Genomic DNA, 57,347 nt, shown 5'->3' with positions numbered 1-57,347 from the left:
GTCGGTGGTGGCGGCGGCGAGACCGCCGTCGGCCAGGTCGTCGCCGTTGCCGAGGTACGGCAGGACCAGGGCCGGGTCGACGGCGGTGATCACGCCGGTGACGGTGAGCCCGCCGGCCGTGACGACCTCTGCCATGGCCTTGGGCTCGACGGAATCCCACAGCTCGACGACGGCCAGGGGCGTCTGTCCGGCGTCCGCGAGCCGCTCGAGCTCCGGGACCAGGTCCTCGCGCAGGGCGCAGCAGGCACAGTCGTTGACGAGCGGCGCCTCCCCCGCGTCCAGGATGCCCGTGGCGTCCCGGACGGTCCGTACGACCGTGCCGGCCGCGGCCGTCGCCAGGTCGTGGTGGAGTGCGACGCTGCCCGGCACGTCGGCGAGCAGCCGCGCCACGGCCGCCTTGCGGGCGTCGGCGTGCAGCCCGCCGACGATGACGACGGAGAGCTCGGACACGGGGTCAGCCCTTCTTTCCGTACCGGCGCTCGAAGCGCTCCACGCGTCCCGCGGTGTCCAGGACGCGGGCGGTGCCGGTGTAGAAGGGGTGGCTGACGTCGGAGATCTCGACGTCCACGACCGGGTAGGTGTTGCCGTCCTCCCACTCGATCGTCTTCTCGCTCGTCATCGTCGAGCGGGTGAGGAACGCGTAGTTCGCGGCACGGTCGCGGAAGACGACGGGACCGTAGTCCGGGTGGATTCCCTTGCGCATGGTCAGCGCTCCTCTCGGAAGTCGACGTGGCGGCCGACGACCGGATCGAACTTGCGCAGGGTCAGTCGGTCCGGGTCGTTGCGACGGTTCTTGCGGGTCACGTAGGTGTAGCCGGTCCCGGCCGTGGACCGGAGCTTGATGACCGGCCGGAGTTCATTGCGTGCCATGCCGCTATGCTACTGAAAATGAATTCCATTTACATCTCCTGAGGCAGAGAGGTACGTCACCACATGTCCGCGCACTGCATGCTGACCGGCACCCAGCCCGGCTTCGGCAACCGCATCTCGCACTCCCACCGGCGCACGTCACGCCGGTTCGACCCCAACATCCAGACCAAGCGCTACTGGCTGCCGAGCGAGGGCCGGTACGTACGCCTGCGGCTGAGCGCCAGGGCGATCAAGACGATCGACACGATCGGAGTCGAGGCGGCCGTCGCCCGTATCCGCGCCCGGGGAGTGAAGGTCTGATGGCGAAGAAGAGCAAGATCGCTAAGAACGACCAGCGGCAGGAGATCGTCGCGCGGTACGCCGCCCGGCGGGCCGAGCTGAAGGAGATCATCCGGCGGCCGTCGTCCACGGACGCCGAACGGCTCGCCGCGCAGGCGGAACTGCGCAGGCAGCCGCGCGACGCCAGCGCCACGCGGGTGCGCAACCGGGACCAGGTGGACGGGCGGCCGCGCGGTTACTTCCGGACGTTCGGACTGTCCCGGGTGAGTCTGCGGGAGCAGGCGCACGCGGGGTATCTGCCGGGGGTACGCAAGTCGTCCTGGTGAGCCTGGGGCCTTCCCGGCGCCGGCGGGCGGTGAGAGGCCCCCGGGGATTCGCCCCGGGGGCCTCTTGACCGGCCCTGGTAGCTTGCTTCGGTCGTTCCGGCACGGGCCGACGGGCTCCGGCGGGGCCGGTCGGCCGGCTACAGCTTGGGGGCTTGCAGTGACTTCGGTGATCTTCTCGCGTCGCCCGGGAGCGCGTCGCCCGGGAGCCCGTCGGCGCGCGCGGGTCGCGGCACTGGCCGCGGGCCTGGCGGGCGTGCTCATGCTGTCCGCGTGCAGCGGTGACGGCGGCTCCGGGGACGACTCGGCGTCCAGCCCGGCCCCGTCCGCCACCGCGTCCGCCGGGACGGGCGGCGACTCCGGCTCCGGTTCGGACTCCGGGTCCGCATCCGGTTCCGACGGGACGGACGCCGGCGGGCTCCAGGGCAGCTGGCTCGCGACGACCGGCGGCAAGGCCGTGGCCCTGGTGATCACCGGCAAGCAGGCCGCGATCTTCGCGACCGGCGGCAGCATGTGCACCGGCACCGCGGGTGAGGAGTCCGGGACGCGGATGATCCGCCTGAAGTGCAAGGACGGCAGCAAGGACCGGACGACCGGCACGGTCGACTCCGTGAACGGCAAGAGCCTCAAGGTCACCTGGGAGGGCGGCCTCGGCGCGGAGACGTACACCAGGGCCGAGGGCGGGAAGCTGCCGACCGGGTTGCCGACGGCGGGCCTCGGGTAGCAGGACCTCGAAGCGTACGGACGGGCCGTGATCACCTTCGGGCGCCGCGGCCCGTCCGGCTTTCGGGCGATTCGCAGGGGGTGGGTGCCCGTACCGCATCCGCGTGCGTGATGATCCAGGGGCCCGAAGCCGCTCATGCTCAACACGCTCAGAGGACCCCATGCGCACCTTGCCCCTCACCCTGGCAGCCGCCCTCGCCGCCACGCTCCTGCTGACCGCCTGCGACGACGGCAAGACCGGCGCCGACGACGCGAAGAACGCTGATCCGGCGAACGGTTCGGCCTGCGCGATCGGCGACCTGGGCGTGGAGGTCGGGGCCGGTGCCGCCCCGGCCGCCGGGGACACCGGCAACGTCACCGTCACGCTCACCAACCAGGGCGCGCAGTGCACCCTGAAGGGCTTCCCCTCCGTGGACCTCGCGGCCGAGGACAGCACGACGTCCGTGTCCCCGGAGGAGGGCGCGAAGGCCCAGCCGCTCACACTGAGGAAGGGCGGCACCACATCCTTCACGATCACCTACGTCCGGGGCGAGGCCGGCTCCGCGAAGAGCCTTGCCGTACGGAAGGCGTCCTTCACCCTGCCCGGCGCCCCCGAGGACGCGCACGACCTGACGTGGTCGTACGGCGAGGTCGCCCGGAGGGACGGGAGCGGCAGCGGCGGCGCGGCGCAGGCCTCGGTGAGCGGCTTCGAGTCCTCGGGCGACTGACAGCAGGTCAGCGCAGCGGCGGGCGGTGTCCGACCTGGGCGCGGTCCGCCGCCTGCGCGCCCTCCGTCCAGCCCGCCGCGTCGCGCACACCGCGCAGGCGGGTCGTGGTCGTCTCCGGGAACATCGAGTCCATCCGGCCGGTGACCGCCACGTCGCGGGAGGCGAGGACCGGGAGCAGGTCCTCCGTCACCTGGGTCTTGGCGGCTGCCGCCAGACGGGTGCCGATGCGGTGGGCGTAAGCCGCGAGGAAGGACTGCCGGAACGTCTTGGTGCGCTTGCGGCCGGCCGCACGCTGAGCGGCCTCCGCCTTCGTCATCGCGGTCGTGGCCTGCACGAGGAGTGAGGTGTAGAGGAGTTCGACCACCTCCAGGTCGGTCTCGAAGCCGACGACGGTGGAGAAGCCGAGGGGTTCGTTCCACACCGCCCGGCAGTGGTTGGCTGCGGCGACGGCGTCCAGCAGCACCGCCTTGGCCTGCTCGTACGGCGGTTCGACACCCATCCGGCAGGCCCCGGGCGTCTCGGGCGAGGGCGCCCGGGCCGCGAGCAGTGCCTCGTCGACACTGTGCCGGGCCATCAGCTCCTGCGCCTTGGCACTGAGCGCCTCCGCCTCCTCCGGGTACCCGGTGGCCTCCGCCTTGGCGAGCAGGGCGCGGATCCGGCCGAGCATCCGGGACTCGGTCTTCGGCTCCCCGGGCGACTCGTCGAGGGACTCGAGCGCGGGCAGGCGCAGCAGCAGGCGGTACAGCTCCAGCACGGCGGTGGCGTACGAGAAGCGGTCGGTGCGGGGCGGGGCCTCGGCGGGGAGCTCCGCGAGCTGCGCGCTCCAGCGGCGGCCGCGCGCACGGTCGTGCGGCGCCTGCGCCCGGATCAGCGCCGTCACCAGGCGTACGTGTACGTCGTCCAGCTCCCGCCGGACGGTCCGTACGACGTCGGCCGGCTGCCAGCCGCGCCGCCAGGCCGCCGCCACGAACTCCTCACCGCGCCGGGCGAGTTCTGCGTCCGCTGCCGGGTCGGACGCGAGCAGGGACGCGCCGGCGTCGAGGGCCGTCTCGCTGTTGTCGTACAGGGCGGTCTCGAACGCGCGGTCGACGGTGGTGGGCGTACTCACGGGCCGATGGTGCCACGTCGGCGCGGCCGGCCCGGCATGCGCGACCTCGTGCGTCTCACTCCCCGGAATTGGGCCATCCGCGCGCGGCGGCGCCTCGACCATGGCCTCATGGTGGACATGTCTCTGTACGCGGCGTTCCTCGTCGCCGCCTTCGCGCTCTGCATCACCCCCGGCCCGGACATGATGTTCATCGTGGCGATGGGCGGACGGGGCGGGCCCACCGCCGGGGTGATGGCGGCGTTCGGGGTGGCGTGCGCGATGCTCGTGCACGCGGTCGCGGCGGCTCTCGGTCTGTCGGCCCTGTTCACGGCGTTGCCGACGCTGTACCACGTGCTGCGCTGGGCGGGCGCGGCCTATCTGCTCTATCTGGCGGTGAAGGCGTTCCGCGACCGTTCGGTGCCGGGCGAGGAGGGGACGGGCGCCGTGGGGCCGGGGATGAGGCGGGCCTTCTGGCAGGGCGCGATCACCAATCTGCTCAACCCCAAGGTGATCCTCTTCAACGTGGCGTTCCTGCCGCAGTTCGTGAACCCGTCGCTCGGCCATGTCCAGGGCCAGTTGCTGCTGCTCGGGGTCACGCTCGTCGTGATGGGCTTCCTGTGGGACGGCAGCGTCGGCCTGCTCGCGGGGCGGCTGTCGTCCTTCCTCAGGCGCAGTGCGCGGGTGAACCGCTGGCTGAACATCGTCTCCGGGACCGTGTTCACGGGGTTGGCGGTGCGGTTGGTGGTGACGTCTCCGAAGTAGCCAGGGCGAGCGTCAACTCGTGGTTGACACCCCAGGGGGTGCAACCTACGGTTGACACCATGACGACGAACCCCAACATCACGTCATCTTTCCGTCTCGACGACCTGATCGCGGCGATCAAGAAGGTGCACCAGGAACCCCTCGAACAGCTCCAGGACGCGGTGCTCGCCGCCGATCACCTCGGCGAGGTGGCCGACCACCTGATCGGCCACTTCGTGGACCAGGCCCGGCGTTCGGGCGCCTCCTGGACGGACATCGGCAAGAGCATGGGGGTCACCCGGCAGGCCGCGCAGAAGCGCTTCGTGCCGAAGGAGTCGGCCGACCTCGACCCCAGCCAGGGCTTCAACCGCTACACGCCCCGCGCCCGCAACGCGGTGATGGCCGCGCACAACGAGGCCCGGTCCGCGCGTAACGCCGAGGGTGTCCCCGAGCACCTCGTCCTCGGACTGCTGGCCGAGCCCGACGGCCTCGCCGCGAAGGCACTCGTCAAGCAGGGCGTCTCCCTCGACGCCGTCCGCGAGGCGGCGACCGCCGCACTGCCCCCGGCCGTCGAGGAGCCCCCGGAGCTCGTGCCGTACGGCCAGGCCGCCAAGAAGGTCCTGGAACTCACCTTCCGCGAGGCCCTGCGCCTCGGCCACAACTACATCGGCACCGAGCACATCCTGCTCGCCCTGCTGGAGCACGAGAACGGCGAGGGCGTCCTCAGCGGCCTGGGCATCGGCAAGGAGCGGACCGAGCGGTACGTGGCCGAGGTGCTGGAGAAGATCGTGCAGGCGCAGGAGGACACGCCGGACGAGGCGTGAGACCGCCCAGGCGGTGATCGGGAACCGGGACGGTGACCGACGCCGACGCCTGGACCCAGGCCGGGACCGAGGCGAGGCCGGGGGCCGGGACCGAGGCGGAGGGCCGGGCCCAGACCGGGACCGAGGTCAGGGCCGGGACCGACGTCGACGCCTGGGCCCAGGCCGGGGGCGAGGCGAGGCCGGGGGCGAGGCGAGGGCCGGGGGCGAGGCGAGGGCCGGGACCGGAGTCGAGGGCCGGGACCGGGGCCGAGTACGAGGGCGGAGCCGGGGCCGAGGACGAGGGCGGAGCCGGGGCCGAGGACGAGGGCGAGGGCCGGGACCGGAGCCGAGGGCCGGGACCGAGACCGAGACCGAAGGCCAGGGCAGAGACCGAGGGCCAGGACCGGAACCGAGGCGGAGGGCCAAGGCCGGGACCCAGACCGGGACCGACGCCGCCCCCTGGACCCAGGCCCCGACCGAGGCGAGGCCGGAGGCCAAGGCCGGGACCGGGACCGGAACCGAGGCGGAGGGCCGAGGTCGGGACCCAGACCGGAACCGACGCCGACCCCTGGTCCCAAGCCCAGACCGAGGGCCAGAACCGAGGCGGAGGGCCGAGGCCGGGCCCCAGACCGGAACCGACGCCGACCCCTGGTCCCAAGCCCAGACCGAAAGCCGGAACCAAGGCGGAGAGCCGAGGCCCGGACCCAGACCGGAACCGACGCCGACCCCTGCTCCCAACCCCGGACCGAGGCGAGGCCGGAGGCCAAGGCCGGGACCGGGACAGCGGCCCGAGGTCGTTGTCAGACCCTCCTGTCACACTCGCAGCATGGCCGACCGGTGGGCGCTCGCTCCGGCCGAGGACGGTGGCGTGGATGTCGCCCCCCTCGGTCCGGACGGGCTGCCCGCCGGGCCGGTGCGGCGGGAGGCGGATCCCGCCGAGGCCGTGCGGAGCCGTCCCGGCGTCACGCGGTGGGTGTGGCGGTCCACCGCCGAGGTCTACCCGCGCCTGCTCGCCACGGGGGTGCGAGTCGAGCGGTGCTACGACATCGAGGCCGCCGAGACGCTCCTCCTCGGCCACGAGGGGCGGTACGGGGAACCACGCTCGGCCGCGGCCGCCCTGGCCCGGCTGCGCGGCGGCCCCGTACCGCCCGATCCGCCTCAGCGCTCCGCCGAACCGGGCTCCCAGTCCTCACTGTTCGAACCGCAGGGCGTCCACCTGCCCCTGCAAGACCTCCTCGCGGTCTACGCCGAGCAGCAGCGGCGGCACGAGCGGCCCGAGCACCCCGACCGGATGCGCCTGCTGACGGCCGCCGAGTCCGCGGGCATGCTGGTGGCCGCCGAGATGAACCGCGCCGGGCTGCCCTGGAGCACCGACGTGCACCGCGCGGTGCTCCACGACCTGCTGGGCGAGCGGTACGCGGGCGGCGGCGAACCACGCCGCCTGGCCGAACTCGCCGACGAGGTGTCCACCGCGTTCGGCCGCCGGGTCCGCCCCGACCTGCCGGCCGACGTGGTCAAAGCCTTCGCGCAGGCCGGCATCAAAGTCTCCTCGACCCGCCGCTGGGAGATCGAGTCCGTCGACCACCCGGCCGTGAAGCCCCTGCTCGAGTACAAGAAGCTGTACCGCATCTGGGTCGCCCACGGCTGGTCCTGGCTCCAGGACTGGGTGCGCGACGGGCGCTTCCGGCCCGAGTTCCTCGCCGGCGGGACGGTGACCGGGCGCTGGGTGACCAACGGCGGAGGCGGGCTCCAGATCCCCAAGGTGATCCGGCGGGCCGTGGTCGCCGACCCCGGCTGGCGGCTCGTCGTCGCCGACGCCGACCAGATGGAACCGCGCGTCCTCGCCGCGATCTCCCGCGACCCCGGCCTGATGGAGGTGGCCGGCCGGGAGACCGACCTGTACCAGTCCGTCTCCGACCGCGCCTTCTCCGGCGACCGCGACCAGGCCAAACTCGCCGTGCTCGGCGCCGTCTACGGCCAGACCTCCGGCGACGGCCTGAAGAACCTCGCCGCGCTCAGACGCCGTTTCCCGCGTGCGGTGGCGTACGTCGACGACGCGGCCCGCGCCGGCGAGGAGGGCCGGCTCGTGCGGACGTGGCTCGGCCGGACCTGCCCGCCGGCGGCCCGGGGGACGGACGACGCGACCGAGGAGGCGGGCATTCCGGCCGCGTCGGTCGTTCCGGAGGACGACCAGTCCGAGGGCGGACAGTGGGTCCCCGGCTACGCCTCCACCAACGCCCGCGCCCGCGGCCGCTTCGCCCGTAACTTCGTCGTCCAGGGCAGCGCCGCCGACTGGGCCCTGCTGCTGCTCGCCGCGCTGCGGAAGGCTTGCGCGGGCATGGCGGCCGAGCTGGTCTTCTTCCAGCACGACGAGGTGATCGTGCACTGTCCCGAGGAGGAGACGGCCGCTGTCGTGACGGCGATCCGCGAGGCGGCGGCTCTGGCCGGACGGCTGACCTTCGGGGAGACGCCGGTGCGGTTTCCGTTCACGACGGCGGTGGTGGAGTGTTATGCGGACGCCAAATAGCCGGTGTCAGTCCGGGAGAGCGAGCAGCTCGCGGAGTTCCGTGACCACCGTGTGCTCGTCGGTCTCCTCCAGCGCCGCGAGAGCCGAGCGCCACTCCTGGTGCGCCTCGCCGACGTGCCCCCGCTCGATCAGCAGCAGCCCGTGCTGGTGGCGGGCGAGACCGCCGGTGTAGCGGTCGGCACGGGCGTCGGCCCGGTCCAGCAGCTCGGCGCACTCGCGGGCGGCCCGCCCGGTGCGGCCCAGCAGACGCAGCGCGCGGACGAGACCGAGCCGGGTCTGGGACTCGCCGTGCCAGTCGCCGTGACCGCCGAGGATGCGCAGGCTCTCCTCGAAGTGCGGGAGGGCGGCGGCCGGTTCGCCGAGCCGCAGAAGGGCGTATCCGATATTGCAGTGCGCGGAGTGCCGCACGATCACGGCGCCGATCTCGTCCCCGATGGCGAGCGAACGCCGGTGCTGCTCGATGGCGGCCCGCGGGTCGGTGTGCTCGTAGAGGTTGCCGAGGTGGCTGCGGGTGACGGCCTCGCCGTACGGGTGGTTCAGCTGCCGTGCGTACTCCAGGCTCCGGGTCAGCGCCTCGCCTGCCTCGGCGTACCGGCCGAGCCCGTCGAGCAGCAGACCGCGGTTGTTGAGGCAGCGGCGGATCCAGGACGGGTCGTCGAGCCGTCGCCAGATGGCCAGCGCACGGTCGTTCAGGTCGAGGGCGTCGTTCTGGCGGCCGGTCAGGAAGTGCAGTCCGGCGAGGTCGACCAGCGCGTACGCCTCCGCTGCCTCGTCCCCGAGCCGCCGCGCCACGCCGAGGCCGGCCCGGCCGAGCACCTCCATCTCGGCGACACGGCCCCTGCGGTGCGCGTAGGGGAGGATCAGTCTCACGAGGGTGGAGACGAGGCCGGCGCGCTGCCGGCACGGGTCGTCCGCGTGCCGCTCGACCAGGGTGACGACGTTCGTCAGCTCCCTGTCGCCCCAGGTGAAGGCCTCCTCGGGGGTGCCGAAGGGGGCGACGGCGGCGACATGCGCCGCATGACCAGGTGGCTGGGCCGCGGTGGGGCGGCGACGGTCGTCCTGGTCGGGTCCGGGCTCGACGATCGCGACGAGGAGCCGCTCGGCGACGGCGGCGTACCAGCGGAGGGCGGTTTCGGAGGCCCGGGAGTCGTCGCCGCCCCGTAATCCGGCCAGGTCGCAGACGGTTTCGGAGGGGCGGGTGTCGTCCGTGTCCCGCCTTCCGGCCGGTTCGCGAACAGTGCCGGCGCCCTCCGCGCCCCGCCCTCCGCCAGAGCCGCCGGTGCCCTCCACGCCCCACCCTCCGGCCAGCTCACGGGCGAAGTCGCGGACGAGGTCGTGGGGCGCGTAGCGGCCGTATGCCGGCTCCTGGAGCAGTGCCACGTCCACGAGACGGTCCAGGGCGGCCTCGGTGCGGCGTTCGCCGGTGCCGGTGAGGCGGGCGAGCAGGGGTGCGCCGTACGTGGGCAGATCGAGCGCGCCGATACGGCGGAGGGTGAGGGCCGCGTCCCGGTCGGCCTCGCGCTCGGAGCCGGCGAGTGCGTCGTGTGCGACGGCCAGGGAGCGGCGCACGCTCAGGTCGTCGTACTCGAGGTGCCGCAACCGCCCTTCCGTATCGGCCAGTTGCCCGGCGAGGACGTCCGGGGTGAGGGCCTGCCGGGCGGCGAGCCGCGCGGCGACGACGCGCAGGGCGAGGGGGAGGCGGCCGGTGAGTTCGACGAGGCGACGGGCGGCGTCGGAGCCGTCCAGTCCGGCACGGCCCGAGGCCGCGACCAGGAGGGCCGCGCTCTCCTCGTCCGACAGCGGGCCGAGCGGAAAGCGGGCGACCCCGTCGAGGGCGGTGAGCGGCGAACGGCTGGTGACGATCACCGCGCACCCGGCACCGCCCGGCAGCAGCGGCCGTACCTGCGCGGCGCTCACGGCATCGTCCAGTACGAGGAGCGTGCGGGTCGGCGCGAGCAGCGAGCGCAGCAGAGCGGATGCCGCGTCGGGGAGTTCCGGGATTCGGCAGGGCTCGGCGCCGAGGTCACGCAGCAGCGCGGTGAGCGCCTGACCAGGGGTGAGGGGGGCCATACCCGGGGTCGCACCGTGCAGGTCGAGGTGGAGCTGCCCATCGGGGAAACGTTCCGCCAACTCGTGCGCGACGTGCAGCGCGAGTGCGCTCTTGCCGACGCCGGGCATGCCGCTGATGACGGCGGTGGCAGGGATGGTGGGGTGCGTGGGGGTTGCCGAGTGCGCTCCGGGTGTCGTGAGAGTGCGGCGCAGGGAGTCGCGTACGGCGGCGCGTCCCGTGAAATGTGCTGGCGGCGGAGGCAGTTGAGCAGGCGGCAGTTGAGCGGACGAGGGCGACGCGGCGGCGGACGGCGTGGCGACTCGCGCGGCAGAAGAGGCAGAAGAAGAAGCAGCCGCTCCCCCGTCACCCAAGCCGAACCCGCCTCCCGAACCACCGCTCCCCACGGCCGCCCCCCGCAACACCTCCACATGAGCCTCCCGCACCCCGGGCCCCGGCTCGATGCCGAGCTGGTCGACCAGTCGGGTGCGCAGATCGCGGTGGACGGCCAGGGCCTCTGCCTGGCGGCCGGTGCGGTGCAGGGCGAGCATGAGCTGACGGTGGTACGCCTCCCGCAGCGGATACTCGGCGGTCAACGCCGCCAGCTCCGGTACGAGCTCGTCGAGACGCGGGCCGCCCAGCGCCAACTCGGCGTCGTAGCGCCACTCCAGGAGCAGCAGCCGTCCCTCGCGCAACCGCCGCGCGAAGGCGTACCCGCCCACCTCGGTCGGCAGCCCCGCGAGCGGCGCGCCCCGCCACAGGGCGAGCGCGGCGGCGCACTCACGCACGACGCGCTCCCAGTCCTGCCCGGCGTGCGCGGCACGCGCCGCGGCGACATGGGCGTCGAACACATGGACGTCCAGCTCACCCTCGTCGATCCGCAGCACATACCCGGACGGCACGGTCCCCAGCCGCTCGGGATCGTCCAGCAACCGCCGCAACCGGGCTACGTGGTTGTGCAACGAGGCCTGGGCGGAAACGGGCGGCGCCCCGCCCCACAGCGCCTCCCTGAGCGACTCGACGGAGACGACCCGTCCGGCGTCGAGCAGCAACGCGGCCAGCAGCACACGGGACTTGGGGCTTGCGACACCGCGGGCTTCGCTCCGACCGGACCCGCTGACGTCGTAGTACAGCACCGGCGGGCCGAGCAGCCCGAACCGCAGCCCGCCCCGCTCTTCGGAACCGTGCTCACTGCCCGAGCAGGCAGATGCCCCCATCGCGCCCCCGTCTCCCCGCGCCACCGCCCCTTGCCCTTGCGCTTGCCCTTGCCCTTGCCCTTGCCCTTGCCGCCCTTGCGAGACTCCGTCCTTGACGGGTTTTCGCCCCCGGGGCAGCGGTTTTCCGCCACCTTCGTCCTCGCGTTCTCCGCCGGAACAGCCCCGGCACCGGCCGTCTTCCATCAGGGCTCGGCGACTTCACGCCAACGGGCAGACGACGCAACGGAGAACCGTTGGCCATATGTTAGCCATCCGTTGGCAAAACCTGATGTGATCACTACGTCGGATCTGGCCCGGCGGCGCGCGCGTCTGGACGCGCAACTCGGGGGAGTGTCGCCGCCGCGGCCGGGTCCGGGTCCCGGTCGGCGGAGGTGAACGGCCGGGGCCCCACCAAGCTTCCGGCCACCAAGCGTGTGGCCACCCCGCGAATGCCCCTCGACGTCAGATGACCGGCGGACGCCCCAGCCGCGTGAGCCGCCACACCGTCCGCCAGCGCATGGGCCGCCGATCACCCGTCGGCTCCCGTACGCCTTCCACGAAACCGCCGAACCATGCCCGCAGCCCCGCCCGCGACCGGTTCCGTACGAGGGTGAGCAGCACCCAGACGCCCAGGTGGACGGGCACGAGCGCGAACGGCAGCCGGCGGCGGGCCAGCCAGACCCGGTTGCGGGCGTTCACGCGGTAGTAGATGGCGTGCCGGGCGGGCGAGGTCTTCGGGTGCTGGAGCAGCAGTTCGGGCGCGTACAGGATGCGCCAGCCCGCGTCGGCCGCGCGCCAGGCCAGGTCGGTCTCCTCGTGCGCGAAGAAGAACTCGGCGGGCCAGTCGCCGACCTCGTCGAGCATGGCCATCCGCAGCGCGTGTCCGCCGCCGAGGAACCCGGTGACGTACCCGCCCCGCATGGGGTCCGAGTTGCCGATCCGGGGCACGTGCCGCTGCTGCGTCTCGCCCAGCTCGTCGGCGATGCGGAAGCCGACGATGCCGAGCCGTTCGTCGGCGGCGTACAGCTCCTGCACGCGGCGCAGCACATCGGCGTCGACGAGCAGCCCGTCGTCGTCCAGATCCACCACGACGTCGATGTCGCCGAACTCCCGCAGCCGCGCGAGGGCCGCGTTCCGCCCGCCGGGGCAGCCGAGGTTCTCGTCGAGCTCGATCGGGGTGACCTCGCCGGGCAGCGACAGCCGCCGGGCGAACTCGGGCAGCGGGCAGCCGTTGCCGACGATCACGATCCGCTCGGGCGGCACGTCCTGCTTGGCCACGGACCTCAGCAGGGCGTCGACCTCGTCGGGCCGGTTGCCCATGGTCACCACGGCGACGGCGATCCTGGGCGCCCCCATGTCCTCACCTCGTCCCGGTCGGCAACTGACGGGTCGACGGGCGATGCTAGCCGTTCACGATAAGGGCCCTCTAAGTACGCCTGCCGGACGGCGATGCGCCTACGCCGTTCAGCGCAGGCGGCACCCGACCGGAACGGGCACAGGATGTCGGGTGCGGCAGGGTGCCCGCTGCCTAGCGTGGTGATCACGAAAGAGGAAGGAACCGGGCGTGCTGGAGCGGCTCAACCAGGCGATGGAGCACATCGAGCGCCACCTCGACGAGTCCGTGGACGTCGCTGAGCTGGCGCGGATCGCGACCACGTCGGAGTACCACCTGCGCCGGATGTTCTCCGCGCTGGCAGGCATGCCCCTGTCGGAGTACATCCGCCGCCGGCGGCTGACGGTCGCGGGCGCGGAGGTGCTGGCTGGCGGCGAGACGCTGCTGGAGATCGCGGTGCGCTGCGGATACGGCTCGGGCGAGGCGTTCGCACGGGCGTTCCGCGCGATGCACGGCGTAGGCCCGGGCGAGGCCCGGCGCACCGGCGCCGCGCTCGTCTCCCAGCCCCGGCTGACCTTCCGCCTCACCGTCGAAGGGAGCAGCAGCATGCAGTACCGAGTAGTGGAACGCCCGGCCTTCACGATCGCCGGCTTCAAGACCCGTGTCCCGCTCGTGCACTCGGGTCCGAACCAGGCGATCATCGACTTCGTCCGCGGGATCGACAAGCAGGCCCTGGAGCACCTCGGAAAGCTCTCGGACCAGGAGCCGCACGGCATCGTCGCGGTCTGCGACGACCTGGACCCGAGCCGCGCCGAGGGCACCGAACTCGACTACTACCAGGCGGTCATCACCGCGGCGTCCGCCCCGGCGGGCGTCACCACCCTGCCCGTCCCGCCCGGCACCTGGGCGGTCTTCACCACGTCCGGCCCGGCACCGCAGGCCATCCAGGAACTGTGGCGTGACGTGTTCACCGAGTGGTTCCCGTCCAACCCGTACCGCAGCCGCCCCGGCCCGGAGATCCTGCGGACCGACCTCTCGGCGGACGGCACGAAGGCGGACGCCGAACTGTGGCTGCCGGTGGAACGGGAGTCCACCCGCTGAACGCCGAACCCCAGGCCGGAGTCGATCCCGCCTGGGGTTCCAGCGGAGCCGGCGGCTACCGCGGCGCGACCGGCTCCGCGGTGTCCTTCCGGCGGGACCGCTCCCGGACCAACGAGATCGCGATCACCACCGCGGCGACGAGCAACGAGAGCAGCACCTGGCTGCGGCCGCCACCCTCCTTCTCGTCGGTGAGCATGTAGAGGAGCACGAACGCGATCATCGCGATCGTCGCCCACGTCAGATAGGGGAACAGCCACATCCGGACTACGAGCTTCTCCGGGCTCTCGCGCAGGATGATCCCCCGCATCCGCAGCTGCGAGAAGCAGATGACCAGCCACACGAAGAGCGCGACGGCGCCCGAGGAGTTCAGCAGGAACTGGAAGACCGTGTCCGGCCACAGGTAGTTGAAGGCGACCGCCACGAAGCCGAAGACCACGGAGGCAAGGATCGCGGCCTGCGGGACACCTCGCGTGTTCGTCCGTACGAAGGACCGCGGGGCATCGCCGCGCTGCCCGAGGGAGAAGGCCATCCGGGAGGCGGTGTAGAGGCCGGAGTTGAGACAGGACAGCACGGCGGTCAGCACGATGAAGTTCATGATCTCGCCGGCGTGCGGGATGCCGATCGAGTCGAGGGCCGCGACGTACGAGCCCTTCTTCTCGATCGCGGGGTCGTTCCACGGCAGCAGGGCGACCACGACGAGGATCGAACCGACGTAGAAGACGCCGACCCGCCAGATCACGCTCCTGGTGGCCTTGGCCACCGCCCGCTGCGCGTCCGAGAACTCACCGGCGGCGAGGGTGACGATCTCGCTGCCCATGAAGGAGAAGACGACCAGCAGGATGCCGGTGAGGATCGCGCCCGGCCCGTTCGGCAGGAAGCCGCCGTGCTCGGTGAGGTTTCCGAATCCTGTCGCGGCATGGCCGGTGTCCGGCAAGCACGCGTGGTCCCCTCCGTGACGGCTCGTGCCCGTACCGTCCGCTCACGCATCGCATTCCAGCGACCAGCTTCATGCGCTGGAGCACGGCTGGGGGCGTTGCGCTCACCCTGACCTGCAGTGCGGGTGGTAGCAGAGGGTGGCGGCCGGCTGGTCGATGGTCCAGATCGGGGACGAACCGGTAGGACGGAGCGTCGGCGAGGGGGAAGTGGTTGCGGGGGCCACGCACTGCGACAGCCACGCCGGGGGCAAGGGCGTGCGCCTCGACGAGCCGCCGCGCGGTTCGCGCAGTACCGCGATCCGGTGGAGGTCCCGCCGCTCGGGATCACCGCACAGCCAGTACTGGCGTACCGTCCCCGACGGCAGGACCATGTCGACATGGGCCCCGGCTGCCAGGCCGGCAACTCCCCGCCGTCCGGGCGCCGCAGATCCAGTTCCACGACCTGCTCGGCGGCTCGGCGGACGGCGGCCACGATCACTGGCATCTGCGCTGCGGGGACCCGCTTCGCATTCGGGCCCGCGGATCGCGCAGCGGCGGCCCGGCGGCCCCAGCGGGTCCTGCCGCCGGGCTTGAAGACGGAGAGGAACACCCCGGTCCACAGCAGAAGGGAAATCCGGGCCTCACCGAGACCAGATCTGAGACCGCCGACACTCGTACGGCTCGCGCCCGACGCCGTCGTCGCGTTCGCTGAACGACGAAACCCATGCTAGGAACGTTCCTAGCATGGGTTTCCAGTGGAGCCGCCTTCGGGATTCGAACCCGAGACCTACGCATTACGAGTGCGTTGCTCTGGCCATCTGAGCTAAGGCGGCGCGCTGTCCGCACCATGGTGCGATCAGCAACGACGGTAAGTCTACACAGTTTCCGAGGGTGCTCCGTACCAGCCCCGGAGGCGGGCACTCCGGGGCTGGGCGTGGGGTTATGAGCAGCGCTTTCCGTCCGTGGGAGGGGTGCCGCGGAGGAGGTACGCGTTGATCGTGCGGTCGACGCAGGAGCTGCCGCGGCCGTAGGCCGTGTGGCCGTCGCCCTCGTAGGTGAGGAGGCGGGCCGAGGAGAGCTGGCCGGCCAGGGCCTGTGCCCAGCGGTACGGGGTCGCGGGGTCGCGCGTGGTGCCGACCACGACGATGGGGGCGGCGCCCTTCGCCTCGATGCGGTGCGGCTCGCCCGTGGCGGCCACCGGCCAGTACGCGCAGTTCAGGGCGGCCCACGTCAGTCCCTCGCCGAAGACCGGGGACGCCTTCTCGAACTCGGGGAGCGCCCTGCGCGCCTCGTCGGGGGTGTCGAAGGCGGGCGGCAGATCGAGGCAGTTCACGGCCGCGTTGGCGAACATCAGGTTGCTGTAGCCGCCGTTGGCGTCCCGCTCGTAGTAGCCGTCGGACAGGACGAGGAGCCCGGAGCCGTCGTTCTCCTTCATCGCGGACGTCAGCGCCTCGCGCAGCTGCTGCCAGGCGCCCTCGTCGTACATGGCCGCGATCACGCCGGTGGTGGCGAGCGACTCGGTGAGGCGGCGGCCGTGAGGGTCGCCGGTGGTGGCCGGCCTCGTGTCCAGCTTCTCGAAGAACGCCTTGAGGTTCTTGCCGGCCTGCTCGGGCGAGGTGCCCGCCTCGCCCAGCGGGCAGTCGGCGTGCCGTACGCAGTCCCGCGCGAACGACCGGAACGCCGTCTCGAAGCCCGCCGTCTGTTCGAGGTTCAGCCGCCGCGCGGGCAGCGACGGGTCCATCGCGCCGTCCAGCACCAGTCGGCCCGTCCGGTCCGGGAAGAGCCCGGCGTACGTGGCGCCGAGGAAGGTGCCGTAGGAGGCGCCGACGTAGTTCAGCTTCTCGTCGCCGAGCGCCGCCCGCACGATGTCCATGTCCCGGGCCGCCTCCGCGGTGGACACATGGCGCAGCAGCCGGGGCGAGTCCGCGCCGCAGCCCTCGGCGAACGTCCGGTACGCCTCGACCAGCCCGTCGGTCTCCTTGGCGTCGTCGGGTGTGATGTCCGTCTGCGTGTACGTGTCCATCTCCGGCCCGTCCAGACACTCCACGGGCTCGCTGCCGGCCACGCCGCGCGGGTCGACCGCCACCATGTCGTAGCGGGCACGGACCTCGGCCGGGTAGCCGATACCGGCGTACGCCTGGACGTAGCCGATCGCCGAGCCGCCGGGCCCGCCGGGGTTCACGAGCAGCGAGCCCAGCCGCTCGCCCGGGCCCGTGGCCTTCTTGCGGGCGACGGCGAGCCGGACGTCTCCGGCGGCCGGCTTGGCGTAGTCGAGCGGCGCCTTGATCATGGCGCACTCGAAGCCGGGGACGTCACAGCGGCGCCAGGCCGGCTTCTGGTCGTAGTACGGCGTGAGCGCGGCGGGGGTGGACCGCGGCAGCGCGACCAGTGCCGCTTCCTGGGCCGCAGCCGTGGCGGACGTCGTCGAGCTCCCGGAGGAGCAGGCGGAGACGAGCAGCGCGGCCGTGGCGAGGAGGCCGGCCGCGGTCCTGCCTCCGCCGCGGGTCCGGCGGTGCAGGCCGCCGGTACGGGAGACGGAGCGGGAGGCGGAGTGGGGAAGGCGCCTTGTGTCCATCCAGCGAGCGTAACTCTGGGCGACGGAATGGATGCCCAGCGTGCGGGTCGTGCCTCGTACGAGTTACGGCGTCAATTCCGCGTCCACCTCGTGCGCAGGCCGCGCGGTGCCGCTCTGCCGGCTCAGCCCGCTCTGAGCGTCATCGTCATCGCCTCCACCGCGAGCAGCGGCGCCACATTGCGGTCGAGGGCGTCGCGGCAGGCGGCGATCGCGTCGAGGCGACGGAGCGTGGACTCCGGGGAGCTGCCGCGGGCGAGGCGCTCCAGGGCGTCCTCGGCGTCCGCGTTGGCGATGGCCACGCGGGAGCCGAGCTGGAGGGCGAGGACGTCGCGGTAGAAGGACGTGAGGTCGGTCAGGGCGAGGTCGAGGCTGTCGCGCTGCGTGCGCGTTCTGCGGCGCTTCTGCTTGTCCTCCAGGTCCTTCATCACGCCCGCCGTACCGCGCGGCATCCGGCCGCCCTGGGCCGCGCCGAGGGCGGCCTTCAGCTCCTCGGTCTCCTTGGAGTCCGTCTCCTCCGCGAGCTGCTTGGCGTCCGCGGCGGCCGCGTCGACGAGCTCCTGGGCGGCCTTGAGCGCACTGCCGATCTCGTCCACCCGCAGCGGCAGCCTCAGCACGGCGGCACGGCGCTCGCGCGCGGCCGGGTCGGTGGCCAGGCGGCGGGCCCGTTCGACATGGCCCTGGGTCGCGCGGGCGGCCGCGACGGCGACGTCCGGCTCGATGCCCTCACGGCGTACGAGCATGTCGGCTACGGCGTCGACCGACGGCGTGCTCAGGTTCAGGTGGCGGCAGCGGGAGCGGATCGTCGGCAGGACGTCCTCGATGGAGGGGGCGCACAGCAGCCAGACCGTGCGCGGGGCGGGCTCCTCCACTGCCTTCAGGACGGCGTTGGCCGACTTCTCGTTCAGCCGCTCGGCGTCCTCGACGAGGATGACCTGCCAGCGGCCGTTCGCCGGTGACGTGAACGACTTGCGGACGGTGTCGCGCATGTCGTCGGCGAGGATCTGTGTGCCGACCGCGGCGACGGTGGTGACGTCGGCGTGCGTGCCGATCAGGGCCGTGTGACATCCGTCGCAGAAGCCGCAGCCCGGGGAGCCGCCGAGAGCGCGGTCGGGGCTGACGCACTGCAAGGCCGCCGCGAACGCCCGCGCCGCCTGGTTCCGGCCCGCCCCGGGCGGGCCCGTGAACAGCCACGCGTGCGTCATCTTCGACGCCTCGGGCGGGGGCACGTCGGTCCCGGCCGCGGTGACCAGGGCGTCGGCGTCCCGGGCGGCGGCGTCCAGCTGCGCGCTCACCCTCTCCTGCCCGACGAGGTCGTCCCACACGGTCATGGGTCACGCCGCCCTTTCGTCACGTTCCACGGTGTGAGATCCATTGTGGGGGCGACCACTGACAACGGCTGCCGCCGCCTGGTCTCGCCGGCCCGGCCCAGGCGTTTCGCAAGTCCGGCCCGGGCCCGACTCCCGCGTCGGCCCGGGCCCCTGTCGGGCCGCCGGAGGCCTCAGCGGCCCTGGCCGCCCCTCCCCCGGCGTCCCCGCCCGTCGTCCGGCTCGTCCTCGTGCGGTCCGAACAGCTCGTCCGCCAGTGACGGCAGGTCGTCCAGCGGCGTCTCCTCGGCCCAGTCGGACCGCCGGCGTGGCCGGCCCTCGGCGTCGACCTGGGGCAGCTCCCGCGTACGGTCCGTGCCGTCGGGCCGGGCGGCCGGGGCGTCCTCCCGGAAGTACCCGGGCGGAACCCGGTCCGCCGGTTCGTCCTCACGTACGGGCGGCAGCACGGCCGTCTCTTCCGCGTCCCCCGGCCGGACCGGAGGCAGCACGGCCGTCTCGTCGCCCGCTCCGGAGGGCACCTGGGGCAGCACCTCGGTCTCGTCACCGGATCCGGATCCGGACCCGGGGCGAACCGGCGGCAGTACCTCCGTCTCCTCCCCGGCACCCGGCGGAACCGGCGGCTTGGGCAGCTCGGCCGTCACCTCGGCGTCGGACCCACCGGAGGTCCGGCCCCGGCCCTGCTCCTCGTCCCGCACCGGGCGCAGCACGGTCGTGTCGTCCGCCGCGCCGCCCGGCTTCACCACGGGCGTGGGCACCGTCGCCGCGTCCTGAGCGGCCGTCGGACCGGCAGCACCCCGCGGGGCGGAGCTCTTCGGCCCGGCCTCCGCGGCAGCGGCCGCCGCCTCCGCCAGACGCCGCGCCTCCTCGGCCCGCAACAGGGCATCCTCGGCCTTGCGCTGCTTCTCCAGGCGGAGCGCCTCGGCCTCGGCACGCAGCCGGGCCTCCTCCTCGGCCTGCTGGCGGCGGCGCTCCTCCTCGGCCTTGCGCCGGGCCTCCTCCTCGGCGCGGGCCTTCTCCTCCGCGAGGAGCCGTGCCCGCTCCTCCTCGGCCTTCCTGCGCGCTTCCTCGGCCCGCCGCCGGGCCTCCTCCGCCTGCCGTTCGGCCTCGCGGCGCTGCGCCTCCTCCAGCTCGCGCCGCTTGCGCTCCTCCTCCTCGGCACGCAGCCGGGCGAGCTGCTCCTGGCGCTCACGCTCCAGGCGCTCCTCCTCCGCCTTGCGGGCCGCCTCTTCCTCTGCCTTCCGGCGGGCCTCCTCCTCGGCCTTCTTCCGAGCCTCCTCCTGGGCCCTGATCTCGGCCTCGGACAGCGGCAGCACCTGGTCGAGCCGGTGCCGGATGACGGTCGTGACGGCCTCGGGCTCCTGGCCGGCGTCCACCACCAGGTACCGCCCGGCGTCCGCCGCGGCCAGGGTCAGGAAACCGGCCCGCACGCGCGCGTGGAACTCGGCCGGCTCCGACTCCAGCCGGTCCGGCGCCTCGGTGAACCGCTCGCGCGCGGTCTCCGGCGCGACGTCCAGCAGGACGGTCAGATGCGGCACGAGTCCGTTCGTGGCCCAGCGGTTGATGCGGGCGATCTCGGTCGGCGACAGGTCGCGGCCCGCTCCCTGGTAGGCCACGGACGAGTCGATGTACCGGTCGGAGATGACGACCGCGCCCCGCTCCAGGGCGGGCCGTACGACGGTGTCGATGTGCTCGGCCCGGTCGGCCGCGTACAGCAGCGCCTCCGCGCGGTGCGACAGCCCTTCGCTCGACACGTCCAGCAGGATCGACCGCAGCCGCTTGCCCACCGGCGTCGCCCCCGGCTCGCGCGTCAGCACGACCTCGTGGCCCTTGCCGCGGATCCACTCGGCGAGCGCTTCGGCCTGCGTGGACTTCCCGGCTCCGTCGCCGCCTTCCAGGGCGATGAAGAAACCGGAGGCGGCGGGCGCCTGCTCCGGGTCGTCGCCGCGGAGCAGCGCGTCGCGCAGGTCCTGGCGAAGCGGCACTCCGGAACGGTCGTCGACCTTGGCCAGCACCAGCGCGGCCACCGGCAGCAGCAGGGCACCGGCCAGCATCAGGGTGAAGGCCGCGCCGCCGTGCGCGAAGACGAACTTGCCGCTCTCCAGCCGGTGCGGCCCGATCCCCGCCGCCACCAGCGGGGCGATCACCGCGCCGAGCGCCACGCAGACCCGGACGACCGCGTGCAGGTGCTCGGTCGTACGGGGCCGCCGGTACTCCTCGGTCTCCTGGTCGAGCAGGGTGTGCCCGATGTTGGCGGACATGCCCGCGCCGACGCCGGCCAGCGCGAGGATCAGCAGCACGCTGGTGACGTCCGGGACGAGTCCGGCGGCCAGCAGCGCGACACCGGTGAAGGCGATGGCCAGCGCGAGCAGCCGGCGGCGCGAGAGGGCGGGCAGCAGCGCGGGCGCCGTACGGATGCCGACGACGACACCGCCGGTCAGCGCGGCCACGAACAGCCCGTAGAGCACCGGGCCGCCGCCCAGGTCCTTGGCGTGCAGCACGGCCACGGCGACGGCGGCGGACACCGCGGCGGCGACGGCCGCGCAGGCCAGCACCAGCAGCGGCATCACGCCGGTGCGGCCCTTGTCGGCGCCGGTGGTGGTCTTCGGGCGGCGCAGCCCCTCGAGCGGCGACCGCGCGCGCGGGGTGCGCGTGCCGGGCAGCTCCAGGAAGATCAGCACGGACAGGGAGGCGGCGAACAGCCCTGCCGCGACGTAGGAGGCAAGGGCCGCCTGGTGCTCGGCGAACCAGTCGATACCGGCGCCCAGCAGGTTGTTGAACAGGGCCGCGACGACGAGAGCGACGGCCGCGAGCGGGATCGAGACGAAGCCGGTGCGCAGCGACAGGCGGCGCAGTGCGTCCATGTGGTCGGGCAGCGGCCGGACCGTCGCGCCTTCCGGCGGCGGGGGCGGCAGCAGCGCGGGGGCCGCGCTCTCGCGGCACACCGTCCAGAACCGCTCGGCGACTCCGGTCACGAAGGCCGTGACGAGGAGGACGGCCAGCGCGTCATCGGGCGTCCAGTCGATCCACAGCGGGGCGACGATGAGCAGCGCCGCGCGCAGTCCGTCCGCGCCCACCATGGTCCAGCGGCGGTCCAGCGGGCCGTCCTGGGAGGTGAGCGCGGTGAGGGGGCCGAGGAGGACGGCGCCGAACAGGAGCGTCGCCAGGATGCGCACCCCGAAAACGGTCGCCACTGCGAACGCCACGCCGCGGTAGCCGCCCCCGAACGAGCCCTCGGCGACAGCCGCTTGGAGGGCGAGGACGACCAGCACGAGAAGGGCGAGGGTGTCGCCCACGCCGCCCACGAGCTGTGCGCTCCACAACCGCTTCAACTGCGGACGGCGCAGCAGGGCGCGGACGGCACGCTCGCGGGAGTCCGCGACCAGGGCGTCGTCGGGGGCCGGCTGAGAGGCCGTTGGATGCTCGGCTCGCGTCATGCATTCAGCCTATCGGGAGCCACCGACACCCTGGGATGCCCGGCCTGGCATGCGCACGCCCCGACACCGAAGTGTTGCCGGGGCGTTCGCTTTCCGAACCCTGGGCGAAGATCCGGACCTTGGCAGTCCGGATACCGAACGGGTCCCGCCAGAATCCCGCGCGAATTCCGAACGGGCCCTGAGCGGGCCTCAGTCCTCCGCCGGCTCCGAGGCGGTCGCCGTCCTGGCAGCCGTCTTCTTCGCGGTGGTGGTCTTCTTGGCCGTCGTCTTCTTCGCGGTCGTGGTCTTCTTCGCCGCGGTCTTCTTGGCCGTCGTCGTCTTCTTCGCCGGAGCCTTTTTGGCCGCCTTCTTCGCGGTCTTCTTCGCCGGCGCCTTCGCGCGCTTCTCGGCGAGCAGCTCGAAGCCGCGCTCCGGGGTGATCGTCTCGACGCTGTCGCCGGAGCGCAGGGTCGCGTTGGTCTCCCCGTCGGTGACGTACGGTCCGAAGCGGCCGTCCTTGACGACGACGGGCTTCTCGCTGACCGGGTCGGTGCCCAGCTCCTTCAGCGGCGGCTTGGCGGCCGCCCGGCCACGCTGCTTCGGCTGGGCGTAGATCGCCAGCGCCTCCTCCAGCGTGATCGTGAAGAGCTGCTCCTCGGACTGGAGCGAGCGCGAGTCCGTGCCCTTCTTCAGGTACGGGCCGTAGCGGCCGTTCTGCGCGGTGATCTCCTGGCCCTCGGCGTCGGTGCCGACCACACGCGGCAGCGACATCAGCTTCAGGGCGTCGTCGAGGGTCACCGTGTCCAGGGACATCGTCTTGAACAGGGACGCCGTGCGCGGCTTGACCGCGTTCTTGCCCGTCTTCGGGGTGCCCTCGGGGAGGATCTCCGTCACGTACGGGCCGTAGCGGCCGTCCTTGGCGACGATCGTGTGGCCGGTGGCCGGGTCCGTGCCCAGTTCGTAGTCGCCGCTCGGCTTGGCGAGCAGCTCCTCCGCGAGGTCGACGGTCAGCTCGTCCGGCGCCAGGTCGTCCGGGATGTCGGCGCGCTGGTGCTGCTCGGTGTCCTTCTCGCCGCGCTCGATGTACGGGCCGTAGCGGCCGACCCGCAGCACGATGTCGTTGCCCACGGGGAACGACGACACCTCGCGCGCGTCGATCGCGCCCAGGTCGGTCACCAGCTCCTTGAGGCCGCCGAGGTGGTCTCCGTCGCCGTTGCCGGCGTCGGCGGCACCGCCCCCGCCTGCGCCCTCACCGAAGTAGAACCGCTTCAGCCACGGCACGGACTGCGCCTCACCGCGGGCGATGCGGTCGAGGTCGTCCTCCATCTTGGCGGTGAAGCCGTAGTCGACGAGCCGCCCGAAGTGCTTCTCCAGGAGGTTGACCACGGCGAAGGACAGGAAGGACGGCACCAGGGCCGTGCCCTTCTTGAACACATAGCCGCGGTCCAGGATCGTGCCGATGATCGACGCGTACGTCGACGGACGGCCGATCTCGCGCTCTTCCAGCTCCTTGACCAAGGAGGCCTCGGTGTAGCGGGCCGGGGGCTTGGTGGCGTGCCCGTCGACTGTGATCTCCACGGCGCTCAGGGCGTCGCCCTCGGAGACCTGGGGCAGCCGGCGCTCGCGGTCGTCGAGCTCGGCGTTCGGGTCGTCGGCGCCTTCGACGTACGCCTTGAGGAAGCCGTGGAAGGTGATCGTCTTGCCGGACGCGCTGAACTCGACGTCCCGGCCGTCGGCCGCCGTGCCGCCGATCTTCACCGTGACGCTGTTGCCGGTCGCGTCCTTCATCTGGGAGGCGACGGTCCGCTTCCAGATCAGCTCGTACAGCTTGAACTGGTCGCCGGTCAGTCCGGTCTCGGCCGGAGTGCGGAAACGATCACCCGACGGCCGGATCGCCTCGTGGGCCTCCTGCGCGTTCTTGACCTTCCCGGCGTACGTCCTCGGCTGCGGCGGCAGGTAGTCGGCGCCGTACAGCTGCGTGACCTGGGCGCGGGCGGCGGCGACCGCCGTGTCGCTCAGGGTCGTGGAGTCCGTACGCATGTAGGTGATGTAGCCGTTCTCGTACAGCTTCTGGGCGATCTGCATCGTCGCCTTCGCGCCGAAGCCGAGCTTGCGGCTGGCCTCCTGCTGCAACGTCGTCGTACGGAACGGGGCGTACGGCGAGCGGCGGTACGGCTTGGACTCGACAGAGCGGACGGCGAACTGCGTCTGATCCAGGGCGGCGGCCAGGGCGCGGGCGTTCGCCTCGTCGAGGTGGAGGGTGTTCGCGCTCTTCAGTTGCCCCAGGGAGTCGAAGTCGCGGCCCTGTGCGACCCGCCCGCCGTCGACGGTCTGGAGGCGCGCGACCAGCGACGACGGGTCCGACTGGTCTCCCGCGCGGCCGGTCGCGAAGGTGCCCGTCAGGTCCCAGTACTCAGCCGAACGGAAGGCGATGCGCTCGCGTTCCCGCTCCACTACGAGTCGTGTGGCGACCGACTGGACACGGCCCGCGGACAGCCGCGGCATGACCTTCTTCCACAGGACCGGCGAGACCTCGTAGCCGTAGAGGCGGTCGAGGATGCGGCGGGTCTCCTGGGCGTCGACGAGCTTCTGGTTCAGCTCACGCGGGTTGGCCACGGCGGCCTGGATCGCGGCCTTGGTGATCTCGTGGAAGACCATCCGCTTGACCGGGACCTTGGGCTTGAGGACCTCCTGGAGATGCCAGGCGATGGCCTCGCCCTCGCGGTCCTCATCGGTGGCGAGGAAGAGCTCGTCGGAGTCCTTCAGCAGGTCCTTGAGCTTCTTGACCTGCGCCTTCTTATCGGCGTTGACCACGTAGATCGGCTGGAAGTCGTGTTCGACGTCCACACCGAGGCGGCGGACCTCGCCGGTGTACTTCTCGGGCACCTCGGCGGCGCCGTTGGGAAGGTCACGGATGTGCCCGACGCTCGCCTCGACTACGTAGCCGGGGCCGAGGTAGCCCTTGATCGTCTTCGCCTTGGCAGGCGACTCGACGATGACGAGTCGGCGGCCGCCCTGTGCGGTCTCGCTGGTCGGGGACAACTTCGCTCTTCTCTCCGGTCGACGCTGGGGCCTCCCCAGGGTTCGTCTCCCGGGGTCGGGTCGTGGTGACGCTGCGGAGTGTGACGGTACATCCCGCCCCCGTGTCAAACGGGAAAAGCCCGCAACGGCCACTCGAACGGTAACCCGACTACTACCGTTCCTGCCGCCCGGAGTGCCCGGAGCAGGCCCGGCTCCATGCGGAGTGCAACCTCCCGGTTACCCACAGGTGCGTCGCCGACACGGGCTTCAGAGGCGGGTGAAGCACCAGGTTCCGGCCGCCAGGGCGAGCACGACGATGACGCTCGCGAGGGTCGTCGATGCGACGGGGCTCACACCCTGGGCGACGGGCTGGTGCCGGCGTACGCATGTCACGGTCCACGCCAGCAGTCCGCCTCCGAACAGGGAGAACACCGCTCCCGCGAAGATCGCCGGTTCCCTCTCCATGGCTCGCCGCGCCCCTTTTCTCCCGTCCGCGTCTCCCCAGCCACCGGAGGCTGACACGCGTGGGCGGCGGGCAGGCGAACCAGAGGTGAACGCCGGGGCGACACAGCTGCGGATCGGGGACGTCCGGCCCCTCACGGACCGTTTTGGACGAGGTGTTCAAATCGACTCGAATTTTATTGACGAGTCCCCTCGACCAGGGGTCCGTGGGGGAACCACGGGGCGTGGGGTGGGCTGAGTGGCACGTGGGGCAGATGTGGTGCACGGACGGGCCCCTCGGCAGGCGCCCCTGCCGAGTCCCTCAGCGGACCGGCTCCAGGAACCCCTGCTCGACAAGCAGCCGGATCTGTGTCGGAGTGCGGTCGCGCAGCAGCACCGGGTCCTCGCCGATCAGCTGGGCGATGGCGTCGAGGATGCGGCCGGCACTCATCGTGCCATCGCACACGCCCGCGAAGCCGGCGCCGACCGTGTCCACCCGGGTGGCCCGGCGCATGCCGCGGTTCTGGCGCAGCACGACATGCTCGGGGTCCTCCGCCCCGGGCAGCCCGACCTGTTCCTGCACGACCTCGGCGCCGAGCCGGAAGTGTGCTTCGAGCAGCGCCGCGTCGTCGTGGTCGCGCAGGTAGTCGAGCCGGTCGAAGTGGGCCCGGATGGTGTCCCCGAGCGGCTGCTCGACCGGATGCGGCCACTCCTCCGCCGTGACGGAGGGCACGGCGGCACCCGTCCTGCGCAGGGTGATCCAGCCGAAGCCGACCGCCTTCACCTTGCGCGCCTCGAATTCGTCGAGCCAGGCGTCGTACCGCGCCTGGTACTCCGCCACGTCCTCGCGGTGGTCGCCCGCGTCCCGCAGCCACAGCTCGGCGTACTGATTGACGTCCTGCACCTCGCGCTGCACGACCCACGCGTCACAGCCCCGAGGCACCCATGACCTGAGCCGCTCCTGCCAGTCCTCCCCTTCGACGTGCTGCCAGTTGGCGAGGAACTGCGCGAACCCGCCCTCGTTCAGCCGCTCCCCTGCCTCCTGAACGAGCGTGCGGCACAGATCGTCCCCGCCCATCCCGCCGTCGCGGTAGGTGAGCCGGGCACCGGGAGAGATCACGAACGGCGGGTTCGAGACGATCAGGTCGTACTTCTCGTCGTCCCGCACCGGCTCGAAGAGGGAGCCCTCGCGCAGATCGGCGGCCGGGGTGCCGGACAGCGCCAGCGTGAGGGCGGTGATGTGCAGCGCGCGCGGGTTGAGGTCGGTGGCCGTCACGCGCGTGGCGTGCTGCGCGGCGTGCAGCGCCTGGATGCCGGAACCGGTGCCGAGGTCGAGCGCGGCGGCGACCGGCGTACGGACGGTGATGCCGGCGAGTGTCGTGGAGGCGCCGCCGACTCCCAGGACGACTCCCTCGTCACGCCGCCCGATCCCACCGGCGCCACCGACCGCGCAGCCCAGGTCCGACACGATGAACCAGTCCTCGCCACCGGGCCCGCCGTAGGGCCGTACGTCCACGGTGGCGGCGAGCTCGTCGCCGCCGACGCGCGTCAGCCAGCCGCTCTCCAGGCACGCCTCGACGGGCAGGACGTCCGCCACGCGCGCGTGCGCCACGGGCTGCTGAAGGAGGAACAGCCGGACGAGCAACTCCAGCGGCGTGTCCCCGCGGGTCGCCCGGAGCGCGGGCACGGTCTCGCTCCGGGCCAGGGCCGCGTACGCGGGGGCGCCGAGCAGTTCGAGCAGCCCGTCGGCGGTGAAGGAGGCTCCGAGCAGAGCGTCCCGGAGCCGCGCGGCGACATCGGGACGGTCGGAGGAGGGCAGCGGGGACAGGGGTGACTGACTGGCGTTACTCACGCCCCCATTGTGTCCGCCGGCACCGGTATCGCACGTGCCCGTGCCGGGTAACGGGCGCGGCTCAGCGGACCGGCCCGGCAGTCACTCTGGAGCTCGGCAGTCCCACCGGCCCCGGAAGTGCTCCTTGCTCAGCTCTGGGTCGCCGGTGCCGTGGCCGCCTTGCAGCTGGTCTGCCGGGCCATCGCCTGGCCGACCTCGCCCTCCTCCAGGGTCCGGAGCGCGTCGTTCCCGCTCTTGCCCAGCTTGTCGAGCTCGGTGGCGATGTCCTTGAGGCCGTCCGCGAACTTGCCCTGGTCCTTGGTGTCGAGCGCGTCGACCTGCTTCTTCAGGGAGGCGTACGAGGAGGAGATCGTGTTGAGCTCCTTGACGGCGTCCTGCTGCTTCTTCTCGCCGTTCTCGACGTCCGGCGCCCCGGCCTTGGTCACCGCGGCGCCGATGGCCTTGTAGGCGTCGGACATGTCCTGGAAGGCCTTTGCGTCGGTCTTCTGGACGTCCTCCGGCTTGCTGTTGTCCGAGGTTTCCTTCTGGATCGAGGCATTGGCCGACTCGATTTTCTTGGCCTGCGGCTGTACGGCGTCGCAGACCTGCTTGGCCCAGGAGTCCAGCTTCTCGTTGCCGTCGCCGCCGCACCCCGACAGCGCCAGTACCAGTACCGCACCGCCGGACAGTGCGGCCGCGAGCTTCTTGTTCACCGGTTTGGTCCCTTCCATGGCTCTCGGCCCCGGAACATACACGCCAGATGCACGGCAACCGCACGCCGAGAGTCCATTAAGACCTTTTTGTAACCTTTTGCACCAAGCGAGAGAAGCCTCACGGCGTGGTGGTGTACACGCACAGAGCGGGCGGGCGACGCGTCAACGCGCGCCGCCCGCCCGCACCTTGAGCTGGGGCTTGGACGACCTCCCTACGAAACCACGGCCGGGTCCGCCGACTTGGACCTCGGTTCGGCGTTGTCTTCGTCACCCATGGCGATTCCGCGCCGCTTTGACACGTACACCGCACCGACGATGACGACGAACGCGAGGGCCGCGATCAGGATCCGTACTCCGATGCTCGCGTCCGGACCGTAGGAGAACTTGATCACCGCGGGCGCGATGAGCAGCGACACCAGGTTCATGACCTTCAGCAGCGGGTTGATCGCCGGACCGGCGGTGTCCTTGAAGGGGTCGCCGACGGTGTCACCGATCACGGTCGCCGCGTGGGCCTCGCTGCCCTTGCCTCCGTGGTGGCCGTCCTCGACGAGCTTCTTGGCGTTGTCCCAGGCGCCACCGGAGTTGGCCAGGAACACCGCCATCAGTGTGCCCGCGCCGATCGCGCCGGCCAGGAACGCGCCGAGCGGTCCGACGCCGAGCGTGAACCCGATGAAGACGGGCGCCAGCACGGCGAGCAGACCGGGCGTGGCGAGTTCACGCAGGGCGTCCCTGGTGCAGATGTCGACGACCTTGCCGTACTCCGGTTTCTCGCTGTAGTCCATGATCCCGGGCCGCTCGCGGAACTGCCGCCGCACCTCGAAGACCACGGAACCCGCCGATCGCGACACGGCGTTGATCGCCAGCCCCGAGAAGAGGAAGACGACCGCCGCGCCCGCGACGAGACCCACGAGGTTGTTGGGCTGCGAGATGTCCATCATCAGGCTCATCGGTGCGCCCGCCCCGGACAACTGCTCGCCCACGTCGCGCGCTCCGGTGATGATCGCGTCGCGGTACGACCCGAACAGCGCCGCCGCCGCGAGCACGGCCGTGGCGATCGCGATGCCCTTGGTGATCGCCTTGGTGGTGTTGCCGACCGCGTCCAGGTCGGTGAGCACCTGTGCGCCCGCGCCCTCGACGTCGCCGGACATCTCCGCGATGCCCTGCGCGTTGTCGGAGACGGGCCCGAAGGTGTCCATCGCGACGATCACGCCGACCGTGGTGAGCAGGCCGGTGCCGGCCAGCGCCACCGCGAACAGCGCCAGTGTGATCGACGTACCGCCGAGCAGGAACGCCCCGTAGACGCCGAGACCGATCAACAAGGCGGTGTAGACGGCGGATTCGAGACCGACGGAGATACCGGCGAGGACGACGGTGGCCGGGCCGGTCAGCGAGGTCTTGCCGATGTCCCGGACGGGACGCCGGGTGGTCTCGGTGAAGTAGCCGGTCAGTTGCTGGATCAGGGCGGCGAGCACGATGCCGATGGCCACCGCGACGAGCGCGAGGACCCTCGGGTCGCCGTCCTTGCCGGTGATCGCCGCGTCCGTCACGCCGTCCAGATCCGAGTACTTCCCGGGCAGGTAGACGAAGACGGCCACGGCCACCAGCACGAGCGAGATCACCGCGGAGATGAAGAACCCGCGGTTGATGGCGCTCATGCCGCTGCGGTCGGCCCGCCTCGGCGCCACCGCGAAGATCCCGATCATGGCGGTGATCACACCGATCGCCGGCACGAGCAGCGGGAAGCCGAGGCCGGCGTCGCCGAAGGCCGCCGAGCCCAGGATCAGCGCCGCGACGAGGGTCACCGCGTACGACTCGAAGAGGTCGGCCGCCATGCCCGCGCAGTCGCCGACGTTGTCGCCCACGTTGTCGGCGATGGTTGCGGCATTGCGCGGATCGTCCTCCGGAATGCCCTGTTCGACCTTGCCGACCAGGTCGGCGCCGACGTCGGCGGCCTTGGTGAAGATGCCACCGCCGACACGCATGAACATCGCGATCAGCGCGGCCCCGAGGCCGAAGCCCTCGAGTACCTTCGGCGCGTCGGCCGCGTACACCAGCACCACGCAGGAGGCGCCCAGCAGGCCTAGGCCCACCGTGAACATGCCGACGACGCCGCCCGTGCGAAATGCGATCTTCATCGCTTTGTGCGAGACGGCGGTGAGATCTTTTTCCGGCTCGCCTTCCGCCGGTGTCGCTTCACGCGCCGCCGCCGCGACACGCACATTGCTGCGCACGGCGAGCCACATGCCGATATAGCCGGTGGCCGCCGAGAACGCCGCTCCGATCAGGAAGAACACCGACCGACCGGCACGCTGATTCCAGTCGTCGGCGGGCAGCAGCATGAGCAGGAAGAACACGACCACGGCGAATACGCCGAGCGTGCGCAGCTGACGGGCCAGATAGGCGTTCGCGCCTTCCTGGATCGCCACCGCGATCTTCTTCATGCTGTCGGTGCCCTCGCCGGCCGCGAGTACCTGGCGCACCAGGACACCCGCGACCACGAGCGCCGCCAGCGCGACGACCGCGATGACCACCACGAGGACGCGGTTGCCATCGGTCAGTACGGCGGCTGCGAGGTCTGTGGGATGGCCCGACTGTGGTGAGTTGAAAAGCCCCGCCATTCGTCCTCCTTGACGCTTGGGCTGAGCTCAAGATGTGGACGGGATTGTAGGTACCGGAACCTGATCAAAACAGAGCGCGATAAGCGGAATTGGCCTTCTGAGGTAATGCCCTGAAAGCATTCTCGGACTGCCTTGGAGCATGCGAATGATCGTGAACGAATTCACGCGACGAACGGCACAGGAACTACTGTAAAGGCGACCTCTGACACCCGCACATGACGAAGGGCCCCACGGGTGGGGCCCTTCGTCGAAAAGCGTGTGCGCGGTGGCCGGTCAGGCCAGGATGGTCGGCGGTGGTGTGGTCGGCCAGGTCATCTTGATCGACCCGCCGTGCTCCCCCGCGCTGACCTCGACATCGTCGACGAGTCCGCTGATGACCGCGAGGCCCATCTCGTCCTCGTCGGCCTCACCGTCGGGGTCGCCGGGTCCTGCGCCGGGCGCGCGCTCGCCGGGAATCGCGTGCGGGGCCTCGTCGCCGACCTCGATGGAGAACTGTTTCTCCTCCTCGATCAGCAGCACCTTCACCGGTGCCGAGATCCCGCCGGTCTGGTGCAGTCCGACGGCCCGCGTGCAGGCCTCGCCGACGGCGAGCCTGACCTCGTCGAGGACGGCCTCGTCCACTCCGGCCCTGCGCGCCACCGCGGCCGCCACCAGCCGAGCGGTCCTGACGTGCTCGGGCAGCGCGCTGAAGCGGAGCTCAACGGTGGCCATGCATCCCCCTCGCAACTACGGGCGTGCTGTCGAGAGGCTCCGGGCCGCCGAAAAGCCCGGGCCCCCTCGGTCTTCACTTCTGCCGAACTCTGCCGCAACTTCGGCCGGCCCCGGGCGCGAGGCCCGGGTCCGGGGGTCAGTCGGTCGCCGCCACCGCTTCCTCGACCGAGGTGTGAATGGGGAACACCTTGGTGAGGCCGGTGATGCGGAAGATCTTCAGAATGCGCTCCTGGTTGCAGACCAGGCGCAGGGAGCCCTCATGGGCCCGCACACGCTTCAGGCCACCGACCAGCACGCCGAGCCCGGTGGAGTCGAGGAAGTCCACGCCCTCCATGTCGACGACAAGGTGGAAACTGCCGTCGTTCACCAGCTCGACCAACTGCTCGCGCAGCTTGGGCGCGGTATATACGTCGATTTCGCCACCGACCCTGACGATCGTGCGATCGCCCATGGTCTCGGTCGACAGGGACAGGTCCACGGATCCTCCAGCACCTTGCTATCGAGCGGTCGCCCTTGGGGCACCTCGGCTTCGTCCCCTGGACGATTCGCCAGCCGCGATGGCATTCAATCACTTACGGGCAGGCGTGCACGACGCCTTGGCTCCATTGTCCGTCACGCCAGTGACACACTCGGTGCCGATGGCCAAGAATCACCGATCCGATCGACCCCCGACGGACCCCGCCCCCCGACCCGCGCCGGGCGCGGTCCTGGACCGCCTCGCGTCCGGTCCGAGCAGGGCTTCGCGCATTACTCATACGGAGCACTTGCCCCCGCGCGAGGGCCGGCATGCCGTCTGGCCGGACCGGATCCGCGCGGAGGTCGTGGCGGCCGTGCGGGCCGCGGGCATCGAGCATCCCTGGGCCCACCAGGCGCGTGCGGCGGAGCACGCGCTGGACGGCGAATCGGTCGTCGTCGCCACCGGCACGGCTTCGGGCAAGTCCCTGGCCTACCTCGCGCCTGTCCTGTCCACCCTCCTGGACGGCGCCGAGACCCCGAACGGCCGCGGCGCGACCGCCCTCTACCTGGCCCCCACCAAGGCTCTTGCGGCGGATCAGTGCCGCTCCGTGAAGGAACTTTCACATCCGTTGGGCCATTCGGTACGCACGGCCGTGTACGACGGCGACACTCCGTTCGAGGAGCGCGAGTGGATCCGCCAGTACGCCAACTACGTCCTCACCAACCCGGACATGCTGCACCGCGGCATCCTGCCGTCCCACCCCCGCTGGTCCTCCTTCCTGAAGTCGCTGAAGTACGTCGTCGTCGACGAGTGCCACACCTACCGCGGCGTCTTCGGCTCGCACGTCGCCCAGGTGCTGCGCCGGCTGCGCCGCCTGTGCGCCCGCTACGGCGCCTCACCCGTGTTCCTGCTGGCCTCCGCGACCGCCGCCGAGCCCGCGGTGGCCGCCGGCCGCCTCACCGGGTTGCCGGTGGTGGAGGTCGCCGACGACGCCTCCCCGCGTGGTGAACTGGTGTTCGCTCTCTGGGAACCGCCACTGACCGAGCTGCACGGCGAGAAGGGCGCCCCCGTCCGCCGCACGGCCACCGCCGAGGCCGCCGACCTGCTCACCGACCTCACCGTGCAGGGAGTGCGCTCGGTCGCCTTCGTGCGGTCCCGGCGCGGCGCCGAGCTGATCTCCGTCATCTCCCAGGAGCGACTGGCCGAGGTCGACCGGTCACTGGCCCGGCGTGTCGCGGCGTACCGGGGCGGCTATCTCCCGGAGGAGCGCCGCGCACTCGAACGCGCCCTCCATTCGGGTGAACTGCTGGGCCTCGCCGCGACGAACGCCCTCGAACTCGGCATCGACATCTCCGGTCTGGACGCGGTCGTCATCGCCGGCTACCCGGGCACACGCGCCTCCCTGTGGCAGCAGGCGGGCCGGGCCGGACGGTCCGGGCAGGGGGCGCTGGCCGTCCTGGTCGCGCGTGACGACCCGCTGGACACCTTCCTCGTCCACCACCCGGAGGCCCTGTTCGACCAGCCCGTCGAGTCGACGGTCCTCGACCCCGACAACCCCTACGTGCTGGCTCCGCACCTGTGCGCGGCCGCCGAGGAGTTGCCTCTGACGGACGAGGACCTCGACCTGTTCGGCCCGGCCTGCGAGGACCTCCTCCCCCAGTTGGAGGCCGCCAAGCTGCTGCGCCGCCGCACCAAGGCCTGGCACTGGACCCGCCGCGAACGGGCCGCCGACCTGACCGACATCCGCGGTGAGGGCGGGCGCCCCATCCAGGTCGTCGAGACCGGCACGGGCCGGCTGCTCGGCACGGTCGACGCGGGCGCCGCGCACTCGACCGTCCACGAGGGAGCGGTCCACCTCCACCAGGGCCGCACGTACCTGGTGCGGTCGCTGGACCTGGAGGACTCCGTCGCCCTCGTCGAGGAAGCCGCCCCGCCGTACTCCACGGTCGCCCGCGACACGACGTCGATCTCCGTCCTGGAGACGGACGTCGAGGTCCCCTGGGGCGACGGCCGCATGTGCTACGGCTCCGTCGAGGTCACCAACCAGGTCGTCTCCTTCCTCCGCAGACGGCTCATGACCGGTGAGGTGCTGGGCGAGACGAAACTCGACCTCCCTCCTCGTACGCTGCGCACCCGGGCCGTGTGGTGGACCGTCACCGAGGACCAACTGGACCGCGCCCGGATCAACCCGGAGATCCTCGGCGGCTCCCTGCACGCCGCCGAGCACGCGTCGATCGGCCTGCTGCCCCTCTTCGCGACCTGCGACCGGTGGGACATCGGCGGTGTGTCGATCCCGCTCCATCCCGACACGCTCCTGCCCACGGTCTTCGTCTACGACGGCCATCCCGGCGGCGCGGGCTTCGCGGAGCGCGCCTTCCGCACCGCCCGCACCTGGCTGGCCGCCACCCGCCAGGCCATCGCCTCCTGCGAGTGCGACGCCGGCTGCCCGTCCTGCATCCAGTCCCCCAAGTGCGGCAACGGCAACGACCCGCTGCACAAGAGGGGGGCGGTACGGCTGCTCACGGTGCTGCTGGAGGGCGCTCCCGAGGAGAAGGAGACGCAGGAGCAGCCACCGGGAGGCTCAGGAGAGCCGTCAGAGCCCCCGCCCGGGCCCTGACAGCACCCCGCCGACGGGAGAACCCAAGGGAGCTGCCGCGAGGCACTGGAGAGACGCCCCAGCATCCGCCCGGGCCGTGCCCCTCGCCGACGGGAGACCCACAGGAGCCGCCGCGAGGCTCAAGAGAGACGCACCAGCACCCGCCCAGGCCCTGCCTCCCCCGGGCCTACGGGAGCCCCAAAGAGGCCACCGGAGGCCCCGCCCGCGCCCTGACCTCCGCCGTGAACGGTCCCCGGCCCGACGCCGCCGTCACGTCGGAGATCTGCCCGACGACCTCGCACCGTACGAGCCGGACGCCCTGTGCCCCGGCCACCCGGCCGGCCCGGGCGCAGGCCGCCGTGCCGCCTTCGGCCCAGTGGTCCGCCGCCGCGAGCGCCGCGAGATCCGCACCGCCCGCCGCACGGTGCCGGATCACCACGGCCTGCCCCAACGCGAGGACGATGCCGAAGACCACGCACAGGACGGCGATCGCCCCGACACTCCAGACGGTGGCGGACCCCTGGTCCGAAGCGGCACCTCTCATCCGCCGAGGCCTGCTGTCCCACCGCCCCGGGCCCCGACCCCGCACCTCCGGCCGCCGTCTCACGTGCCCACCCCCACCGTCTCCTCCACCGACGCCACGGCCTCCTCCCGTACGGCGAAGGACAGGCCGCGCAGCACCGGCGGCTCGGCCACGACGACCACCCGGACGTGTTCCGCGCCCCGGTTGACGGTCACCTTCGCGCCGGGCGGTGCCGCCTCGCGGGTCAGTCGCACGACCGCGTCGGGCGGGTCCTGGCGGGCCGCCGCGCGGGCACCCGTTCGTGCCGCGTCCACGCACTGGATCTGCGCGGCCACGACCAGCAGCCCCCACACCAGCGCCATCGCGAACATCACCAGCACGGGCAGCACCACGGCCGACTCCGCCGTGACGAACCCCCGGTCCGCGCCCCGCTCACATCCGCGCATTGAGGGCGTCCTTCACGATGTTCTGGAGCTCCGCGCTGACCGCGCCGCTCGTGATGACCTTGTAGAGCACCACCGCGAACGCCACCGCCGCGACGATTCCCATCGCGTACTCGGAGGTGACCATCCCCGCGTCCCTCCGCGCCGCACGCGCCCCGCACACCAGGGCACCCAGCCGTGCCCGTACCGCCTGATACATCTCAACCCCCGTAGGAATGAGTCCGAACTTCTGTTGGTCTTCGCTGACTTGTTCCGCCGATCCGGGTATCCGCCTCAGCCACCACCCCTTCCGAGCACCCCGCCCGCGAGCCCGATCACCACGGGCAGTACGCCGACCGCGATGAACGCGGGCAGGAAGCACAGCCCGACCGGCGCGCTGACCATGACGCCCGCTCGGCGTGCCCTGGCCGTCGCGGCCCGGCCCCAGTCGGCGCGGGCCTCGGCGGCGAGACGTGCGACCGGTGTGGCGGCTGGCAGTCCGGACACATCGGCCCGTTCGAGCAACCGGGCCAGGCCTCCGGCTCCCGGGAGGGCGGCCAACCTCCGCCAAGCGGCGCCCGGTTCGCCGCCCAGGCGTACCTCCGCCGCCCCCTGGGCGAGGGCGTCGCCCACCGGGCCGCCCAGCGCCTCTCCCACGGCCTGCGCGGCGATCACCGGGCCGGCGCCCGCCGCGATGCAGGCCGCCAGCAGGTCGGCGGCCAGGGGCAGTTGCCGCGCCGCCTCGGCGAGGTCGGGTGCTCTTGGGTCCGTACCGGCCGCCTCCTGCCGCAGCCGCCACCGCCACATCCCCAACGCGCCGGCCAGTCCGACGGCGACACCGACCAGGCCGCCGATCAGCGCCCACCCGGCACAGGCCACGCCCACGGGGGCCAGCCATCTCCGCGCTGCCCGGCTCAGCGCGAGGGGTGGGGCGGAGGCGGCCGCTTCGGGGGGCGACAGCTCGTTCAGCCGGCGCCTCATCCTCCGGCGGTGCCGAGCCTGCTTGAGCCAACGCACCGCCCACCAGAGGGTCAGCACCATCCCCACCGTCACCCCCAGCCTGTGGACAACTTCTGCGCTCATGCCGCTGCCTCCGCGCCCCGCACGATCCGCAGCACCCACCACAGCCCCAGGCCCTCCAGCACGCCGCCTGTCACCAGACAGCCCAGGCCCGCCGTGGTGTGCAGCAGGACATGGAGGGGGTCGGCGCCGAGGGCGGTGCCGATGAGGAGCCCCAAGGCCGGCAACCCGGCGAGCAGCACCGCCGTGGCCCGGGCGCCCGCCAACTGGGCACGCAAGTCGGACCGTTGGTCCCGTTCGGCGCGCAGGGCGGCGGCGAGCCGGTCGAGTCCGGCCGCGAGCCCCGCGCCCTGGTCCACGGCCACCCGCCAGCACGCCGCGAGTCCCCGCAGCCCCTCGGCACCCGGTTGCCTCGCGGCGGTCGCGAGCGCGTCCGGCACGTCGCCTCCGAACCGTGCCGCCGCCAGCACCGTCGCCTGTGCATCCGCGAGTCCGCCGCAGTCCCGGGCGGCCCGCAGCAGCGCCTCTCCCGGCTGGCGTCCGGCCCGTACCTCCCCGGCGAGCGCCCCGCACAACGCGATCACCGCATCGGCCCGGCGTTCCCGGTCCCGCCGCACTTGGCCGGCCAGCCGGACCCGTCGCAGCAGCGGCACCCCGGCCGCTCCCAGGACGACCGGCAGCACCGACGCCCCGAGCACCGCAAGCACCAGCCCGGCCACCGGCGCCCACCACTCGGCCCGCAGCCTCCTACGGACCCGCCGCAACCCACCGGCCATCCGCCACCACCCGGGCGGTCCGGTCCCGACGGTCCCGCCGCCCGCGAGCAGCAACCGCGCCCGCCGTGCCGCCGAGTGACGCTCCCCCAGCAGCAAGACCGCCGCACCCATGCACGCCACGGCCGCACCCGTGGACATCTCAGCCGCCCCCGTCATGACTCCGCACCCTTCACCGCGACTTCGCCCGCCCCGCCCTCGCCTCCCTGGCCCCGAAGCAGCCCCCTCAGCCGCTCCCATCCCCGCTGACGCACGAAGGCCTCCGCTCCCCACCGCAGCGCCGGCACCGTCCGCACCAGCCCCGACGGGTCCCGTTCCAGCACATGCACCTCGGCGATCCGCCGCCGCCCGGTCCGGTCGCGCACGAGGTGCAGCACCACGGAGAGGGCAGCCGCCACCTGGCTGTGCAGCGCGGCCCGGTCGAGCCCGGCGGCCGTACCCAGGGCCTCCAGCCGGGCCGGTACGTCGGCGGCGGCATTGGCGTGCACGGTTCCGCAGCCCCCCTCGTGGCCGGTGTTCAACGCGGCCAGCAAATGCACCACTTCGGCTCCGCGGACCTCGCCCACGACCAGCCGGTCGGGCCGCATCCGCAGCGCCTGGCGCACCAGGTCCTCGAGGGTGACGAGCCCCGCGCCCTCCTGGTTGGCGGGTCTGGTCTCCAGCCGCACGACGTGCGGATGGTCCGGCCGCAGTTCCGTCGAGTCCTCGGCGAGGACGATCCGCTCGTCCGGCCCCACCAACCCCAGAAGGGCACTCAACAGCGTCGTCTTGCCGCTGCCCGTGCCGCCGCTGACCAGGAAGGACAGCCGCGCGTCGAGCAGCGCGCGCAGCACACGGTCCCCGCCCGGCGGCACCGTGCCCGCCGCGACCAGTTCGCCGAGCGTGAAGGCACGCGGCCGTACGACGCGCAGCGACAGGCAGGCGCAGCCCACGGCGACCGGCGGCAACACCGCGTGCAGCCGGGTCCCGTCGGGCAGCCGCGCGTCGGCCCAGGGCCGGGCGTCGTCCAGCCGGCGCCCGGCCACGGCGGCGAGGCGCTGGGCGAGCCGTCGTACGGCGGCGGCGTCTGCGAAGCGCACCGAGGTGAGCTCCAGTCCGCCGCCCCGGTCGACCCAGACCCGGTCCGGGGCCGACACCAGCACGTCGGTCACCGAAGGGTCGGCGAGGAGGGGCTCCAGCGGCCCGCTGCCGACCAGCTCGGACCGCAACTGCGCGGCGGCCCCCAGAACTTCGGCATCCCCGAGCACCCGGCCCTGTTCCCGCAGGGCCTGCGCCACGCGCGCGGGGGTCGGCTCGGCCCCGCTCTCGGCCAGCCACCGCCGCACCCCGTCGAGCAGTTCCGCGCCCTCGAGTCCGGCCAGGGTGCTCACGCCGCACCCGCCTCGACGAGCGCCCGCTCCCAGAACTCCTTGCAGAACCGGGCGAGCGGTCCGCGCGGGGCGGCACCCGGGGGTGTCGTGCCCTGGTCCGGGCGCAGCAGCTCCGGCTCGACCGGCACCTCGCCGACCAGGGGCAGCCCGAGCAGCCGGGCCACCTCCCGGTCGTCGAGCCCCGGCGGGTACGGCCCGCGGGCCGCCACCCGCAGATCGCGCAGGACCATGCCGACGGCGGACGCCACCCGTCCGGCGGCCGCGACGGCGCGCAGCTCGGCGGGTACCACCAGCACGCCGACGTCGAGCTGGGTGAGGACCTCGGCGACGCCGTCGTCGATGCGGCGCGGCAGGTCGACCACGACTGTGCCGCCCCGGCGCCGGGCCGCGGCGAGCACCGCGCGCACCGCCTGGGGCGGGACGGCGATCCGGTCGCCGCGGTCCCAGCTGAGCACCCGCAGCGAGTGCAGTTCGGGCAGCGACTCCTCCAGAGCACCCCCGCCGACCCGCCCGCGCGAGGAGGCGAACGCGGGCCAGCGCAGCCCCTCGGCCGTCTCACCGCCGAGGAGTACGTCGAGTCCGCCGCCCAGGGGATCGGCGTCCACGAGGAGTGTGCGCAGCCCCTCGCGCGCGGAGGTGACGGCGAGCGCGCACGCGAGCGTGGACGCTCCGGCCCCGCCGCGGCCGCCGATGACGCCCACGGTGAGGGCGGGCCGGCCGACGCCCTCGGCCACGTCGGCGATGCGGTCGACGAGCCACTGCTCGCCGTCGGGCAGCATCAGGACGTGCTCGGCGCCGATCTCGACGGCCCGCCGCCACACCCCGGAGTCGTCCTGGTCCCGGCCCACGAGGACGACTCCCCTTCTGCGCGCGGCCCCGCGTACCCGCCGTGCGGCGTCGTCGCCCACGAGGACGAGCGGCGCGGCCTCCCAGCCGCCTCTGCGGTCGGGCACTCCGTGATGCACCTCGGGTGTCGCGCCCGCCGCCGCGCACAGGCGCAGCAGGTCGTCGAGGAGTTCGCTGTCCTCGGTGACGATCAGCGGTCCGCCCTGCCGCCCTCCGGCGGCCGACGGCGGATCGTGTGTGACGGCTCCGGCCACGGTCTCCATCCCCCTTCACTGCTTGACTCGCACGGCCCCTGCGGCCCCGCGATTCCCAAACGTGGGAAGAACCGGCAAGGCGGCCTCCCTTTGAACGGCCGGCACCAACCGGCCAAACGCCCCCGGCAATCGGAGCCGGGCCATGAACCCGCCGCGAGCGGGCTGCGCTGGAATCACGGTGCAGCGATCCCGGAAATCGTGTGGATCTTGGTGGATAACTGTGGACGCCTGGGCGGTTGTGAAAATCGCCGTCACCCATACCGGTGACGCCCGCAGGCCCTCAGTGCGACTTCCACAGAGCAGTCCGACGACTACACACCGTGATAGGTCATGGGCACGTCAAGAGCACGCCCGAAGTGACAGCAGAACGGCACTCCGGCCGCGCGAAGAAGGAGAAAACCCATCCGGACATGCGACGACCCCCGCCGGGGGGGAGAGCGGGGGTCGTCCCCACGGCCGACTCGGGGGGGGAGGAGTCGGGCCGGGTTAGCACGGTCGCGAACGATCCGTGACTTCCATGGTGTACCCGAGAGCCCTCTCAGGCAAACCCACGCGCCTCACCTTACGCCGAATGGGCTGCCCCTATGCTCAAGGGCGTGGAAAACCACTCGTTGCCCCGCACAGCGGCCTTCTTTGACCTGGACAAGACGGTCATTGCGAAGTCGAGCACGCTCACGTTCAGCAAGTCGTTCTACCAAGGCGGTCTGATCAACCGCAGGGCCGTCTTGCGAACTGCATATGCCCAGTTCGTCTTCCTGGCCGGCGGCGCCGACCACGACCAGATGGAGCGCATGCGCGCGTACCTGTCCGCGCTGTGCCGCGGCTGGAACGTGCAGCAGGTCAAGGAGATCGTCGCCGAGACGCTGCACGACCTGATCGACCCGATCATCTACGACGAGGCCGCCTCCCTCATCGAGGAGCACCACACCGCCGGCCGCGACGTCGTGATCGTGTCCACGTCGGGCGCGGAGGTGGTCGAGCCGATCGGCGAGCTGCTCGGCGCGGACCGCGTGGTGGCGACCCGCATGGTCGTGGGCGACGACGGCTGCTTCACCGGCGAGGTGGAGTACTACGCGTACGGCCCGACCAAGGCCGAGGCCATCCGAGAGCTGGCCGCGTCCGAGGGGTACGACCTCAGCCGCTGCTACGCCTACAGCGACTCGGCGACCGACGTGCCGATGCTGGAGTCCGTCGGCCGCCCCCATGCCGTGAACCCGGACCGCGCGCTGCGCCGCGAGGCCCTCGCGCGCGGGTGGCCGATTCTGGACTTCCACCGTCCGGTCCGGCTCAAGCAGCGCATCCCCGGCTTCTCCGTACCGCCACGTCCGGCGCTCGTCGCGGTCGCCGCGATAGGCGCCGCGGCGGCCACGGCCGGCCTCGTCTGGTACGCGAACCGGCGCCGGGCGAACGTCGCTTGACCTGGGGCGACCCGAAGTTCTATTTGAACCCAAAAGTAAAGAAGTGCAGTCTGGACTTCCGCTTGCTCCGGGGCAGGAGTACAAAGGACTCAACGGCCCGCGAGACCAAGGACATCCGAGAGGATCACCTTAAGTACGCATTTGGCCCCACGGACCGAGCATGAACACCGGGCACCCACGCGACGTCGACCCGTCGATTACGGGCCAGCCGCACCAGGGACGGGCAAAGTTCCCGACCTGATGGGCATATATCGAGGACGCTTGGTACCCCGATGCTCATGCCAGCGGCGGTACGAGTTCTCGTACCGCCGCATTTGTCTGCCGGCCCGGTCCTGCCGTCAGGCCGCGCCGCGCTGCAACGCCTCACACACCGCCGTCGACTCGCGTGCCCCCAGTCCGACCGCCCTGCCGCAGTGGGCGATCCAGGCGGCCATGCCCTCCGGGGTGCCGGAGACGTACCCGTCGAGGGCTTCCAGGTAGGCCTCACGGCCCAGCTCGGCGTGGCCCACCTCGGCCGGGCAGACGGACTTCGGGTCCAGGCCGCTGCCGATCAGGACGATGCGTTCGGCCGTGCGCGCGATCAGGCCGTTGTGGGACGTGAAAGGACGCAGCGCGAGGAGTTCGCCGTGCACGACGGCGGCCGTCACCAGCGCCGGCGCGCTGCCGCCCGCGATGATCAGCTCGGCCAGCCCTTCCAGCCGGCCGTGCGCCTCGGCCGCGCTCGGCAGCGGCAGCCCGACGAGCGGCTCGTCGACCGGCTCGCCCTCCTGCCGCGGCCGTCCCACCTGGTCGGCCTTGTCGGCCGCCGCCACCAGGTGCAGCCGGGCCAGCACCCGCAGGGGCGACTGCCGCCAGATGGACAGCAGCTGGCCCGCCTCCGCGGTGAGCCGCAGGGCGGCACCCACGTTGCGCGCCTCGTCGTCGCCGCTGAAGTCCGTACGCCGGCGCACCTCCTCCAGCGCCCAGTCCGCGCCGGCCAGCGCCGCAGAGCCACGGGCGCCGCGCAGGGCCGCCTCGGAGGTGATCGCGTTGCTGCGCCGCCGCATGATCCGGTGCCCGTAGACCCGGTCCACGGACTTGCGCACGGACTCCACGGAATCGGCCACCCCGGGCAGCGCCCCCAGGGCCGCGAGAGGGTCGGCGGTCGCGCCTGCTGTACTCATGAGTACGACCCTACGCACCCCGAGAGCCCGCCCCACGGCGGAGTGGCCATCTTCACTCGGGCCGCTACTTCGCCGCCGGAGCCCCGGGTACGCCCTTCGGGGCCGGGGCGGGCCGGCCGGCGAGGAAGGACGCCCAGCCCTGCTTCGGCGCCTCGCCGACCGTCAGCGTGCGCAGCTTCTCCAGCGTCGCCGGGTCCTGGGCGTCCAGCCAGTCCACGAGCTGCCGGAACGAGACACAGCGCACCTCCTCCTTGGTGCACACCGTCTCGATGACCTCCTCGACGGCCCGCATGTAGGTGCCGCCGTTCCAGGACTCGAAGTGGTTGCCGATGATCAGGGGCGCGCGGTTTCCGTCGTAGGCCCGCTGGAAGCCCTTGAGCAGACCGTCGCGCATCTGGTTGCCCCAGAAGGCGTGCATGGCGGGGTTGCCCTGGGTGGCGGTGCCCGACTGGTTGACCATGAAGTTGTAGTCCATGGTCAGCTGCTCGAAGGAGTGGCCGGGGAACGGCACGAGCTGCATGGACACGTCCCACAGGCCGTGCTTCTTCTGCGGCCAGACCTGGTTGTTGACGCCGCTGGTGTCATAGCGGAAGCCCAGGTCGCGGGCCGCCTTCATGAAGTTTTGCTGGCCCTCCAGGCAGGGTGTACGGGCGCCGATGAGCTCCTTGTCGTAGTCGAAGGGCAGCGGGGACGCGTTCTTCATGCCGGCGTTGGTCTTCCAGGACTTCACGAACTGTTTGGCCTGGGCGATCTCGTCCTTCCAGTCCTGCACGGACCACTCGCCGACCCCGCCGCCGCTGCCGCAGAAGTGGCCGTTGAAGTGGGTGCCGATCTCGTTGCCCTCCAGCCACGCCAGGCGCAGCTGCTCCACGGTGGCGGCGATGCCGCGGCGGTCGTTGAAGCCGATGTCGGAGCGGCCCGGGGAGTGCTGCGGCGGCCGGTACCGGTCGCGTTTGTCGTCCGGCAGCAGGTACACGCCGCTCAGGAAGTAGGTCATGGTCGCGTTGTTCGCCCTGGCGACCTTGCGGAAGTGCGAGAACAGCTTCTGGCTGTCCTCGCCCGCGCCGTCCCAGGAGAAGACGACGAACTGCGGTGGCTTCTGGCCGGGCCGCAGCCGCTCGGGTCTGGGCAGGTGGGGCTGCGCACCGGTGTAGGCGGTGGAGCCGTCTCCGATCAGCCGGACCGCGCTCTTCGGCGCCTGAGCCGGCTTCGCCTTCTGCGGGGCGGGGGCCTCCTGCCGCGATGTGCCGGCCCCGCAACCGGCGAGCGATGCGGCGCAAAGCGCGGCGATCACGGAGCCCGCGGCGATCCTGTGGGTGGCTGCCATGTTCCGCCCACCTTCTTCCTTCTCTCGGGTGCGGACAGCGCCGCCAAATTCGCACGAGACCGAGAAGGAGCTAGTACGACAAGCCGATCGCATGGTCACTTCACTCTTCGGAGGGTTTTATTCGCCCATTTGCCCGTAAAGTCCTTTCTTCTCCTTTACTCTGCATTACGATCCGTTTACCGAGCGTTGAACCATCCCGCCGATTTACACCGTGACCACGGCCGCGACCGGCCCCCGCCCCGAGCGGAGAGCGCCGTTACGCGACCGCGCAGCCCCGGAGGAGACGGGAAAACATGTCAGCCTGCGTCCCCACCCGTGCCGCCGATCCGAACCGGACCGAGCGCACCCATCCACCCCACAGCCCGCCGCCGGGCGGCCCCCGCCGCTTCCGGATCGCGGGTGCCGACGTGTCGGCCTCGATCGCGGTCTTCCTGATCGCCCTGCCCCTGTCCCTGGGCATCGCCCTCGCCACCGGCGCACCGCTCCAGGCCGGCCTCGTCGCCGCCGCCGTGGGCGGGCTCGTCGCCGGACGGCTCGGCGGCTCCCCGCTCCAGGTGAGCGGACCGGCCGCCGGACTCACCGTCGTCACCGCCGATCTCATCCAGCGCTACGGCTGGCGGACGACCTGTGCCATCACGGTCCTCGCCGGCCTCGCCCAACTCGGCCTGGGCTGCCTGCGCGTGGCCCGTGGCGCCCTCGCCGTCAGCCCCGCCATCGTGCACGGCATGCTCGCCGGGATCGGCGTCACCATCGCCGTCGCCCAGCTGCACATCGTGCTCGGCGGCACACCGCAGAGTTCCGTCCCGGACAACCTCCGTGCCCTGCCCACCCAGTTGGCGGACATGGGCCCCGCGGCCGTGTCGGTGAGCGCGCTGACCCTGGCGCTGCTGCTGCTCTGGCCGAGACTGCCCGGCCGGGCCGGACGCCTGCTGCGCAAGTTCCCGGCCGCGCTCGTCGCCGTCGCCGGAGCCAGCGCGGCCGCCGCCCTCGCCGGGCTCCGCCTGCCCAAGGTCGACCTGCCGTCCTGGAGCAACCACGCCCTGGCCGGACTGCCCGAGGGTCCCGTGCTCGGCCTCGTCGCCGCGGTGCTCACCACCACACTGGTGTGCAGCGTGCAGTCGCTGCTCGGGGCGGTCGCCGTGGACAAGCTGGCGGCCGACCGCCCGGGCCTGCCCGCCCGCGTCCGGCGCTCCGACCTCGACCGCGAACTGCTCGGGCAGGGCGCCGCCAACATCGTCTCCGGCTCTCTCGGCGGACTGCCCATCGCGGGCGTGGCAGTGCGGACTTCGGCGAATGTGCACGCGGGCGCGGTGAGCCGGAACTCCACGATGCTGCACGGCGTTCTCGTAGTGATCGCCGCGCTGCTGATGGTCCCGATCCTGGAGCTCATCCCGCTCGCCTCGCTCGCCGCCCTGGTGATGGCCGTCGGCATCCAGATGGTGTCCCTGCACCACATCCGCACGGTGACGCGCCACCGAGAGGTGTGGGTCTACGCCGTCACGACCCTGGGCGTGGTGTCCCTCGGCGTTCTGCAGGGCGTGGCCCTGGGCATCGCCATGGCCGTCGGCGTCGCCCTGCACCGCCTCACCCGCACCCGCATCACGCACGAAGAGACGGAAGGAGTCCATCACGTACACGTCAGAGGGCAGTTGACGTTCCTCGCGGTGCCACGGCTCAGCCGGGCCCTGCATCTCGTACCCCACGGGGCCGACACCGTCGTCGAGCTGGACGGGTCGTTCATGGACCACGCGGCGTACGAGACGTTGCAGGACTGGCAGAAGACGCACACCGCGCAGGGCGGCACCGTCGAGATCACCGGCCGGCACCCCGGCACCCGCATCTCCGAGCCCCAGGCCGTCACCGGCTGCCGCTGCCGGCCCTGGACGCACTGGCGCAACCACCAGTGCGACCGCCCCCAGCCCGCTCCCCCTTCCCGGAGCTTCCGGGCCGGGACGGACCGCAGCGAGCCTGAGACGACAGGCGCCGGCGGAGCCAGTGGGCACGAACTGGTGCGTGGCATCAGCGCGTTCCAGCGCAACACCGCGCCCCTGGTGCGCAGCGAGCTGGCCCGGCTGGCGCGGGAGGGGCAGCGGCCGTCGCAGCTCTTCCTGACCTGCGCCGACTCACGACTGGTCACATCGATGATCACCTCCAGTGGTCCGGGCGACCTGTTCGTCGTGCGCAACGTGGGCAACCTCGTCCCACGACCGGGCGAGGAGAGCGGCGACGACTCGGTGGCGGCCGCGATCGAGTACGCCGTGGACGTGCTGCGGGTGCGGTCCATCACGGTGTGCGGGCACTCGGGCTGCGGCGCCATGCAGGCGCTGCTCAACTCCGAGCCCGGTGGCGCCCGGACACCGCTGAAGCGGTGGCTGCGGCACGGGCTGCCGAGCCTGGAGCGCATGGCCGACGACAGCCGGCCGTGGGGCAGGCTGGCCGGACGGGCACCAGAGGACGCGGTCGAGCAGCTCTGCCTGACCAACGTGGTCCAGCAGGTGGAGCACCTGCGCGCCCACGACTCGGTGGCCCGGGCCCTCGACGAGGGCACCCTGGAGCTGCACGGGATGTACTTCCACGTGGGCGAGGCCGAGGCCTACCTGCTCACCGAGACGGACGACGGCGTCGTCTTCGACCGCGTACGCGAGGCGGACCTGACGGCGTGAGCCCATGACGGCGTGCGCCCGGCACGCGTGCGGGTGTGCGGCCCGGACGGCCCCACCGGCCCACAGCCCCATGGCCACCGGCCCCACGGCCACCGGCCCACAGCCCCGACGGGCCCGACGGGCCCGACGGCCTGCGAGCCGCGCACCCCGCCGCCCGTGGTGGCCACGCCCCCGATCCACGGGTGACGCGCGTTACACAGGCTGAACCTTCCCTGGTCGGCGTCCGTGGGTACGGATGACGCCGGCCGCCGACACCACCGCCCGACAGGTCTAAACCAATCGGCGGTCGGCCCTTGTCACCGCACCCCCGGGTCTGATGAGCTGTGGCCTGGGACACAACGGACACCCTGGGAAAGGCAGATGCCGTGAGCAACGAAAGCCTGGCCAACCTGCTCAAGGAAGAGCGCAGGTTCGCACCCCCCGCCGACCTGGCCGCCAACGCCAACGTCACCGCGGAGGCGTATGAACAGGCCAAGGCTGACAGGCTCGGCTTCTGGGCCGAGCAGGCCCGTCGGCTGACCTGGGCCAAGGAGCCCACCGAGACCCTCGACTGGTCGAACCCGCCGTTCGCCAAGTGGTTCAAGGACGGCGAGCTCAACGTCGCCTACAACTGCGTCGACCGGCACGTGGAGGCCGGGCACGGCGACCGGGTCGCGATCCACTTCGAGGGCGAGCCCGGCGACGGCCGTGCCATCACCTACGCCGAGCTCAAGGACGAGGTCTCCAAGGCCGCCAACGCCCTGCTGGAACTGGGAGTTCAGGCCGGCGACCGGGTCGCCGTCTACATGCCGATGATCCCCGAGACGGCGATCGCGATGCTGGCCTGCGCCCGCATCGGCGCCGCGCACTCCGTCGTCTTCGGCGGTTTCTCCTCGGACGCGCTCGCCACCCGCATCCAGGACGCCGACGCGCGCGTGGTCATCACCTCCGACGGCGGCTACCGGCGCGGCAAGCCGTCCGCGCTCAAGCCAGCCGTGGACGAGGCCGTCGAGAAGGCGGGCAACGTGGAACACGTCCTGGTCGTGCGCCGCACGGGCCAGGAGGTCGCCTTCACCGAGGGCCGCGACGTGTGGTGGCACGACGTCGTGCAGCGGCAGAGCGCCGAACACACCCCGCAGGCGTTCAACGCCGAGCACCCGCTGTTCATCCTCTACACCTCGGGCACCACGGGTAAGCCGAAGGGCATCCTGCACACCTCCGGCGGCTACCTCACGCAGACCGCCTACACGCACCACGCCGTCTTCGACCTCAAGCCGGAGACGGACGTGTACTGGTGCACCGCCGACGTCGGCTGGGTCACCGGCCACTCTTACATCGTCTACGGCCCGCTCGCCAACGGCGCGACGCAGGTCATGTACGAGGGCACCCCCGACACGCCGCACCAGGGCCGCTTCTGGGAGATCGTGCAGAAGTACGGCGTGACGATCCTCTACACCGCGCCGACCGCGATCCGTACGTTCATGAAGTGGGGCGACGACATCCCCGCCAAGTTCGACCTGTCCAGCCTGCGGGTGCTGGGCTCGGTGGGCGAGCCGATCAACCCCGAGGCGTGGATCTGGTACCGCAAGAACATCGGCGGCGACCGCACCCCGATCGTCGACACCTGGTGGCAGACCGAGACCGGCGCGATGATGATCACCCCGCTGCCGGGTGTGACCGCGACCAAGCCCGGCTCCGCGCAGACGCCGCTGCCCGGCATCTCCGCGACGGTCGTCGACGACGAGGCGGGCGAGGTGCCCAACGGCGGTGGCGGCTACCTGGTGCTCACCGAGCCGTGGCCGTCGATGCTGCGCACCATCTGGGGCGACGACCAGCGGTTCATCGACACCTACTGGTCCCGCTTCGAGGGCAAGTACTTCGCCGGTGACGGTGCCAAGAAGGACGACGACGGCGACATCTGGCTGCTCGGCCGGGTCGACGACGTCATGCTCGTCTCCGGCCACAACATCTCCACCACGGAGGTCGAGTCCGCGCTCGTCTCCCACCCCTCGGTCGCCGAGGCGGCCGTGGTCGGCGCGGCGGACGAGACGACCGGGCAGGCGATCGTCGCCTTCGTGATCCTGCGCGGCACGGCCTCCGAGACCGAGACCCTGGTCGACGAGCTGCGCGCCCACGTCGGCAACGCCCTCGGCCCGATCGCCAAGCCCAAGCGGATCCTGCCGGTGGCCGAGCTGCCCAAGACCCGCTCCGGCAAGATCATGCGCCGTCTGCTGCGGGACGTCGCCGAGAACCGCCAGCTCGGTGACGTCACCACGCTGACCGACTCCACGGTCATGGACCTGATCCAGGCGAAGCTGCCGGCCGCGCCCAGCGAGGACTGATCACCGCACAGGCATAGCGCGGCGGACGAAGGGGCACCCGGTGGTCGGCACGCCGAGTGCCCCTTCGGCACCCCGGTGGTGATCACCAGGTGCGTTCGGCCCTATGTTTACCTAGGATGTTTACCTAGGCTAAGAAAAACAACTGCTTCATGGTGCGCCGGGAAGTCTGGTCGGCATGTGTTCAGCCCTGCCCACCGACCGGAGGTCTCCCACGTGACCGCGCCCCGCCCCTCCACCCCCCGCAAGGTCCTCGGACGGCTCTCCCTCCCCGAGCGGACCTACGTGGCGGACGCGCTGCGCACCGAAACCGTCGGTGGTGTGCTGCTGCTCGCCGCCGCGATCACCGCGCTGCTCTGGGCGAACATCCCCGCGCTGCACGACAGCTACGAGAGCGTCTCCCACTTCCACTTCGGCCCCGCCACCCTCGGCCTGGACCTGTCGGTCGCGCACTGGGCCGCCGACGGGCTGCTCGCGGTCTTCTTCTTCGTCGCGGGCATCGAACTCAAGCGCGAGCTCGTCGCGGGCGACCTGCGCGACCCCAAGGCCGCCGCGCTGCCGGTCGTCGCCGCGCTGTGCGGGATGGCCGTACCGGCGCTCGTCTACGTCTTCACCAACGTCACCGGCGGCGGTTCCCTGGCCGGCTGGGCCGTGCCCACCGCCACCGACATCGCCTTCGCGCTCGCCGTGCTCGCCGTCATCGGCACGTCCCTGCCGAGCGCGCTGCGGGCCTTCCTGCTCACGCTCGCCGTCGTCGACGACCTCTTCGCGATCCTGATCATCGCGGTGTTCTTCACCGACGACCTGAACTTCGCCGCGCTCGGCGGCGCCGTCGTGGGTCTGGCCCTCTTCTGGCTGCTGCTGCGCCAGGGCGTACGCGGCTGGTACGTGTACGTGCCGCTCGCGCTCGTCATCTGGGCGCTGATGTACAACAGCGGTATCCACGCCACCATCGCCGGTGTCGCCATGGGGCTCATGCTGCGCTGCCACCGCCACGCGGACGAGGCCCACTCCCCCGGCGAACACATCGAGCACCTCGTACGGCCCCTGTCGGCGGGGCTGGCCGTTCCGCTGTTCGCGCTGTTCAGCGCGGGTGTCTCCATCTCCGGCGGCGCGCTCGCCGACGTGTTCACCAAGCCGGAGACCCTCGGTGTCGTCCTCGGGCTGGTTCTCGGCAAGACGCTCGGCATCTTCGGCGGGACGTGGCTGACGGCCCGTTTCACCCGGGCCTCGCTCAGCGACGACCTCGCCTGGGGGGACGTGTTCGCGGTGGCGAGCCTCGCCGGCATCGGCTTCACCGTCTCGCTGCTCATCGGCGAACTCGCCTTCGAGGGCGACCAGACGATGACCGGCGAGGTCAAGGCCGCCGTGCTGCTGGGCTCGCTCATCGCCGCGACACTCGCGACGGTCCTGCTGAAGATACGCAACGCCAAGTACCGCCGCCTGTGGGAGGCCGAGGAGCGCGACGAGGACCTCGACGGCATCCCGGACATCTACGAGGAGGACGACCCGGCGTACCACCTGCGGCTGGCCGACGTCTACGAACGCAAGGCCGCCGAACACCGCCGGATCGCCCAGGAGAAGGCAGTCGCGCGGCACGGGCTTGCCGAAGTACCGGGCGGGGCAGGCGATGACCACCACCGTCCGGCATGATCTGACGGGACGGTACAAAAGACGGGACCGTACGCAGTCAGGCCGTACGCAGTCGGACGACTGTGGCCAGTCAGGCACAAGACGCGGAAATCGGACCGTACGCAGAAGAGGGAGACCGCGATGAGCGCACCCGACGGCAGCCCGGTCGGCGCCGAACGCACCATCGGCCAGCTGTTCGCCTCGGCGACGGCGGAAATGTCGGCGCTGGTGCACGACGAGATCGCGCTGGCGAAGGCGCAGCTCAAGCAGGACGTGAAGCGCGGCGCGACCAGCGGCGGCGCCTTCTCGATGGCGGGGGCGGTACTGCTGTTCTCCCTGCCGATGCTGAACTTCGCGTTGGCGTACGGCATCCGCACCTGGAGCGACTGGAACCTCGCGATCTGCTTCCTGCTGTCCTTCGCGGCGAACGTACTGGTCGCGGTCGTGCTCGCGCTGATCGGCGTGGTCTTCGCGAAGAAGGCCAAGAAGAGCAAGGGCCCGCAGAAGGTCGCCGCCTCCATGAAGGAGACCGCGGGCGTCCTGCAGAAGGCCAAGCCGCACCCGCGTCCGGAGCTTGCGAAGGACCGGGTCCCCGAGGTCGTCGACGTTGTGGCACGCTCGTCGTCATGACCGACCCCGCCACTCCCCCGGCACAACCGGCCTCGGCCGTGCTGCTGGACGGCCCCTGGAACCATCGCGACGTCGCCGCCAACGGCGCCCGCTTCCACATCGCCGAGCTGGGCGACGGGCCGCTGGTGCTGCTGCTGCACGGCTTCCCGCAGTTCTGGTGGACCTGGCGGCACCAGCTGGTGGCGCTCGCCGACGCGGGCTTCCGGGCCGTCGCCATGGACCTGCGGGGCGTCGGGGGCAGCGACCGCACGCCGCGCGGTTACGACCCCGCCAACCTCGCGCTCGATGTCACCGGCGTCATCCGCTCGCTCGGCGAGCCGGACGCCGCGCTGGTCGGCCACGACCTGGGCGGGTACCTCGCATGGACGGCCGCCGCGATGCGCCCGAAGCTGGTGCGACGGCTGGCGGTCGAGTCCATGCCACACCCGCGGCGCTGGCGCTCGGCCATGCTGCGAGACGTCAAGCAGAGCCGCGCCGGCTCACACGTCTGGGGGTTCCAGCGGCCCTGGATCCCGGAGCGGCAGCTCACCGCTGACGACGGTGAGCTCGTGGCCCGGCTGATCCAGGACTGGTCCGGGCCGCGCCCGCCGGAGGACGAGGCGCTGGAGAACTACCGCCGGGCCATGTGCATCCCCTCCGCCGCGCACTGCGCGGTCGAGCCGTACCGCTGGATGGTGCGCTCCCTGGCCCGCCCGGACGGCATCCAGTTCAACCGCCGGATGAAGCGGCCCGTGCGCGTGCCGACGCTCCATCTGCACGGCTCGCTCGACCCCGTGATGCGCACGCGCAGCGCGGCCGGATCCGGCGAGTACGTGGAAGCCCCGTACCGCTGGCGCCTGTTCGACGGCCTCGGCCACTTCCCGCACGAGGAGGACCCGGTCGCGTTCTCCTCGGAGCTCATCAACTGGCTGAAGGACCCCGAACCCGATCGGTGACCGGGTGACCGCGGCCGGTATCCGCACGTGAACGCTTGTCCTACGAACGGCCAATTGCCTGGCGCATAGGCCAATTGGACGCCCCGGGGGCGGTTATCGACCATGGGGCGGGGGCACACGTCGGGGTATGGGCTGGACGCACGACTACAGTGACGCAAGCCGCAATCGCCGCTCGGCGGGCGGTGCGAACCCCCACCAGCGAAGCGGCGCACCGCAGATGGCGACCGCGGACCCCAGGGTCGGGATCCCGCGCATCCTCCGCCGCCGGGCCCGCTGGGTCTCCGTACGTCTGCGCCACACACGCGACTGAGGCGTCACCCGCGCGAGTGACCCGCCGGCTGCCCCGCTCCAGCACCACTCCTAGAGCGCGCAGTTGTCGCTGCTTACCTGCTGGTTGGCGTTGCGCCCCTTGGTGATGTCCTGCTGGATCTCGTCCACGGTCAGCGCGTAACCCGTCTCGGCGTCGTCGAGGGACTTGGCGAAGACGACGCCGTAGACCCTGCCGTCGGGGGTGAGCAGCGGGCCGCCGGAGTTGCCCTGGCGGACGGCCGCGTAGAGGGAGTAGACGTCGCGGCGGACCGTGCCGCGGTGGTAGATGTCCGGGCCGTTGGCCGTGATGCGGCCACGCACGCGTGCGGCACGCACGTCGTACGCCCCGTTCTCCGGGAAGCCCGCGACGATCGCGCCGTCGCCGCTGCCCGCGTCCTCGGTGGTGAACCGCAGCGCGGGCGCCTTGAGGTCCGGAACGTCCAGTACGGCGATGTCGCGCCGCCAGTCGTAGAGCACCACCGTGGCGTCGTACTTCTTGCCCTCGCCGCCTATCTGCACGGTCGGTTCGTCGACGCCGCCCACCACGTGCGCGTTGGTCATCACGCGGCGGTCGCCGAAGACGAAGCCGGTGCCCTCCAGGACCTTGCCGCAGCTCGGGGCGGTGCCCATGACCTTGACGATGGAGCGCTGGGCGCGGGTGGCCACCGGGCTGTTGGCCAGAGCCGGGTCCGGGGGCTGGACGTCGGTGATCGGCTCGTTCGCGAACGGGCTGAAGACCTGCGGGAAGCCGTTCTGCGCGAGGACCGAGGAGAAGTCCGCGAACCAGGTGGCGGCCTGGTCCGGCAGCGCCTGGGAGACGCCGAGCAGCACCTTGGAGTTGCGGACCTCCTTGCCGAGCGTCGGCAGCGTGGTGCCCGCGAGGGCCGAACCGATCAGCCAGGCGACCAGGAGCATCGCCACGACGTTGACGAGCGCGCCTCCGGTGGCGTCCAGGGCCCGGGCCGGGGACCAGGTGATGTGTCGGCGCAGCTTGTTGCCGAGGTGGGTGGTGAGGGCCTGGCCGACGGAGGCGCAGACGATGACGACGACGACCGCGACGACGGCCGCAGTCGTGCTCACCTCCGCGTTGTCCGTGATCGCGTCCCAGATGACGGGCAGCGCGTAGACGGCGACGAGACCGCCGCCCAGGAAGCCGATCACCGACAGGATGCCGACGACGAACCCCTGGCGGTACCCGACGACCGCGAACCACACGGCGGCGACCAGCAACAAGATGTCCAGCACGTTCACGGAGGCCACCCTGTCATGCGCGCCAGTCGAGCGGGACCTGCTTCTCGCGGTCCCAGGGCCGCTCCCAGCCCGAGTAGTGCAGCAGCCGGTCGATGATTCCGGCCGTGAAACCCCAGACAAGTGCCGATTCGACCATAAATGCCGGGCCTCGGTGGCCGCTGGGGTGGACGGCGGTGGCGCGGTTCGCGGGATCCGTGAGATCCGCCACGGGGACGGTGAAGACCCTGGCGGTTTCGTTCGGATCGACGACCCCGACCGGGGTGGGCTCACGCCACCAGCCCAGCACCGGGGTGACGACGAAGCCGCTGACCGGGATGTACAGCCGGGGCAGAACGCCGAACAGCTGGACGCCGGAGGGATCGAGGCCGGTCTCCTCCTCCGCCTCCCGCAGGGCCGCCCGCAGCGGACCGTCGCCGCGCGGGTCACCGTCCATCGGGTCGAGGGCGCCGCCAGGGAAGGACGGCTGACCGGCGTGCGAGCGCAGGGAATGCGCGCGCTCCATGAGCAGCAGCTCCGGTCCGCGCTCGCCCTCACCGAAGAGGATCAGCACGGCGGACTGCCGCCCGGCGCCGTCCTCCGGCGGCAGGAAGCGGCTCAGCTGCCGCGGCCGGACCGTCTCCACGGCGTGCACCACCGGGTCCAGCCAGCCGGGCAGGCCCTCCTTGCTCACCGTCACCGACCCGCCCTGTGTGTCGCTCGCCCGAGTCATCGCCACCCCCGTCGTCCTGCCGCTTCCAACGCGCGGCGGCCCTGAGATCGTTCCGTGAACGGCCGCGATCCCCTGATCGAGGGGCTCGCGGGGCAGCTCATCCGGCCCCCAGCGGCGGCGCCGGTTTGCCGCCCGCGTCCAGGTAGGCCTGCGGGGGGTTCAGACGCTGGCCGGGGAAGCCGCCCTTTTCGTACTTGAGCAGCTTCCTGGCCTTCTCCGGGTCGGTCTCGCCCTCGCCGTACGCCGGGCAGAGCGGGGCGATCGGGCAAGCGCCGCACGCGGGCTTGCGGGCGTGGCAGATCCGGCGGCCGTGCCAGATCACGTGGTGCGAGAGGTCCGTCCAGTCGCTCTTCGGGAAGAGCGCGCCGACCGCGGCCTCGATCTTGTCCGGGTCGGTCTCGGCGGTCCACTGCCAGCGGCGCACCAGGCGCTGGAAGTGCGTGTCCACGGTGATGCCGGGCCGGCCGAAGGCGTTCCCGAGCACGACGAACGCGGTCTTGCGGCCGACGCCGGGCAGCTTGACCAGATCCTCCAGCCGGCCGGGGACCTCGCCGCCGAAGTCCTCCACGAGGGCCTTGGACAGCCCTATGACCGACTTGGTCTTGGCCCGGAAGAAGCCGCACGGGCGGAGGATCTCCTCCACCTCCTCCGGGTTGGCGGCGGCCAGGTCCTCCGGGGTGGGGTACTTGGCGAAGAGGGCGGGGGTGGTCTGGTTGACGCGCAGGTCGGTGGTCTGGGCGGACAGGACCGTGGCGACCACCAGCTGGAAGGGGTTGGTGAAGTCCAGCTCGGGGTGGGCGTACGGGTAGACCTCGGCGAGCTCGCGGTTGATACGGCGGGCCCGGCGGACCAGGGCGGTGCGGGACTCGCCACTCGGGGGGTGGACGACGCTGGCCGGGGCGGTGCCCTTGATGCGGGCCGTGGCCTTCTTGGGGGCGACGGTGACCTTCTTGGCGGCGGGGGCCTTTTTCGCAGGCGCGGCCTTCTTCACAGCCGCAGCCTTCTTCGCAGACGCGGCCTTCTTCACAGCCGCAGCCTGCATCGCAGATGCCTGCTCACTCGCGGCCCCGGCCCTCCTGGCAAGCGCCTTCTTCGCCGGCGCCGACTTCCCGGAAGGCTCCGCCTCCCCTGTCGCTTTCGCCGTTTTCCTACCGCCATCGGGGCTCTGTTCGCCCACAGCGGAATCGCGACGTACAACCACCCGCGCAGCCCCCTCGGCCTGTGCTCTCACCGGCGATTTGGACACCCGGCCAGCCTAAGGCCCGGCACCGACATCCGCCCCGGACCCCGAAGATCGGCGCCCAATTGGACCCCTGCCGCGTACCCCGGGACACGTGTGCGGCATCCTTGTGACAGATCACACTGTTTGGACCGTCCGGCAAAATGGGCACCACGGTGCCTTGGTACGCGGGGGCAACAGCCCCTGAGCAGGTCGACAAGGAGAGAACTCGTGGACGACGTTCTGCGGCGCAATCCGCTCTTCGCGGCGCTCGACGACGAGCAGGCCGCGGAGCTCCGCGCCTCCATGAGTGAGGTGACCCTCGCGCGCGGTGACTCGCTGTTCCACGAGGGTGACCCCGGCGACCGCCTGTACGTGGTCACGGAGGGGAAGGTCAAGCTCCACCGCACGTCCCCCGACGGCCGCGAGAACATGCTGGCCGTGGTCGGCCCCGGCGAGCTCATCGGCGAGCTGTCGCTGTTCGACCCGGGCCCGCGCACCGCGACCGCCACGGCGCTGACCGAGGTCAAGCTGCTCGGCCTCGGCCACGGCGACCTCCAGCCCTGGCTGAACGCCCGCCCCGAGGTGGCCACGGCGCTCCTGCGCGCCGTCGCCCGCCGGCTGCGCAAGACCAACGACGCGATGTCCGACCTCGTCTTCTCGGACGTCCCGGGCCGTGTCGCCCGCGCCCTGCTGGACCTCTCCCGCCGGTTCGGCGTGCAGTCCGAGGAGGGCATCCACGTCGTCCACGACCTCACGCAGGAGGAGCTGGCCCAGCTGGTCGGCGCGTCCCGCGAGACGGTCAACAAGGCACTGGCGGACTTCGCCCAGCGCGGCTGGCTGCGCCTGGAGGCCCGCGCGGTGATCCTCCTGGACGTGGAACGCCTCGCCAAGCGCTCACGCTGACGCGCACGCACCCCTGGCCGTACGTCGCCGTCGGGCCCTGTCTCCTCGCGGGACGGGGCCCGACGTCGTACGCGGCACGAAAAGGGGCCGCGTCGGCATCCCCCTTCACGGCACAGTGACCGCATGGCCGGAACCGTTCACCGCCCGGGACTCGACGCCCAGGGCTTCATCGCCCGGGAGGGCTCCCTCGCGCGCGTGCCCGACGCCTTCCGTCCGGTCGTCGCCGCGGCCGGGGAGCGGCTGGCCGACGTGTTCGGGGCGCGGCTGCACAGCGCGTACCTCTACGGGTCGATCCCGCGCGGCACCGCGCGCGCGGGGCGCAGCGACCTCGATCTGCTGCTCGCCCTGCGCGAGGAGCCGACCGACACGGACCGGGCGGAGGCCCGTGCCCTCGGTGCGGCGCTGGACGAGGAGTTCGAGCAACTCGACGGGCACGGGACGCTGCTGTTCAGCCGGGCGCGGCTGCTGAGCGACCTGGAGCGCTACGACCTGGGGTGGTTCGTCGCCTGCCTGTGCACCCCTCTGCTGGGCGAGGACCTGGCCGCGCACCTGCCGCGCTACCGCCCCGGCTCACTGCTGGCCCGCGAGACCAACGGCGATCTGGCCCTGCTCCTCCCGCGCTGGCGCCGGCGGATCGCCGAGGCAGGCGACACGGAAGAGGCCCGCCGTCCGCTCGTCCGCTTCATGTCCCGGCACCTCGTGCGCACGGGCTTCACCCTGGTCATGCCTCGCTGGAACGGCTGGACCAGCGACCTGCGGAAGATGGCCGAGGCGTTCGCCCGGTACTACCCGCAGCGCGCCGAGCAGATGCGGGCCGCGGCCGCCCTCGGCCGGGAGCCGACGGGGGACGCCGCCGTGCTCGTGTCGTACGTCGACGATCTCGGGCCCTGGCTCGCCGGGGAGTACGCGCGCGTGCACGGCGTCAAAGCGCCGCGTCCGTGAAGGGCCCTAGGGGCTGTCTTTAGTTGCGATCAAGCCCGGGGTGGGGTGTCGGTCCGATAGGACTGTGGTGTGACGCGTGCGCAACTTAACGACAGGGAGTGGGAGTTCATCGAGCCGTTCCTGCCCGTCGGCAGATTCGGCCCGTACCCCGAGCGGCTGCGTGAGCAGTTCGAGGGGGTGATCTGGAGGTTCCGCACGGGCAGCCAGTGGCGGGAGATGCCCGAGCGGTTCGGCGCCTGGCAGACGGTCTACAACCGCTTCATGCGATGGCGGGACGCCGGCGTCTTCCAGACCCTTCTGGAAGAGGCGATCGCCGAAGCCGCTCGCAGGGACGAGATCGACATGTCCCTGGTCAGCGTGGACTC

General features: G+C 72.0%; 47 protein-coding genes, 1 tRNA gene and 1 pseudogene (1 of these 49 running past the window's edge). 19 read left to right on the top strand and 30 right to left on the bottom strand.

Annotated features, from left to right (window positions below):
• The 3 genes in view from AOQ53_RS19795 to rpmG are tightly spaced (at most 4 nt apart) and all read right to left on the bottom strand, a layout consistent with a single transcriptional unit that may run on beyond the window.
• Positions 1 to 450, bottom strand: partial view of a CobW family GTP-binding protein gene (locus AOQ53_RS19795; protein ID WP_059419098.1) — the 5' end (the start) only. 771 nt of this gene lie to the left of the window's left edge; only the first 450 of its 1,221 coding nucleotides appear in the window; its start codon is at positions 448 to 450; its stop codon lies beyond the left edge, outside the window.
• Between the two features lie 4 nt (positions 451 to 454).
• Positions 455 to 703, bottom strand: coding sequence for a type B 50S ribosomal protein L31 (locus AOQ53_RS19790; RefSeq protein WP_059419097.1), 249 nt, complete (start codon positions 701 to 703; stop codon positions 455 to 457).
• Positions 704 to 705: 2 nt separating this feature from the next.
• Positions 706 to 870: a 50S ribosomal protein L33 gene (gene rpmG / locus AOQ53_RS19785; RefSeq protein WP_010044249.1), complete on the bottom strand. Its 165-nt coding sequence runs from the start codon at positions 868 to 870 to the stop codon at positions 706 to 708.
• Positions 871 to 933: 63 nt separating this feature from the next.
• Here rpmG and rpmB point away from each other — a divergent pair, with 63 nt between their 5' ends.
• The 4 genes from rpmB (at position 934) to AOQ53_RS19765 (ending at position 2,902) form a co-directional block, all read left to right on the top strand.
• Complete coding sequence (gene rpmB, locus AOQ53_RS19780; protein WP_059419095.1) at positions 934 to 1,170, top strand: 50S ribosomal protein L28; 237 nt, start codon at positions 934 to 936, stop codon at positions 1,168 to 1,170.
• Complete coding sequence (gene rpsN / locus AOQ53_RS19775; protein WP_059419094.1) at positions 1,170 to 1,475, top strand: 30S ribosomal protein S14; 306 nt, start codon at positions 1,170 to 1,172, stop codon at positions 1,473 to 1,475. Before rpmB ends, rpsN begins: the two co-directional genes overlap by 1 nt.
• Before the next feature lie 157 nt (positions 1,476 to 1,632).
• A complete protein-coding gene (locus AOQ53_RS19770) occupies positions 1,633 to 2,196 on the top strand; it encodes a hypothetical protein (RefSeq protein WP_059419093.1) in 564 nt (187 codons plus the stop codon).
• Positions 2,197 to 2,356: 160 nt separating this feature from the next.
• The gene (locus AOQ53_RS19765) at positions 2,357 to 2,902 is read left to right on the top strand and encodes a DUF4232 domain-containing protein (RefSeq protein WP_059419091.1); all 546 of its coding nucleotides are present in this window, start codon (positions 2,357 to 2,359) and stop codon (positions 2,900 to 2,902) included.
• A gap of 7 nt (positions 2,903 to 2,909) precedes the next feature.
• Here the strand turns inward: AOQ53_RS19765 and AOQ53_RS19760 are convergent, their stop codons facing one another.
• Positions 2,910 to 4,010, bottom strand: a complete 1,101-nt coding sequence (locus AOQ53_RS19760; RefSeq protein ID WP_059419089.1) for a DUF2786 domain-containing protein — start codon at positions 4,008 to 4,010, stop codon at positions 2,910 to 2,912.
• Positions 4,011 to 4,118: 108 nt separating this feature from the next.
• Here AOQ53_RS19760 and AOQ53_RS19755 point away from each other — a divergent pair, with 108 nt between their 5' ends.
• The 3 genes from AOQ53_RS19755 (at position 4,119) to AOQ53_RS19745 (ending at position 8,060) form a co-directional block, all read left to right on the top strand.
• The gene (locus AOQ53_RS19755; RefSeq protein WP_059419113.1) at positions 4,119 to 4,751 is read left to right on the top strand and encodes a LysE family translocator; all 633 of its coding nucleotides are present in this window, start codon (positions 4,119 to 4,121) and stop codon (positions 4,749 to 4,751) included.
• 59 nt (positions 4,752 to 4,810) lie between these two features.
• The gene (locus tag AOQ53_RS19750) at positions 4,811 to 5,554 is read left to right on the top strand and encodes a Clp protease N-terminal domain-containing protein (protein ID WP_059419087.1); all 744 of its coding nucleotides are present in this window, start codon (positions 4,811 to 4,813) and stop codon (positions 5,552 to 5,554) included.
• Positions 5,555 to 6,359: 805 nt separating this feature from the next.
• On the top strand, positions 6,360 to 8,060 hold the full coding sequence (locus AOQ53_RS19745) for a bifunctional 3'-5' exonuclease/DNA polymerase (RefSeq protein ID WP_059419085.1): 1,701 nt from the start codon (positions 6,360 to 6,362) through the stop codon (positions 8,058 to 8,060).
• Between the two features lie 6 nt (positions 8,061 to 8,066).
• On the opposite strand, the gene AOQ53_RS19740 is transcribed toward AOQ53_RS19745, so the two are convergent.
• A complete protein-coding gene (locus AOQ53_RS19740) occupies positions 8,067 to 11,324 on the bottom strand; it encodes an AfsR/SARP family transcriptional regulator (protein WP_059419084.1) in 3,258 nt (1,085 codons plus the stop codon).
• A gap of 441 nt (positions 11,325 to 11,765) precedes the next feature.
• Positions 11,766 to 12,659: a glycosyltransferase family 2 protein gene (locus AOQ53_RS19735; protein ID WP_059419083.1), complete on the bottom strand. Its 894-nt coding sequence runs from the start codon at positions 12,657 to 12,659 to the stop codon at positions 11,766 to 11,768.
• Between the two features lie 208 nt (positions 12,660 to 12,867).
• On the opposite strand from AOQ53_RS19735, the gene AOQ53_RS19730 reads away from it, so the two are divergent.
• The gene (locus AOQ53_RS19730; RefSeq protein WP_059419082.1) at positions 12,868 to 13,737 is read left to right on the top strand and encodes an AraC family transcriptional regulator; all 870 of its coding nucleotides are present in this window, start codon (positions 12,868 to 12,870) and stop codon (positions 13,735 to 13,737) included.
• A gap of 55 nt (positions 13,738 to 13,792) precedes the next feature.
• Here AOQ53_RS19730 and AOQ53_RS19725 read toward each other — a convergent pair.
• The 12 genes and pseudogenes from AOQ53_RS19725 to bldG all read right to left on the bottom strand — a co-directional run.
• A pseudogene (locus AOQ53_RS19725) lies at positions 13,793 to 14,656 on the bottom strand (amino acid permease); the annotation flags it as partial.
• 751 nt (positions 14,657 to 15,407) lie between these two features.
• Positions 15,408 to 15,484: transfer RNA gene (locus AOQ53_RS19720), tRNA-Thr, on the bottom strand.
• Positions 15,485 to 15,591: 107 nt separating this feature from the next.
• Entirely contained in the window at positions 15,592 to 17,226 is a 1,635-nt protein-coding gene (locus AOQ53_RS19715; protein ID WP_078945400.1) for an alpha/beta hydrolase, read from the bottom strand.
• Between the two features lie 122 nt (positions 17,227 to 17,348).
• Positions 17,349 to 18,554, bottom strand: a complete 1,206-nt coding sequence (locus AOQ53_RS19710) for a DNA polymerase III subunit delta' (protein WP_059419079.1) — start codon at positions 18,552 to 18,554, stop codon at positions 17,349 to 17,351.
• 170 nt (positions 18,555 to 18,724) lie between these two features.
• The gene (gene tmk, locus AOQ53_RS19705) at positions 18,725 to 21,985 is read right to left on the bottom strand and encodes a dTMP kinase (RefSeq protein ID WP_059419078.1); all 3,261 of its coding nucleotides are present in this window, start codon (positions 21,983 to 21,985) and stop codon (positions 18,725 to 18,727) included.
• A gap of 189 nt (positions 21,986 to 22,174) precedes the next feature.
• Positions 22,175 to 25,006, bottom strand: a complete 2,832-nt coding sequence (gene topA / locus AOQ53_RS19700) for a type I DNA topoisomerase (RefSeq protein WP_059419076.1) — start codon at positions 25,004 to 25,006, stop codon at positions 22,175 to 22,177.
• A 246-nt stretch (positions 25,007 to 25,252) separates the two neighbouring features.
• Complete coding sequence (locus tag AOQ53_RS19695) at positions 25,253 to 25,450, bottom strand: hypothetical protein (protein ID WP_059419075.1); 198 nt, start codon at positions 25,448 to 25,450, stop codon at positions 25,253 to 25,255.
• Positions 25,451 to 25,748: 298 nt separating this feature from the next.
• Positions 25,749 to 27,278, bottom strand: a complete 1,530-nt coding sequence (locus AOQ53_RS19690) for a DUF7059 domain-containing protein (protein WP_059419074.1) — start codon at positions 27,276 to 27,278, stop codon at positions 25,749 to 25,751.
• Between the two features lie 128 nt (positions 27,279 to 27,406).
• Complete coding sequence (locus AOQ53_RS19685; RefSeq protein ID WP_078945399.1) at positions 27,407 to 27,988, bottom strand: small secreted protein; 582 nt, start codon at positions 27,986 to 27,988, stop codon at positions 27,407 to 27,409.
• Positions 27,989 to 28,182: 194 nt separating this feature from the next.
• On the bottom strand, positions 28,183 to 30,588 hold the full coding sequence (locus tag AOQ53_RS19680; protein WP_059419071.1) for a sodium-translocating pyrophosphatase: 2,406 nt from the start codon (positions 30,586 to 30,588) through the stop codon (positions 28,183 to 28,185).
• Positions 30,589 to 30,861: 273 nt separating this feature from the next.
• On the bottom strand, positions 30,862 to 31,299 hold the full coding sequence (locus tag AOQ53_RS19675) for an ATP-binding protein (RefSeq protein WP_059419069.1): 438 nt from the start codon (positions 31,297 to 31,299) through the stop codon (positions 30,862 to 30,864).
• Between the two features lie 136 nt (positions 31,300 to 31,435).
• Positions 31,436 to 31,777 (bottom strand): anti-sigma factor antagonist BldG, encoded by a 342-nt coding sequence (bldG, locus tag AOQ53_RS19670; RefSeq protein WP_003991900.1) that lies wholly within the window; start codon positions 31,775 to 31,777, stop codon positions 31,436 to 31,438.
• A 79-nt stretch (positions 31,778 to 31,856) separates the two neighbouring features.
• Between bldG and AOQ53_RS19665 the strand changes: the two genes are divergently transcribed.
• Positions 31,857 to 34,373, top strand: coding sequence for a DEAD/DEAH box helicase (locus AOQ53_RS19665; protein ID WP_078945398.1), 2,517 nt, complete (start codon positions 31,857 to 31,859; stop codon positions 34,371 to 34,373).
• Between the two features lie 166 nt (positions 34,374 to 34,539).
• Here AOQ53_RS19665 and AOQ53_RS19660 read toward each other — a convergent pair whose 3' ends face one another.
• From AOQ53_RS19660 to ssd, 7 genes are all read right to left on the bottom strand, one after another.
• Entirely contained in the window at positions 34,540 to 34,896 is a 357-nt protein-coding gene (locus AOQ53_RS19660; RefSeq protein ID WP_059419065.1) for an Rv3654c family TadE-like protein, read from the bottom strand.
• 59 nt (positions 34,897 to 34,955) lie between these two features.
• Positions 34,956 to 35,321, bottom strand: a complete 366-nt coding sequence (locus AOQ53_RS19655; protein WP_059419064.1) for a TadE family type IV pilus minor pilin — start codon at positions 35,319 to 35,321, stop codon at positions 34,956 to 34,958.
• The gene (locus AOQ53_RS41310) at positions 35,308 to 35,517 is read right to left on the bottom strand and encodes a DUF4244 domain-containing protein (RefSeq protein WP_078945397.1); all 210 of its coding nucleotides are present in this window, start codon (positions 35,515 to 35,517) and stop codon (positions 35,308 to 35,310) included. The genes AOQ53_RS19655 and AOQ53_RS41310 overlap by 14 nt, the downstream gene beginning before the upstream one ends.
• Before the next feature lie 74 nt (positions 35,518 to 35,591).
• The gene (locus AOQ53_RS19650) at positions 35,592 to 36,380 is read right to left on the bottom strand and encodes a type II secretion system F family protein (RefSeq protein ID WP_059419062.1); all 789 of its coding nucleotides are present in this window, start codon (positions 36,378 to 36,380) and stop codon (positions 35,592 to 35,594) included.
• Positions 36,377 to 37,249: a type II secretion system F family protein gene (locus AOQ53_RS19645; protein ID WP_059419061.1), complete on the bottom strand. Its 873-nt coding sequence runs from the start codon at positions 37,247 to 37,249 to the stop codon at positions 36,377 to 36,379. The genes AOQ53_RS19650 and AOQ53_RS19645 overlap by 4 nt, the downstream gene beginning before the upstream one ends.
• A complete protein-coding gene (locus AOQ53_RS19640; protein ID WP_059419059.1) occupies positions 37,246 to 38,460 on the bottom strand; it encodes a TadA family conjugal transfer-associated ATPase in 1,215 nt (404 codons plus the stop codon). The genes AOQ53_RS19645 and AOQ53_RS19640 overlap by 4 nt, the downstream gene beginning before the upstream one ends.
• Complete coding sequence (gene ssd / locus AOQ53_RS19635) at positions 38,457 to 39,569, bottom strand: septum site-determining protein Ssd (RefSeq protein ID WP_059419057.1); 1,113 nt, start codon at positions 39,567 to 39,569, stop codon at positions 38,457 to 38,459. The genes AOQ53_RS19640 and ssd overlap by 4 nt, the downstream gene beginning before the upstream one ends.
• 575 nt (positions 39,570 to 40,144) lie before the next feature.
• Between ssd and AOQ53_RS19630 the strand changes: the two genes are divergently transcribed.
• Positions 40,145 to 40,978, top strand: coding sequence for an HAD family hydrolase (locus tag AOQ53_RS19630; protein WP_059419055.1), 834 nt, complete (start codon positions 40,145 to 40,147; stop codon positions 40,976 to 40,978).
• A gap of 338 nt (positions 40,979 to 41,316) precedes the next feature.
• On the opposite strand, the gene AOQ53_RS19625 is transcribed toward AOQ53_RS19630, so the two are convergent.
• Together AOQ53_RS19625 and AOQ53_RS19620 are read right to left on the bottom strand one after the other, a co-directional pair.
• The gene (locus tag AOQ53_RS19625; RefSeq protein WP_059419052.1) at positions 41,317 to 42,141 is read right to left on the bottom strand and encodes a Fic family protein; all 825 of its coding nucleotides are present in this window, start codon (positions 42,139 to 42,141) and stop codon (positions 41,317 to 41,319) included.
• A 64-nt stretch (positions 42,142 to 42,205) separates the two neighbouring features.
• Positions 42,206 to 43,468: a hypothetical protein gene (locus AOQ53_RS19620; RefSeq protein ID WP_059419050.1), complete on the bottom strand. Its 1,263-nt coding sequence runs from the start codon at positions 43,466 to 43,468 to the stop codon at positions 42,206 to 42,208.
• A gap of 293 nt (positions 43,469 to 43,761) precedes the next feature.
• Between AOQ53_RS19620 and AOQ53_RS19615 the strand changes: the two genes are divergently transcribed.
• The 6 genes from AOQ53_RS19615 (at position 43,762) to AOQ53_RS46370 (ending at position 51,956) form a co-directional block, all read left to right on the top strand.
• Positions 43,762 to 46,131 carry a bifunctional SulP family inorganic anion transporter/carbonic anhydrase gene (locus AOQ53_RS19615; RefSeq protein ID WP_059419048.1) on the top strand — a complete coding sequence of 790 codons (2,370 nt, stop codon included), beginning with the start codon at positions 43,762 to 43,764 and terminating at the stop codon, positions 46,129 to 46,131.
• Positions 46,132 to 46,496: 365 nt separating this feature from the next.
• Positions 46,497 to 48,452: an acetate--CoA ligase gene (acs, locus tag AOQ53_RS19610; protein ID WP_059419111.1), complete on the top strand. Its 1,956-nt coding sequence runs from the start codon at positions 46,497 to 46,499 to the stop codon at positions 48,450 to 48,452.
• Positions 48,453 to 48,665: 213 nt separating this feature from the next.
• Positions 48,666 to 50,102, top strand: a complete 1,437-nt coding sequence (gene nhaA, locus AOQ53_RS19605) for a Na+/H+ antiporter NhaA (protein ID WP_059419046.1) — start codon at positions 48,666 to 48,668, stop codon at positions 50,100 to 50,102.
• A 120-nt stretch (positions 50,103 to 50,222) separates the two neighbouring features.
• A complete protein-coding gene (locus AOQ53_RS19600; protein WP_059419045.1) occupies positions 50,223 to 50,711 on the top strand; it encodes a phage holin family protein in 489 nt (162 codons plus the stop codon).
• Positions 50,708 to 51,646, top strand: a complete 939-nt coding sequence (locus AOQ53_RS19595) for an alpha/beta fold hydrolase (protein WP_059419043.1) — start codon at positions 50,708 to 50,710, stop codon at positions 51,644 to 51,646. Before AOQ53_RS19600 ends, AOQ53_RS19595 begins: the two co-directional genes overlap by 4 nt.
• 127 nt (positions 51,647 to 51,773) lie before the next feature.
• Positions 51,774 to 51,956 carry a hypothetical protein gene (locus AOQ53_RS46370; protein ID WP_078602692.1) on the top strand — a complete coding sequence of 61 codons (183 nt, stop codon included), beginning with the start codon at positions 51,774 to 51,776 and terminating at the stop codon, positions 51,954 to 51,956.
• A 50-nt stretch (positions 51,957 to 52,006) separates the two neighbouring features.
• Here AOQ53_RS46370 and AOQ53_RS19590 read toward each other — a convergent pair whose 3' ends face one another.
• The 3 genes from AOQ53_RS19590 to nth all read right to left on the bottom strand — a co-directional run bounded on the left by AOQ53_RS19590 (position 52,007) and on the right by nth (position 54,957).
• Complete coding sequence (locus AOQ53_RS19590) at positions 52,007 to 53,206, bottom strand: MarP family serine protease (RefSeq protein ID WP_059419109.1); 1,200 nt, start codon at positions 53,204 to 53,206, stop codon at positions 52,007 to 52,009.
• A gap of 13 nt (positions 53,207 to 53,219) precedes the next feature.
• Complete coding sequence (locus tag AOQ53_RS19585) at positions 53,220 to 53,915, bottom strand: NUDIX hydrolase (protein WP_059419107.1); 696 nt, start codon at positions 53,913 to 53,915, stop codon at positions 53,220 to 53,222.
• 97 nt (positions 53,916 to 54,012) lie between these two features.
• Positions 54,013 to 54,957 carry an endonuclease III gene (gene nth, locus AOQ53_RS19580; protein ID WP_059419041.1) on the bottom strand — a complete coding sequence of 315 codons (945 nt, stop codon included), beginning with the start codon at positions 54,955 to 54,957 and terminating at the stop codon, positions 54,013 to 54,015.
• A gap of 408 nt (positions 54,958 to 55,365) precedes the next feature.
• Here nth and AOQ53_RS19575 point away from each other — a divergent pair, with 408 nt between their 5' ends.
• From AOQ53_RS19575 to AOQ53_RS19565, 3 genes are all read left to right on the top strand, one after another.
• Positions 55,366 to 56,040 (top strand): Crp/Fnr family transcriptional regulator, encoded by a 675-nt coding sequence (locus AOQ53_RS19575; protein WP_010031945.1) that lies wholly within the window; start codon positions 55,366 to 55,368, stop codon positions 56,038 to 56,040.
• A gap of 123 nt (positions 56,041 to 56,163) precedes the next feature.
• Complete coding sequence (locus tag AOQ53_RS19570) at positions 56,164 to 56,982, top strand: nucleotidyltransferase domain-containing protein (RefSeq protein ID WP_059419039.1); 819 nt, start codon at positions 56,164 to 56,166, stop codon at positions 56,980 to 56,982.
• 69 nt (positions 56,983 to 57,051) lie between these two features.
• Positions 57,052 to 57,347 (top strand): transposase (locus AOQ53_RS19565; protein WP_148640355.1); only part of this gene is annotated, 296 nt, incomplete at its 3' end.

Origin of the sequence: Streptomyces azureus (assembly GCF_001270025.1) — a bacterium.
GTDB lineage: Bacteria > Actinomycetota > Actinomycetes > Streptomycetales > Streptomycetaceae > Streptomyces > Streptomyces azureus.
Note: the sequence above shows the minus strand (reverse complement) of the source record. Positions and strands in the feature narration are given on the sequence as shown.

Coding starts and splice junctions, on each gene's coding strand:
- AOQ53_RS19790 (WP_059419097.1), bottom strand. CDS start 703: ATGCGCAAGGGAATCCACCCGGACTACGGTCCCGTCGTCTTCCGCGAC.
- rpmG (WP_010044249.1), bottom strand. CDS start 870: ATGGCACGCAATGAACTCCGGCCGGTCATCAAGCTCCGGTCCACGGCC.
- rpmB (WP_059419095.1), top strand. CDS start 934: ATGTCCGCGCACTGCATGCTGACCGGCACCCAGCCCGGCTTCGGCAAC.
- rpsN (WP_059419094.1), top strand. CDS start 1,170: ATGGCGAAGAAGAGCAAGATCGCTAAGAACGACCAGCGGCAGGAGATC.
- AOQ53_RS19765 (WP_059419091.1), top strand. CDS start 2,357: ATGCGCACCTTGCCCCTCACCCTGGCAGCCGCCCTCGCCGCCACGCTC.
- AOQ53_RS19755 (WP_059419113.1), top strand. CDS start 4,119: ATGGTGGACATGTCTCTGTACGCGGCGTTCCTCGTCGCCGCCTTCGCG.
- AOQ53_RS19750 (WP_059419087.1), top strand. CDS start 4,811: ATGACGACGAACCCCAACATCACGTCATCTTTCCGTCTCGACGACCTG.
- AOQ53_RS19745 (WP_059419085.1), top strand. CDS start 6,360: ATGGCCGACCGGTGGGCGCTCGCTCCGGCCGAGGACGGTGGCGTGGAT.
- AOQ53_RS19740 (WP_059419084.1), bottom strand. CDS start 11,324: ATGGGGGCATCTGCCTGCTCGGGCAGTGAGCACGGTTCCGAAGAGCGG.
- AOQ53_RS19735 (WP_059419083.1), bottom strand. CDS start 12,659: ATGGGGGCGCCCAGGATCGCCGTCGCCGTGGTGACCATGGGCAACCGG.
- AOQ53_RS19715 (WP_078945400.1), bottom strand. CDS start 17,226: ATGGACACAAGGCGCCTTCCCCACTCCGCCTCCCGCTCCGTCTCCCGT.
- AOQ53_RS19710 (WP_059419079.1), bottom strand. CDS start 18,554: ATGACCGTGTGGGACGACCTCGTCGGGCAGGAGAGGGTGAGCGCGCAG.
- tmk (WP_059419078.1), bottom strand. CDS start 21,985: ATGACGCGAGCCGAGCATCCAACGGCCTCTCAGCCGGCCCCCGACGAC.
- AOQ53_RS19695 (WP_059419075.1), bottom strand. CDS start 25,450: ATGGAGAGGGAACCGGCGATCTTCGCGGGAGCGGTGTTCTCCCTGTTC.
- AOQ53_RS19685 (WP_078945399.1), bottom strand. CDS start 27,988: ATGGAAGGGACCAAACCGGTGAACAAGAAGCTCGCGGCCGCACTGTCC.
- AOQ53_RS19680 (WP_059419071.1), bottom strand. CDS start 30,588: ATGGCGGGGCTTTTCAACTCACCACAGTCGGGCCATCCCACAGACCTC.
- AOQ53_RS19675 (WP_059419069.1), bottom strand. CDS start 31,299: ATGGCCACCGTTGAGCTCCGCTTCAGCGCGCTGCCCGAGCACGTCAGG.
- AOQ53_RS19665 (WP_078945398.1), top strand. CDS start 31,857: ATGGCATTCAATCACTTACGGGCAGGCGTGCACGACGCCTTGGCTCCA.
- AOQ53_RS19660 (WP_059419065.1), bottom strand. CDS start 34,896: ATGAGAGGTGCCGCTTCGGACCAGGGGTCCGCCACCGTCTGGAGTGTC.
- AOQ53_RS19655 (WP_059419064.1), bottom strand. CDS start 35,321: ATGCGCGGATGTGAGCGGGGCGCGGACCGGGGGTTCGTCACGGCGGAG.
- AOQ53_RS41310 (WP_078945397.1), bottom strand. CDS start 35,517: ATGTATCAGGCGGTACGGGCACGGCTGGGTGCCCTGGTGTGCGGGGCG.
- AOQ53_RS19650 (WP_059419062.1), bottom strand. CDS start 36,380: ATGAGCGCAGAAGTTGTCCACAGGCTGGGGGTGACGGTGGGGATGGTG.
- AOQ53_RS19645 (WP_059419061.1), bottom strand. CDS start 37,249: ATGACGGGGGCGGCTGAGATGTCCACGGGTGCGGCCGTGGCGTGCATG.
- ssd (WP_059419057.1), bottom strand. CDS start 39,569: ATGGAGACCGTGGCCGGAGCCGTCACACACGATCCGCCGTCGGCCGCC.
- AOQ53_RS19630 (WP_059419055.1), top strand. CDS start 40,145: ATGCTCAAGGGCGTGGAAAACCACTCGTTGCCCCGCACAGCGGCCTTC.
- AOQ53_RS19625 (WP_059419052.1), bottom strand. CDS start 42,141: ATGAGTACAGCAGGCGCGACCGCCGACCCTCTCGCGGCCCTGGGGGCG.
- AOQ53_RS19620 (WP_059419050.1), bottom strand. CDS start 43,468: ATGGCAGCCACCCACAGGATCGCCGCGGGCTCCGTGATCGCCGCGCTT.
- AOQ53_RS19615 (WP_059419048.1), top strand. CDS start 43,762: ATGTCAGCCTGCGTCCCCACCCGTGCCGCCGATCCGAACCGGACCGAG.
- AOQ53_RS19600 (WP_059419045.1), top strand. CDS start 50,223: ATGAGCGCACCCGACGGCAGCCCGGTCGGCGCCGAACGCACCATCGGC.
- AOQ53_RS19595 (WP_059419043.1), top strand. CDS start 50,708: ATGACCGACCCCGCCACTCCCCCGGCACAACCGGCCTCGGCCGTGCTG.
- AOQ53_RS46370 (WP_078602692.1), top strand. CDS start 51,774: ATGGGCTGGACGCACGACTACAGTGACGCAAGCCGCAATCGCCGCTCG.
- AOQ53_RS19585 (WP_059419107.1), bottom strand. CDS start 53,915: ATGACTCGGGCGAGCGACACACAGGGCGGGTCGGTGACGGTGAGCAAG.
- nth (WP_059419041.1), bottom strand. CDS start 54,957: ATGCAGGCTGCGGCTGTGAAGAAGGCCGCGTCTGCGAAGAAGGCTGCG.
- AOQ53_RS19570 (WP_059419039.1), top strand. CDS start 56,164: ATGGCCGGAACCGTTCACCGCCCGGGACTCGACGCCCAGGGCTTCATC.